A 57,671-nucleotide genomic window follows, 5' to 3' on the forward strand; every position below is an offset into this window, starting at 1 on the left:
TCAGAAAGCGTTTTGTCAAACTCATAAGAAGGATATTTGCTATAGGCGTCAAACACATTTGCTGAAGAGATAAAGTAAAACCGGGCATCATTTTTTCCTAGGTACTCCATCAGATGTTGGTGGGCCTGTACCTGAGCGCCAAAATCACCTCGAAGGGTTGATATAATAAAATCGGGCTTTATACTGTCCAACAATCTAACGATGTCATCTTCACGCATATCATACCTGAAAAACTGTCCGTTATCGCTATAAATCGTACTATGGCAATAGGTGCCGTAGGTGTTGAAATAATTACATAGCTCTTTGTAGATTGCGTTTCCTATAAATCCGCTGGCTCCTAGAATAAGTATCTTCTTTTTCTTTTCCAAACATTAAAATATTGACAACCCTGTAATGGTTGTGAGTTTTTCCAGGGCCATCATACCAAGCTTGGAATTTCCTTTATCATTAAGTCCAGGTGACCACGTAGCCACACAAAATTCATTGGGTAGCAAAGCTACAATTCCACCACCAACACCACTTTTGCCTGGAAGTCCAACTTCAAACGCAAATTCACCGGCTTCGTCATAAAAACCACATGTAAGCATTATGGCATTGATACGTTTCACTTTGGATAAATCGAGATAGTTATTGTTTTGAAGGCAATTGCCCCGATTCATAAAAATGTAAAAAACTTTGACCAATTGTTCGCATGACATGCTCAACGAACAACAATGGAAATAAAAATCCAATACGGTTTCAACCTCATTTTCAAGATTATTGAAGGATTTTATCAGGTTGGCGGCCGCATAGTTTCGAAATCCTGTTTTTCTTTCCGACAGCGCAACACTTTCATCGAAGTCTATGGAATTGTCCCCGGCAATTTTTCTAACATATTCCAGAAAGTCGGTTTTAGGATTGACCAGATTTGATATCAAAACATCGGAAACCACAATTGCCCCTGCGTTGATCAAAGGGTTTCTTGGAATCCCATTTTCCATTTCCAAAAGGGACAGGTGATTGAATGGGTCGCCTGACGGTTCCACACCGACCCGTTCCCATATCTTCTCACCTAAAATGGAATACGCCATAGAAAGTGATAATACTTTGGAAATACTCTGAATGGAAAACTTTTCTCCTGAATCCCCAACATTATAAGCTTCTCCTTCCTTGTCCAAAATTGATATTCCAAATTTATTGGAATCTATACAAGACAACTCGGGAATATAGCTTGCCACTTTGCCTTTATCCGCTTGCTTGGTCACTTCTTGGGCAATGGAGCTAAGGATGGATGAGAAATCTGGCATTATTTTTTGTAAAAGGGCAATTTGATTATGGTAGCTGGAACCTGATTCTTTCGAATTTGAATGTAGACTTTACTTTCAACTTTGGTATGGTCAATATTTACATATCCCAATCCGATTCCTTTAGAAAGCGAAGGCGACATGGTTCCTGATGTTACCTTTCCAATTTCCATTCCATTTGCATCAACAATAGAATACCCCTGTCTTGGAATTCCTTTTTCATCCAATTGAAATGCTACTAGTTTGGTTGAGGGACCTTCTTCCTTTTCTTTAGCTAAAGCTTCACTGTTGACAAACTCCTTGGTAAACTTTGTCACCCATCCTAATCCAGCAGCGAAAGGGGAGGTGGTGTCGTCAATATCATTCCCGTAAAGGCAATAACCCATTTCTAAACGAAGCGTGTCGCGAGCAGCCAATCCAATTGGTTTTATTCCAAAACCAGCTCCCGCCTCTAGAACCTTGTCCCAAACTTGTTTTACTTCGTCATTTTTGCAATAGATTTCAAATCCGCCTGAACCCGTATATCCCGTAGCAGAGATAATGACATGTTCAATCCCAGCAAAATCTCCTACAACGAAATTATAGAACTTGATTTCTGATAGATTTACGGAACTAAGCGATTGCATCGCCTCCACGGCTTTTGGACCCTGGATGGCAAGAAGGGAATAATCTTCGGATAAGTCTTTCAGTTCAGCCTCAATGGTTTCATTATATTTAGAAATATGATTCCAATCCTTTTCAATATTGGAGGCATTCACAACCAATAAATAAGTTTCTTCCTTTACACGATATACGATAAGATCATCTACAATACCACCTGTTTCATTTGGAAAATAACCGTACTGGGCTTTGCCCACCGTAAGTTTAGAAGCATCGTTTGAAGTCACTTTTTGAATAAGTTCCAATGCATTAGGACCTTCCACCAAGAATTCACCCATATGGGACACATCAAAAACCCCAACCGCATTTCTGACAGTTTCATGTTCAATATTGACTCCTTCATAGGAAACAGGCATATTATAACCAGCAAAGGGAACCATTTTTGCACCCAACGCAATATGGGTATTGCTCAAGGCAGTAGATTTCATAATTATCAATTTATGGGGATAAATTTATTGAATTCGCAATAGCTCTTGCTACATTTCGCCCATTGTTTTCAACAAACTTTTGTGAATTCTGTCCTAACCTTCCAATAGATAGGTTTTTAGCTCTTCGTAGGTTGAAATCTTAATGGATTTCTTTTCACCACCCATCACTTTCTGAATTTGTGAGGGAATCTCAGGTGATATTTCCAATGTCTCCTGAACAATATCCAAGAATTTAACCGGATGGGCAGTTTCCAAGAAAATGCCATAGGTATTGGGATTTGATTTTTGATATTCCTTCAATCCAAGATAGCCTACTGCTCCATGTGGGTCGAGCACATAACCAGATTCGGCATGAACTTTTTTCATTGCTGCCCTAGTGGTTTCATCAGTGAACGAATATGACGAAAGATGTTGCTTTAACCCTTCAAAATCATCTTGGTATAAATGCCTAATCCTAATAAAATTACTTGGGTCACCTACGTCCATGGCATTGGATATGGTTGCTTTGGAAGGTATGGGTCGATAAACTCCATTTTCCATAAATTTTGGAACTACATCATTTATGTTGGTGGATGCTACAAAATGTTTAACCGGCATACCCAATTTCTGGGCAACTATTCCCGCACAGATATTTCCAAAGTTTCCAGAGGGAACAGAGAAAACAATTTCTTTTCCTTTGGATTTTGCTTGTTTGTAGGCAAATAAAAAATAGAACAATTGTGGTAACCAACGCGCAATGTTGATGCTATTGGCAGAGGTAAGTTTTTTGTGATCCGTGATTTCAGCATCCAAGAAAGCGGTTTTCACCATTCGCTGGCAATCATCAAAAGTTCCGTTGACCTCCATGGCCACAATGTTTTGACCCAAGGTGGTCAATTGTTTCTCTTGAATATCGCTTACTTTTCCGCTAGGGTATAGGATAACAACATTAACACCTTCAACCCCTAAAAATCCGTTTGCCACAGCTCCACCGGTATCTCCAGATGTAGCCACGAGAACAGTGACATTGGAATCTTTGTCTGTTGAAAAATAACCCAAACAATTGGCCATGAACCTGGCGCCTACATCTTTAAAAGCCATGGTAGGCCCATGAAAAAGTTCTAGGGTTGCAACATTCTCTGCTATCTCAACCACTGGGAACTCAAAATCAAGGATGTCTTCAATGATTTTTTTCAGGATGGTATCTGGGATATCATTTTTAACGAATTGATGAATGGCATTAAAAGCAATCTCATGATTGGAAAGGCTTATAATATTGTCAAAGAATTCCTTTTGTAAGGGTTCAATTTTTTCAGGAAAATATAGCCCTTTGTCTGGTGCAATTCCTGCAACTACAGCTTCTTTGAACGACGCTTGTAAGTCTGAGTTGTTTAGACTGTAAAAGTTCATAGGTTAGGTTAATCGTTTTACCCCTTGGGTGTTTACTTTGGAAATATGAATATCAAAAGGAATTCCGATGTTTTGATACGTCTCGTGCATGGCATCGGCAACTTTTTGAGCTATAGCTTCACCCTTGCTCAATGCAAATATGGATGGACCAGAACCCGATATGCCACTTCCTAATGCACCGGCCTTCGTGGCATTTGATTTTATGTCATCAAAACCGGGAATCAATATAGAGCGAATAGGTTCAACAATATGATCTTCAAGCGACCGGCCAATTAAATCATAATCTGATTGAAAAAGCCCAGCTACAAGCCCACCCATATTACCCCATTGTTTGATACCCTTTTCCAAGGTAATAGTGGTTTTCAATATTTTTCTGGAGTCGGATGTTTTTACCTCTATCTGTGGATGTATTACAGTTGCAAAAAGCTCATTTGGAGTTGGTAGTGGGATAATGTCCAAAGGCTCATAACTCCTAACCAAAGTAAAACCGCCATAAATTGCTGGAGCAACATTGTCGGCATGGGCTACATCGCTGGCCAATTTTTCTCCTTGCATGGCAAATTGAACCAGTTCCAATTTTGAAAATGGTTGGTCTAACAGTTCATTCATAGCCCAAACTGCACCTGCTGAGCTGGCTGCACTGCTACCTATACCACTACCGGGTTTAATATTTTTATAAATTTCTATTTCGAAACCTCCATCAAAGCCACTTTTTTCCAACAGTGCCATTCCGGCAACTCCAGCAACATTTTTTGAAGTTTCCAATGGGAGGTTTTGCCCTACAATTTTTGAAATTGTAACTCCTTTTGTATCCGTTTTTCGGACAATCATTTCATCCCCGACAGACTCCAAGGCCAATCCGAGTACATCAAATCCACAAGAAACGTTGGCGATAGTGGCTGGACAGAAAACTTTTATTTCTTGCATACTAGAAGTTTCCAATTCTAATTATATCAGCAAAGATACCAGAAGCGGTGACATTGGCTCCTGCTCCTGCTCCTTTTATAATCATTGGTTGATTGGGGTAGCGCTCAGTATAAAACAAAACGATATTATCGCTTCCCTCTAGATTATAAAAGTCGTGTCCCTTGGGAATTTTTTGAAGCCCAACTTTAGCCTTGCCATGTTCAAATTGAGCTACATATTTTAGTTTCCTATCGGAATCATTGGCTTCTTTATACATTTTTTGAAAGTCAGATTCAAATTTTACTAACGAATTGAAGAAGGCCTCGTTGGAATTGGTCTCTAAACTTTCTTCGGGCAGGAAGGGCTCATTTTCAATTTGATCTATGTCCAATTTGTTCCCACTTTCCCTAGCCAAAATCAGAATTTTTCTCATGACATCAATACCACTCAAATCGATGGTTGGGTCGGGCTCGGTATATCCTTCTTCTTGGGCCTGTTTTACAACATCATGAAATGTGACTGAATCATCAAAATTATTGAAGACGAAGTTCAAACTTCCCGATAACACAGCTTGAATTTTATTAACCTTATCTCCCGACGCTATTAAATGCTTTAAAGTGTCAATTATGGGAAGTCCTGCGCCTACATTGGTTTCAAATAGAAATGGTGCATTGTATTGTTTGGCCAATTGCTTCAAGTCCTTGTAGTAATCATAATCAGATGAGCAGGCAATTTTATTACAGGTGACTACGGAGATGCTATTCTTTAAATAGTTGCGATAGCTTTGGGCGACTTCTTCGCTTGCCGTGTTGTCTACAAATACACTGTTACGATAGTTAAGTTCTTTTATAGTATCAAAGAATGTTTGCTTATCTGCTTTCTGCCCATTTGATAAGGCTTCTTCCCAATTTTCTAAGTCTATTCCATCATCTTCAAAGGCCATGGTCCTTGAATTACTGATTCCAATGACTCTTAGGTTGAGTTTTAATTCTTCCCTCAAATAGGCTTTTTGTTGTTGGATCTGTCCCAAGAACTTTGAACCAACATTTCCAACTCCCATGACAAAAAGATTGAGTTGTTTGATGTTTTCCTCAAAGAATCGCTCATGGAGTGAATTCAGAGCTTTTTTAACATCTACTTTCTTGATGACGGCGGAAATGTTTCGTTCTGAAGCTCCTTGTGCAATCGCCCTAATGTTTACATTGTTTTTGCCCAATGTGCTGAACATTTTTCCACTTAAACCTTGATGACTTTTCATATTATCACCAACTAAAGCGATTATGGCCAAGTCTTTTTCAACAATAACAGGTTGTATCTTATTTGCGCTTATTTCGTATACAAAAGCTTCGTTCACCGCGCTGACCGCTTTTTCAACATCTTCATCTGAAATACCAACGCAAATGGAATGCTCTGACGACGCTTGAGTAATCAATACAACACTAATATTCTCCAACGATAATGTTTCGAAAAATCTTTTGGAAATCCCTGGAATACCAATCATTCCAGGACCCTCTAGGGAAAGTAAGCTAATACCACCCACATGACTGATGCCCCTCACGGTTTTTCCATTGCCGTTATCGCTTTTGGCTATTCGTGTCCCCGAATCATCAGGAGCAAAGGTATTTTTGATTACAATAGGTATTTCCTTATTTAAGACAGGTTCTATAGTTGGAGGATAAAGTACTTTAGCTCCAAAATGGGAAAGTTCCATAGCTTCTTCGTAGCTAATATTTTCTACGCACTTGGCTTGTTTTACCATTCTAGGATTTGCTGTGAACATACCACTTACATCGGTCCAAATCTCCAATACCTCGGCATTTTGGGCAGCTGCAACAATGGCAGCAGTATAATCTGAACCTCCACGTCCCAGGGTGGTGGAATTCCCATTTTGACTGGATGCTACAAATCCCGGTAGGACAGTTATTTTATGTACAACTCCCTTAAAATAGGTGTTGCAATTCTTGTTTGTTGCATCAAAATTGACGCTAGCCTTTCCAAAGTTGTCATCAGTAATGACAAGCTCTCGGCTATCTTTCAACTCTGCATTCAATCCTTCAGCCTTGAAAAATTCGCTGATGATATAGGCGGAAAGCAGTTCGCCATAACTTACAATTTTATCGGATAGTTTTGGTGTCAACTCCCCAATTAGAAATGAGCCTTCCAATAGTGTCTCAAGGGTATTGAGGTCACTCTTAACCTGACTAAGGATGCCACTTTGTTTTTGAACCGGGATCAGCTCTTTAATGCCTGAGATATGTCTTTCTTCAATTTCTTCCAATCCTTTTTTATAGGCTAAATTTTGACTCGAAGCCAAACCAGAGGTATTTAAGAGGAGGTCGGTGATTCCACCAAAAGCGGAAACTACTACTGCAACTTTATCGGCATCTATGTTTTCAATTATAGATTTGACCCTATTTATATTTTCAGGATTGGCTACTGAAGTACCACCAAACTTTAAGACTTTCATGATTAGATTATGTTGTAAAATGTTGAAAACGATTTAAATGAAACGGACGGAAATAAAAAGTAGACTACCCCAAAGGGGTTGTAATGGTCAAAGTGAAGATGGATGAAGAAACTTTCATCTGAAAAGAATTGATATCCGCTTGATTAAATTGCATAGTACAATATTCAAGGTCAAAAGTAGTACTTTTGGGTACTTCATCAAATGATTCTAAAATTTTTACGAAATCAGTAGTAATTGTTAATTTTTGTTATTGAATGAAAATTTTTACCGCAGAGCAGATATATCAAGCTGATAAATTCACAATATCCAAACAACAGATTTCCAGTGATGAGCTTATGGAGAGGGCAGCACTTAAGTTGTTCGAATGGATGCATTCCAGATTACAAGGGGCTCAAGTAACCATCCATCTTTTTTGTGGTATCGGGAATAATGGGGGTGATGGAATAGCTTTAGCTCGGCATCTTCAGGAGCACTCCTATAATGTCAATGTGCATGTTGTCAATTATAGCGAGAAGCGTTCTAAGGATTTTCTCTTAAATCTTGAACGGTTAAAGGACAGAAAAATATGGCCTGAGTTTATCAATTCGGAAACTTGTTTACCTGAGATTACACCAAATGATATTATTGTAGATGCCATTTTTGGGATTGGGCTGAATCGCCAACCGGATATATGGGTTGGTAATTTGATAAAGCATATTAATGCTTCTTCTGCCTTTGTGCTATCTGTCGATATTCCTTCCGGTTTGCCCATGGATAAAAAACCTTGGAACCCTGATTATGTTATTGAAGCAAGTTATGTGTTAAGCTTTCAAGCTCCTAAGCTAGTTTTTTTTCTACCTGAAACAGGTGTGTATATCAATCAATGGGAAGTTCTTGATATTGGTTTGGACCAAGAATTTATGGCAACCACCAAAACTCAGTTTGAGCTGATTGGGAAACCCACGGTTTTGGAAATGTACCGACCCAGACTTAAGTTTTCACACAAGGGAACTTATGGACACTCTTTGATAGTTGGTGGAAGCTATGGGAAAATAGGTGCAGTACAGTTAGCTGGCAGGGCCTGTTTAACTACTGGAAGCGGTTTGGTAACGGCATTTGTGCCAGAGTGTGGATATCAATCCCTGCAGACCGCAGCTCCTGAACTTATGGTTTTGACGGATGATGAGGATGATTGGATTTCACAAATCGAAATTCCTTTTACGCCATCTGTAGTTGGAGTAGGTATGGGTATGGGAACGGGTGAAGAAACTAGCAAAGCCTTCGGTGAGTTGCTTAAGAAGACATCGACTCCAATGGTCATAGATGCGGATGGATTGAACATCTTGGCTAAAACTCCAGATTTATTAAAGGACATTCCTGAACAATCGGTGCTTACACCACATCCTAAAGAATTGGAGCGATTAGTGGGCACGTGGGAAGACGATTTTGAAAAGCTGGAAAAGGCCCAAACATTTGCTGGTAAACACAATTGCATACTTTTAATCAAAGGTGCACATACCATAATTGTTGATGGGGAGATGGCTTATATTAATACTTCCGGCAATCCTGGTTTAGCTACCGCAGGAAGTGGAGATGTGCTTACCGGGATGATTACCGGATTAATAGCGCAAGGATATATGCCCTTACAGAGCGCCTTGTTTGGGGTTTATCTGCATGGATTTGCAGGAGATATTGAAGCTTCGAAAGTGGGTTATGAGGCGGTAAATGCTTTGGGAATAATCAATACTATTGGTGCTGCTTATATGGAACTGCTCCGACCTCCAGAAAGAACAGAGGTGAAAAATGGTGAGTCTTAAATCTTATTTTTCTTTTGACTGCTTTTTAGTCTTTTTTTGACCCAAGCCAAAGCATTATCATATTCAATAAAGAACTCCATGTTTTTCTTGTAGAACAGCTTCTCTATTTTGAAATTGTGCATATCTATTTCCTTTTTGGAAACAATAGCAAAAGCTTTAAGGTTTTTCATTCCTCGCAAATAGTTATATACTGTAGGGTCTACAGCATACGAATTCTTGCGAAGACTTATGTAACCAAAATCTTTCTCTCTAAAATGTATTTCTGATATTCCAATAATCTGATATGTGCGCTCTAAAGTTACCGTGGCTCCCTCGTCAAAAGTGGCAACCATATAATCCTCAAAGACCTGAACAATTCCAATGTCTAACTGGTATTCGCGTACAACAACAGCTTTCCTAGTAGAAGCAAATTTCATTCCCCCAAATAATTATAGTGTCTCAAAACGAAAGTATACCGAAAGCCCAAGGAGGAGAAAAATAAACGATTAAAGGCGTAAATATCATATGTATGGTAAAATAAAGCACAAAAAAAGCCGGCTATCAGCCGGCTCTGGTACATATTTAACCACTTTAACCATCAGCCTTTGGTGATTTCTCAGGCTTTTTTATGGTTATGATTAGCTCTTCCTTTTTCTCATTTAAATCAATGAAAATACTATCACCTTCATCAAGTTTGGAATTTACAATTTCCTCTGCAAGGGCATCCTCAATATATTTTTGGATAGCTCTCTTTAAAGGTCTTGCACCATATTGTTTATCAAACCCTTTGTCCGCGATGTAATCTTTTGCTTTATCGGATAGTTTAAGATCATACCCAATATCCTTGATTCGCTTGTAAAGCTTGTTCAATTCAATGTCTATGATTTGATGAATATCTTCTCGTTCCAACGAATTGAATACTACAACATCGTCTATCCTGTTCAAAAATTCGGGAGCGAAAGCCTTTTTCAATGCGTTTTCTATTACACTTTTTTGGTGACTGTCCGCTTGAGCCTTTTTGGCAGAAGTACCGAATCCTACTCCTTGACCGAAATCTTTCAATTGTCTTGCACCAATATTCGAGGTCATAATAATGATAGTATTCCTAAAATCTATTTTCCTGCCAAGACTGTCTGTCAAAAAGCCATCATCCAAAACCTGGAGTAGCATATTGAATACATCTGGATGCGCTTTTTCTACCTCATCCAAAAGAATCACCGAATAGGGTTTACGACGCACTTTTTCAGTAAGCTGCCCTCCTTCTTCGTAACCTACATATCCCGGAGGTGCACCGACTAATCTAGAAATCGCGAATTTTTCCATGTATTCACTCATGTCAATTCGGATAAGGGCATCTTCAGAATCAAACAGTTCTTTAGCCAAAATTTTGGCCAGTTGCGTTTTTCCAACACCAGTTTGACCCAAGAATATAAAAGAACCAATAGGTTTGTTGGGATCTTTAAGTCCTGCACGGTTTCTTTGAATGGCCTTGGCCACTTTTGCAACAGCTTCATCTTGGCCGATTACAAATCCCTTGATCAGATCGGGGAGTTCTGCCAGCTTGTTGCTCTCTGTTTGCGCAATTCTGTTCACCGGAATTCCGCTCATCATGGAGACTACATCTGCAACATTATCCTCAGAAACTGTTTCCCGGTTCAGTTTACTGTCTTCTTCCCACCTTTCTTGAGCAGAAGCCAATTCTTTTTCCAGACGCTTTTCATCATCACGTAGTTTCGCAGCTTCTTCATATTTCTGCTTTTTTACTACGCTATTTTTTAACTCACGAACATCTTCCAATTGACCTTCAAGCTCTAAAATCTGTTTAGGAACATCCATATTTACGATATGTACTCTGGAGCCTGCCTCATCCAAGGCATCAATAGCTTTGTCTGGCAAAAATCTATCTGTCATATACCGATTTGTCAACTTAACACATGCTTTGATAGCATCATCAGTATACATAACGTTATGGTGATCTTCGTACTTACCTTTGATATTCATTAGAATCTCAATGGTCTCTTCAACGGTTGTGGGTTCAACAATTACCTTTTGAAAACGACGTTCCAAAGCACCGTCTTTTTCAATATATTGACGGTATTCATCTAAGGTAGTTGCTCCTATACATTGAATTTCGCCCCTTGCCAATGCAGGTTTGAACATATTGGAAGCATCCAAACTTCCTGTAGCGCCACCAGCACCTACAATGGTATGGATTTCATCTATAAAAAGAATAATATCATCATTCTTTTCAAGCTCGTTCATCACGGCTTTCATACGCTCTTCAAACTGACCACGATATTTAGTGCCCGCAACAAGTGAGGCTAAATCCAGGGTCACAACGCGTTTATTATATAAAATCCTTGAAACTTTCTTATTAATGATTCTTAGGGCTAAACCTTCAGCAATGGCACTTTTACCAACTCCAGGTTCTCCAATAAGTAGAGGATTATTCTTTTTACGTCTGCTCAATATCTGAGAAACACGTTCAATTTCTTTTTCCCTGCCTACAACGGGGTCAAGTTTGTTTTCTTCAGCCAAACGAGTTAGATCACGTCCAAAATTATCCAATACAGGTGTTTTGGATTTTTTACTTCCTTTTTGGGAAGAGCCAGAACCGAAAGTGCTCTCTTTGGAATCACCGGTATCTTCCGGGTCACTGGGGAACGAAGATTCTGCTTGTGGAGAATCCATATAATCATCGTCGCTTGTAATCATTGACTTGAATTGTTCCTTGACATTATCGTAATCTACTTTTAGTTTGTGTAAAAGTTTTGTAGTAGGGTCGTTTTCGTTTCTTAATATACACAGCAGTAGGTGTGCAGTGTTAATCGAAGAACTCTGAAAGAGTTTGGCCTCCAAGAACGTAGTTTTAAGTGCACGCTCTGCTTGTCTTGTCAGATGTAGATTCTTTTTGTCTTTTTGGATTGTTCCAGTATTTGGATTGGCCGGGCTAAGAATTTCTACTTTTCTTCTCAAGTGGTCCAAATCTACATCCAAAGCATCGAGGATGTTGATGGCTTTACCGTTGCCATCTCGTAAAAGGCCTAGCATTAAATGTTCCGTTCCTATAAAATCATGACCTAATCTTAAGGCTTCTTCTTTACTATATGCTATAACGTCTTTTACTCTTGGGGAAAAATTATCGTCCATACACTACCTTTTCAGCAATTAAAATTAATAAAAGTATCATTACCGTAGTCAAATACCATACCTATAATCGATAAACTTGTTGTTAAAGTCGAAATAAAACGCATTTTTGATTGAGTTTAACAAAGTTTTATCAGCAATCTATCTTTAAAATATGCTGTTGATAATTTTTTTAATAAAGTAGAGCGCAACTGTTTTGAAAGGTACGATTTTGCGTATATTGCCATGATAATTTAACCGCAAAAAACAATAAGATTTTAGCATGGCTGAAGGAGAAAAGTTAATTCCTATCAACATTGAAGATGAGATGAAATCTGCCTACATTGATTATTCAATGTCGGTCATTGTGTCACGTGCCCTGCCAGATGTCAGGGACGGTCTTAAACCTGTTCACAGAAGAGTACTTTTTGGGATGCATGAACTGGGTGTAAGATCAGGCAGTGCGCACAAAAAATCTGCTCGTATTGTTGGGGAGGTTTTGGGTAAATACCACCCACATGGTGATACCTCGGTATATGATGCGATGGTGCGTATGGCTCAAGAATGGAGCCTCAGATACATGTTGGTAGATGGTCAAGGTAACTTTGGGTCCGTAGATGGTGATAGCCCTGCGGCAATGCGTTACACGGAGGCAAGAATGCGTAAAATAGCTGACGAGATGTTGGCAGATATCGATAAGGATACTGTAGACCATCAGCTAAACTTTGATGATTCTTTGCAAGAACCTACAGTTCTCCCAACCAGGGTGCCAGCTTTGTTGGTGAATGGAGCTTCGGGAATCGCAGTAGGGATGGCCACCAATATGCCGCCGCATAACCTTTCGGAAGTGGTAGATGGCACTATTGCCTACATCGATAACAACGATATAGAGATTGACGAGCTCATCACACACATAAAGGCACCAGACTTTCCTACTGGTGGTATCATATATGGTTATGATGGTGTTAAAGAAGCCTTCCATACTGGTAGAGGTAGAGTTGTTATGCGTGCTAAGGCAACTTTTGAAGAAGTACAAGGACGAGAGTGCATTGTGGTAACCGAGATTCCATATCAGGTGAACAAAGCCGATATGATCAAGAAAACAGCTGATCTTGTCAATGATAAAAAGATTGAAGGAATCTCAACAATACGCGATGAATCCGATAGAAAGGGAATGCGTATTGTTTATATTTTAAAAAGAGATGCGATTCCGAATATAGTGTTGAACATGCTTTATAAGTATACAGCGCTACAATCTTCCTTTAGTGTCAACAATATTGCACTGGTTAATGGCCGACCTCGGTTACTTAATCTAAAGGAGATTATCCACTATTTTGTGGAGCACAGACATGAAGTGGTTGTTCGTAGAACAAAGTTTGAACTTAAAAAAGCAGAAGATAGGGCCCATATATTGGAGGGACTTATCATCGCTTCTGATAATATAGATGAGGTTATTGCCTTGATTCGGGCGTCTTCTAATGTGGATGAAGCCAGAAACGGTTTGATGGAACGGTTTAAATTGACCGAAGTTCAAGCCAAGGCCATCGTAGAAATGCGTTTAAGACAGCTTACTGGATTAGAGCAGGACAAGCTTCGCGCTGAATACGATGAATTGCTTAAGACCATTGAAGACCTGAAGGATATTCTTGAAAAGAAAGATCGTAGAATGCAAATCATCAAAGATGAGCTTCTAGAAGTCAAGGAGAAATATGGAGATGAAAGAAGGTCCGAGATAAACTTTGCCGGAGGTGACTTAAGTATCGAAGATATGATTCCAGATGAGCAGGTGGTAATTACCATCTCTCATGCTGGTTATATCAAAAGAACACCTTTGACCGAGTATAAAACCCAAAATAGGGGTGGTGTCGGACAAAAAGCTTCTTCAACTCGAAATGAGGATTTCTTAGAACATCTTTTTGTTGGGACAAACCACCAATATATGTTGTTCTTTACCCAAAAAGGAAAATGTTTTTGGATGAGGGTTTATGAAATTCCAGAAGGTAGTAGAACATCCAAAGGAAGAGCTATCCAAAACCTAATCAATATTGATCCACAAGATAAGGTGAAGGCATTTATATGCACTCAGGACCTTAAGGATGAAGATTATGTTAATACACATTATGTGATAATGGCTACCAAAAAGGGTACAGTGAAAAAGACCTCTTTGGAACAATACTCCAGACCACGCCAAAATGGTATTAACGCTATCACCATACGAGAAGAAGATGAATTGCTTGAAGCAAAATTGACCACAGGAACAAGTGAGATATTCCTGGGCCTAAAATCAGGTAAAGCTATTCGTTTTGAAGAAAGCAAGACACGCCCTATGGGAAGGAATGCTTCTGGTGTTAGGGGTATTACCTTGGCCAATGACAAGGATGAGGTAATTGGAATGGTCTCTGTACACAATTTTGAAGATGATATCTTGGTTGTTTCAGAAAATGGGTATGGAAAACGCTCAACAATTGACGATTATCGAGTAACCAATAGAGGCGGAAAAGGTGTAAAAACTATTTCTATCACAGACAAGACAGGTGGTCTTGTGGCTATCAAGAGTGTTTCCGATACCGATGATTTGATGATTATCAATAAATCTGGAATTGCCATTAGGATGAGTGTAGAGGATCTTCGTGTGATGGGAAGGGCCACTCAAGGTGTACGTCTTATCAATTTAAAGGATAAAGATTCCATAGCCGCTGTAGCAAAAGTAATGAAAGATGAGGATGCAGTAGAGGAAGCCGATATACTTAATATAGAGGTCAATGGAGAAGATGGCACGGCAATTGATAATGATACCGACGAAAAGAATAACGATAAAGAATAATCATAAACACTAATAATTACATTTAAAAATGAAGACTAAAGTTTTAATGCTATTAGCAATAGGGATTTCTACAATAGGATTTTCCCAAAAAGCTGAAATCAAGGCTGCAGAAAAAGCACTTAAAGGTGGAGATACTGCTAGCGCCAAAGCTTCAGTAGATAGCGCCGCTTCCTTGATTGATGGTGCTGACGCAAAAACCCAAGCACAGTATTTTGCTTTAAAGGGCAATGTTTATGCAGATTTGGCTAAAAAAGGAGATGCAACAGCATTCCAGCCGGCGATTGATGCTTTCAAAAAAGTGATTTCTGTTGAAGAAGCCACTGGTAAGGTCAAGTATACTGCAGTTGCTACACAAAGCCTTGCGCAAATGACCTCTGACTTGATCAATGCCGCTGTTGAAGACAATAACAACAAGAAGTTTGATGAAGCAGCAGATAAATTGTATTTGGGATATCAATTGAGCCCTCAGGACACCATTTATCTGTATTACGCCGCAAGTAGTGCTGTCAATGGACAGAACTACGAGAAATCATTGACCTACTACAATGAGTTGAAGGACATAGGTTATGACGGAAGTGACGTTACTTACACTGCCGTTAATATTGAAACTGGCGAGGTTGATACTATGGACAAAAATACAAGAGACCTCTATGTAAAAGCTGGAACCCACAAAGACCCAAAAGAAGAAAAAAGCCCTTCTAAAAAAGCGGAAATTGTTAAGAATATAGCATTGATATATCAGCAATTGGGTGATAATGACAAAGCATTGGCAGCATATTCAGATGCCAGAGCAGTTGATCCAAATGATGTAAATCTTGTACTTGGTCAAGCTAACTTGCATTACGCAATGGGAGACAAAGATAAGTTTAAGGTATTGATGTCAGAGGCCTCTGATATGGCACCGGACAATGCAGATTTGTTGTACAATATTGGTGTAATTAATATGGAGCAAGGAAACTTGGAAGATGCTAGAGAAGCTTACCGCAAGACTTTAGCTGTAGATCCAGGTTATATCAATGCCCTTTTGAACCTTTCTACTACGTTTGTAAATGAAGGAAATGGTCTTATTGATGAAATGAACACCCTTGGTAGTTCAAGAGCTGATATCGCCAGATATGATGAGCTTAAGAAACAAAAAGATGATTTGTTTTTAGAAGGAGCCAAAGTTTTGGAAGATGCTTTGAAAACCAATCCTGATAACCAAGGAGTGCTTTCACAGCTTAAAAATATATACGGAGCTTTAGGAGATACCGATAATTTTATGCGTGTTAAAAAGCTATTGGGAGAATAATCAGTTAATTTTCTCAGACAAAAAAGCCCCATAAAATGGGGCTTTTTTTTATAGAATCTTTTTAATTACCCTTAGTTTATGGGTGTATAACTTTTCTTCAGTATTAAAAATACCAGTGTGGTCTATTCGATCTATACGAACATGGCCATTGACATGAATAATATAGTTGTCTTCTAGAATAATTCCGACGTGATCGATAATTCCCTCATTGTTATCAAAAAAAGCCAAATCGCCAGGTTCGCTCTCTTCGATAAAACTTAAAGCCTCTCCTTGTTTAGACTGGGATTCAGCATCTCGCTTTAACTCATATCCATTAATCTTATAGACCATTTGGGTAAACCCTGAACAATCTATTCCAAATGGAGTCTTTCCACCTTTTTGGAAAGGTGCTTTGATGTATAATAGGGCAATAGCAGCTAAATGCTCTTTTTGTAATTGTTGGTCAATGGAACCTCCCTCAAAGGTATGCCCCAATAGGCTTGCCGAAGAAATCATCGAACCCAATAAAACAGGAAGTAACATTTTATCTTCAGTGCAAATATGGGAGATTATATCCGAAGCAATTTTTGAAGTGGTTTGTGAGTTCAAGTGCTCAAAATCCTCTTCGCTTATTAAAGTAATTTGATTGTTCGACACCCAACCCTCGCAACCATCATAAGCTACCCGAACTCTGCTCCATTTCTTTCGTTGCTCTAAAACTTTAAAATGTTCGCCATAGAGCAGTTGAGATACCATTTCCATGGTATCATCTGGAGATATTCGAATGGGAACAATGCTTAAATGGCAAACTCCGTATTGCATCTGTGGCCCCTAATGTAGATTAGTTTCTTTCAAGGACAATTGCTGATGCCCCACCACCTCCATTACAAATTGCGGCTGCACCCAATTTACCATTGTTCTGTGCAAGTACATTTAGCAGCGTTATGGTAATACGTGCTCCAGAACACCCCAAAGGATGTCCGAGGGAAACCGCTCCACCATTCACATTTACATTGGAATCATTAAGCCCTAAAAGTTTCATATTAGCTAGACCAACGACTGAAAATGCCTCATTGAACTCAAAAAAATCAATAGCATCAATAGAAACACCAGCTCTATCCAATGCTTTAGGTAATGCTTTTGCAGGTGCCGTGGTAAACCATTTAGGCTCATGGGCCGCATCTGCATACCCTTTTATTGTAGCTAAGGGAGTTAGGTTTAATTCTGCAGCTTTTTCCTCGCTCATAAGTACAACAGCCGCAGCACCATCATTAATTGTGGATGCATTCGCAGCCGTAACCGTGCCCTCTTTGGTAAAAGCGGCACGTAAAGCTGGAATCTTTTCCATTTTCACATTCTTATATTCTTCATCTTCGCTAACGATAATTGGCTCACCTCTTCGCTGAGGAACTTCTACAGGAATGACTTCATCAGCAAATTTTCCCTCTTTCCATGCAGCCGCAGACCTTTCATAGGATTGAATGGCAAAAGCATCTTGGTCTTCTCTACTAAAATTATGTTCAACAGCACAGGCATCTGCACAAACTCCCATAGCGTTTTGGTCATAAACATCAACCAACCCATCCTTTTGCATACCATCCACTAATGTAGAAGGACCAAACTTATGTCCATTACGCATGTGCACATAATGTGGAATAAGACTCATGTTTTCCATTCCACCGGCAACTACAATCGAATTCTCCCCCAGGGCTATGGATTGGGCTGCTTGCATAATTGACTTCATTCCAGAAGCACATACTTTATTAATTGTGGTGCAAGGAACAGAATCGGGAATACCAGCATAAATTGCTGCCTGTCTAGCTGGTGCTTGACCGGTACCGGCCTGCACAACATTTCCCATTAAAACTTCCTCAACCTGCTCAGGCTTTAAACCGATTTTATCCAGAGCTCCTTTGATAGCCACTGCTCCCAATTTTGGTGCAGGAATACTGGACAAAGCGCCCATAAAACTTCCTATTGGAGTCCTTACGGCAGAAACGATAACTACTTTATTCATCAATGCATTTTTACTGGTGCGAAAATACTAAAATTAAATGCAATGCTTGTGTGTTTAATACCTGCCATACTTGTTATTTATATTTTCTATTTTTGAAACATTAGCGCATCGCATGGGAAAAACTTTAGATAATGTTTACAAGCATCAATCACTTGCCTACAAGTATTTCCTTTATGTAGTAACAGTCGCGTTAATTGTATTTTTCTTTCCAAAAGGAGGTAAGTTTAAGTATGAGTTCCAAAAAGGGAAACCTTGGCAGTATGAGAACTTATACGCCCCTATTGATTTTTCAATAAAAAAAACCGAAGAGGAAATAGCAGAGGAGCAGCAATCAATTCGTGAGAACAAGGTAGATTACTACTCATTTGATGAAAGTGTACCAGCCAAGGTAAAACAACGTTTAGAGCAAGAACTCAAAGGTTTTTCTACTGCCAATAGTTTTTCTGTTTCACAAAACGAAGTACTATTAAATACGGGACTTGGTATTGTGGATAGCATATATACCCTAGGAGTGTTCAAAGAATTGCCGGCGGCAAGTTCAGTTTTGGTGATTAAAAACAACGAGGCAAGACTTTTGGGCATAAATAGTTATCACAATTTGGGTCGTGCTGAAGACCTTGTTTCAAAAATCTTAGGTAACCGGAACAATGAGATTGCTGCTATTCTTGGCAATGTAATACCCAAGACTCTGGAGACGAATCTTATATATAATAAAGCCCTTACTGAAAGAGCTCTGGAGGATGAATTGGGGAAAATTTCCTTTACACGAGGTGAAGTGCCTGAAGGAAGTCTAATCATTGCAAGGGGCGAAGTTGTAGAAGCGGAAAATTTTAAAATACTTAACTCCTTAAAGGAAGAATTCGAATCCGAACTCTGGCGGGGTACCAATTATTACTTTATCATTTTGGGGTATACCATTTTGGTTGCCTTGGTTTTAATAATGCTATTTCTTTTCTTAAAGCGTTATAGAAAAAATATCTTCCAGAATAACAATAAGGTCACCTTCATTTTTGTAAACATAGTTTTGATGGTTCTGGCTACTACACTAATGGTCAAAAACAATGAAAACTACGTTTATGTTGTTCCCTTGTGTATTCTTCCATTAGTTCTGAAAAACTTCTTCGATGCCAGGTTAGGTTTGTTTGTCCATGTATTGACGGTGTTGATTTTAGGTTTTGTGGTGCCTAATAGTTTTGAGTATATCTTTTTACAGATAATAGCAGGTATAGTTACTATTTTAACTGCTTCCGAACTGTATAAAAGAGCAAATCTCTTCATATCGGTTGGTCAGATTACCCTAATATACATTGTTGGATATTTTGCTTTTCATGCCATTCACGAAGGTAATTTGGACAATATTGAGTGGGTTTTATTCGGAGTGTTCGTGTTGAACGGACTTTTGACCCTCTTCGCACAGCCTTTGATCTATATTTATGAGAAGATTTTTGGATTGATATCCGATGTTTCGCTTTTAGAATTATCCGATACCAATTCCAAGCTTTTAAAAGAGTTGTCGGATAAAGCTCCTGGGACATTCCATCATTCCCTGCAAGTAGCAAATTTAGCAGAAGCAGCAGCTAATGAAATTAACGCAAATGCCATGTTGGTGAGGGTAGGGGCTCTGTATCATGATATTGGTAAAATGAGCAACCCAACCTTCTTTACCGAAAATCAGATTACCAGCGTGAACCCTCATGATGATCTTCCACCTAGAGAAAGTGCTAAGATTATTATTGATCATGTGATTCAGGGTATTGAAATTGCGAGGAAAAATAATTTACCTGATCGTATTATTGATTTTTTACGTACGCATCACGGCACAACATTGGTTTTCTATTTTTTCAAACGACAACAAGAAATGGAAGGAGAGGCCGATGAAAAGAATTTTAGGTATCCTGGGCCAATCCCATTCTCAAAAGAAACTGCAATATTGATGATGGCAGACGCAGTGGAGGCAGCCTCCAAGAGTTTAAAGAATCCAACATATACCATTATTGACCAGTTTGTGGAAAAAATTGTAAGTGGTCAGATGCAAGCCAATCAATTTTTAAATGCCAATATTACCCTTAAAGAAATTGAAAAAGTTAAAAAAATACTGAAGCAAAAATTGACCAATATCTACCACCTTCGGGTGGAGTACCCAGAATGACATTGAGTTATCAATTTTCCTTTCAAAAAAATCCAAAAATAGTTGCGTTCTTACAGATGAAAAGGTACATTTGCATCCGCATTTTCAAAATGTACGTTCATAATAAAATGTTAGGAGAGGTGCCGGAGTGGTAACGGAGCAGATTGCTAATCTGTCGACGCGTAAGTGTCGCATGGGTTCGAGTCCCATTCTCTCCGCAATTTTTCTTATAGACTAAATAGATAATCATTCGGGGTGTAGCGTAGCCCGGTTATCGCGCCGCGTTTGGGACGCGGAGGTCGCAGGTTCGAATCCTGCCACCCCGACGAAAGCCGAATCCTTACGATTCGGCTTTTTAATTTAGATTATTATGGTCGCATAGCTCAGCTGGATAGAGCATCTGCCTTCTAAGCAGACGGTCGCAGGTTCGAATCCTGCTGCGATCACACTTCCACTTTCCAAACCTCAGTTTTACTGGGGTTTTTTATTTGCAAACACCTGAAGATTATATTTTTTTAAGGCGATAAATTACTCAATCCACTATCGAGAATCTGGAGCTTTAAACTCAATACTGTGTACGAATTAAGGAATTCACACGACTTTAGCTCCCTTCTTTGAGCACTGATCTTTTCCTCATGTTATTTTAGCTAAAATCACGTGTCATGAAAAGATTAATTCAACTCTTACTGGTGATAGGTATCATTTGTTGGTCTTGTGAACACAAGTTGACGAATCGAACTTCCAATTCAGAAGTGCAAAATTTAAATCAGTTGACAACAGAATTAGGGGACCAACACAGCCCTAAATTCTCAAATGACGGCAGGTATATTGCTTATATCTCGACAGAATATGGCAAAGAGGATATTGTAATTTACGATTTCCAGGAAAAGAAAAAAGTGGCGGTAACAGATTCGGTTAACAAATACGATGACATCGAATGGTCACCCGACAGCAGATTTCTTTCTTTTACATCATACTTTAATGGGGTCCCGAGTGTCAGATTATTTAAATTATTTGATAAAAAGATTGTAACCATCAGTGATGAAAAACAAAAAGCTTCTGGGGCCAAGTGGTCACCTGACAATAATACTCTTGTTATGGATTTTGACCATGATGGGGACTTGTGGTTATTTGATCTAGTATCCAAGGAATTCAAACAATTAACGGATATGGAAGGAAATGAAACGAACTTTGGCTTTTCACCCAATGGAACATACATTGGGTTTTATTCCAGAGGGTCCGACTTTCCGCACCTGCAAGCAATCAATTTAAAAACAGGAGAAATAACACCATTGGTAAGCGATGAATCTGGATTTGAATGGCACCCAAGATGGTCCCGCACAAAATTCGAAGTATACTTTTATAGCACATGGAACGGTGAAATGACTGATGTTTGGATTACGGACGGGTCTGAAACAGGACTGGTGAGGGTAACCGATCGCGAAATTGAAGAATTTGGTCCTGCCATGAACTATAATGATAGCCTAATTGCCTATTTTTCTTGGGATAAATCGAATGAAATAAAGATTTATGACCGAGAATCAAAATCAGAAAAAAGTCTATTTCTCAAGGATGAAGTAATTGTGGAATGGAATCCTTTGAATTGGTCCCCTAATGATAATAGATTGGCATTTGTCGGTAAGAAAGAAAAGGACCGTTTGTATTCCGTTTCCTTGAAAGATACTTCAATTCAAATGGTGATGCCAGACCGTTCTAACAATTATGAAATGGACGCCCAGATTGATGCTAAGGGGGAATACATTCTATTCAATGATCAACATAACATCGTAGTTAGAAACATTCAAACTGGTGAGGACATCATTATCCCTCCGCAAGAAGAACATTATCTTGATATCAACCCTACATGGGTGCCAAATTCCAATGGTCAAATAGCTTTTATTCAAATTAGTGGTGGAGCTTCGGATACGAACAATATTTGGATTATGGAAAAGGACGGTTCAAATAGACGGACTATTACCACAATCGGTGGAATCAAAAATTATTGTTGGATTGATGCAGACCATCTCGTTTTTGCCTACGATGTAAACACCAGCTATAAGTTTTATGACATTTGGACTCACGAGATAAGTTCGAGTATTACAAAACCTTTGGTTGGGGATGACAATGCTACCTTGTTTCCATCAAGCGTTTCGTCCGATGGAAAGACTGTATTCTTTTTTGGCGATTTTGAAGGCACACAGAAATTGTATAAAATATCTGCAAGCGGAGGGGAATATCAAGAAATAACCAATTCCACCGGAGGGGGAGAGTGGCCGATAATCTCACCCGACGGAAGAAACATAGTATTTTCATCTAATTTAAACGATGAAAATTCATATGATTTATATGTGATTCCTGTAGAAGGAAAAGAAGCTAGACGACTCACCAAAACACCTGAGAAGGAATATGGGATAACTTGGTCAGCTGATAGCGAAAAAGTTATATTTTCAGCCAACAAGGGTAATCTGGACATCTATACGGTTGATGTAAATCAGCGTCTTTCAGAATTCCACTTTTCAAAAAACCAATAACCGAAGAATATTATCAAATTAACAATAAATAACATCTTCGAATTCAGGGTCTCCACGCATAGCCAATTTTAAGAAATAGGGTTTGATTGATTTGTCTTAATGAAATATCCTCAAATGGCTCGTTGCTTGTAAAACCATTGTGGTTGTCTACATATCCTAAAAATATTACAGATTGCGGGTTTAACTTATACGATAATAAAAGTTGTGCAAATACCGATTTATCCAAACGGTTGATTTCACTATCTATAAACAGGTCAGGGTTGCGAATTGTATGCCTATACTGCATAATTATTCTAAAAAATAATCTTGGATTAAAGTTATAAGCTGCTTGAATTTGTGATAGATTGGCCGCAAATATGTTTTCACCTGAAAGATGTAGTTTTAGTAATCGATGATTAAAAGTCATATCTATGTGTTTTCCGATGCGGATATCAGATTCAAGTCGAAATTGAAACTTGTCAGCTTTTCGGGTGTTTTCAAAATCAACCGCGCCTCCAAAATTTATCCAACCATTTATACCAAGATTTCCTAATGGTTGAATATCGAAGCCGGTCCATAAATTGATGAGTTTAAACGTTTCTCCATTTGACTGTTGCCAAATTATATCTGGATTTATCCAATAATTTAATTGCAAAGGGCCGTTGAAATAAGCGCTGGTCCATATACCCTCTAGATCAAGAATACTTCTGGTAGATTCTCTTCTAAAGCCCCCAACATTCCAGCCAATATTGCTATACCAACCTCCCTCTTGGGCCCAAAACCTCCTTTCAATATATGCTCGATACTGTCTATAATCTACCTGAGGGACAAATCCTGCATCAGCTCGAAAACCTTTAGACCTATTTTCATAGATAAAAACTGTCTCCCAATTGCGCGTTTCAAAGGTGGCTTGAAAGTTTATCGACTTCCCGCTTAAACGGGAATCTGAGATTCCATTTGCTGCCACCAAAAGACTGTCATATTGCGTTTCGGTGTATGCATATTGCGCTCTCAATGTCAAGGGCTTCCATGGTCTGCTAAAGAAGTCAACACTCCCCAATCTATTAAAATATTCCTCGGTTTCCCTATTGGTGAACAATAGCCCTACATTTGTTTTCTTGCCGATATCCCTTCGGTACCGCCCAATGATATTTGTTACCTGCTGGTCAGTAGATGAGGTCTCTGAGCTTTGAAAGCCTGGTAGAACAAGATTGTTAATGCGGTCTCTTGCAACGAGAATTCCTAAAGCATTTTTGTTGATTTTACCGGTTATTTTCACTCCGTATAGTGGATCGGTAATTGTTCGACTAAAAAATACTTGCAAGGGGGTATTAAAAAAATCGGCACCCTCTAGAAAAAAAGGGCGTTTTTCAGGAAATTGGAGTGTAAACCGGTTGTTAACATCCAATTGGGCATCATCTGCCTCCACTTGAGAAAAATCAGGGTTTAAAGCAAGATTTAAAGTTAGATCCGTTGTAATGCCCCATCTGGCATCAAGCCCTATGTTATTATCTACTTTACCTTTCTCCAAGGGCTTTTCTGAGTCATTTTTTCTTTCATCAAATCTACTGACCGTTAGTGTTGGAACAAATTCCAGATTCGTTCCAGGCTTTATTCCTTGAAGTCCACTAAGTAAATTTGCTTGACAAAGCTGACAATTATCGCCTTGATCAATGGGCATGGAATGAAATGACTTGAGCAAACTTCTTGGGTAAGATCGAACACCAAAGAATCTCCAAGTTTGAATATTATCTGTACCTGGAAAGCGTAAGGATTTAAAAGGAATTGCACCTTCTACAATATATCCATTAGCTGTAACCCTACCAGAAGATTTCCAAATGGCGTCCCAGCTTAGATCCCCATCTTCAGATTGCTCTTCAAAGAGTCCATCTTGTTGTATTCCCAAAGGATTAGTTGTAAAGAAAAATGCACGTCTAGAATCATTAAAAGGATCCAAAAATAACGAGACCGTATCATTGTCATCTAGTTTATCCCTATCGTTCAATACAGCACGTATATTTTCTGGGTTGGGGTCTTTGGCTTCAAAGGAGAAGTAAAAATAATTCTTGTCGTAAGCCAATCTAAGGATAGTTGTCACTTCGGCTTTGTTATTATTTCCGGGATGAGTTTCGTAACCTAGAAGTAAGGTGTCAGCTTGGGTCCAGAATGCCTCGTTCAAGTATGCATCGATTCTAACTTCTTGATCTTTAATTTCTTTGATTTGATATGCTGCTTTTTCTTGAATTTGTCCCAAAGCAAATATTGGGAATGAAGCCAACAGAGTAAATAAACGGACCATAGTTTTGAAAAGTGATTGATGAATTTCAAAACAATATATGAGTAGTTGGTATCGAAAGGTTTATGCTACTGGGACACTTTGTACGATGACATCTATCCGGACGTTTTGCCTTGCTTACTGGATTAATAGGCCAGGCTGATCTTAATTTTTAGAAATAACAATATTGTTGCTATTTGGATACTAAAGGTTAGCTTAATCATTTAGGGTCTGGTACAGAACTAAAGGGATTTGTTCGAATCTTTCTAAGTGGACATTCTTGAGTTGTGCAGCCTTTTCAACTTACGTATTACCTTAGACTGGTGTAAATCTAAATACCATTAATTACTCGTGAAATTTCTTATAATTACAATTCTGGTTTTAGTAAAAGAGATTAATTTTTTTAATCTCACCAGTGGAAATATCCAAAGTGTGAAGTCCTTTTGAACCATTGTTATACCATCCAAAGATTAGTTGATCTCCCGAAGGGTGCCATTTGGCATGGAGCTCTTGCCCTGGTAAATCAGTAATTCTCCGAAGTTGATTTCCCTCCGTATTAATGATATACAGATTATAGTCCCCTGCATCGCTCAATTCCGGATCATCTCGATTTGAATGGAATACTATTTTGTCCTCGTCTGGGGAATATTCAGGAAACCAATTGATGGCCTTTACTGAGGTCAATTGTCGAATGTTTGAACCGTCTAGATTCATGATATAAATATCATAATAGTTCTCATGATCAAAGTCAGATGTAAAAATAATCTCATTTCTATTATTCATTCTAGGATACCAATTCTGTCCGTCTGGGTTATATAGCTGTTTAACATTAGACCCATCTAAATCTATCATCATCATTTTAACTTTGCCTGCTTCGGGGATTGAATTAAAAATAATATGATTTCCATCAGGGGACCAATGGGGTTCTACATTATAACCACTCAAATCTGTAAGTTGGTTCAAATTTTTGCCATTAGCATCCATTACAAAGATCTGGGCACCATCATTGATGTCCGCATGAAAGGCTATCTTTTTGCCATTGGGTGACCAGACTGGACCTTTTTTTATTTGTGCTTTTGGAAAATGGGTTAACCGTTCTACGTTTTCACCGTTTATATCCGCAGAATAAATTTCCCTGGCCCCTTTAGACTCATCTTTTATGTAAACAAAAACTATTTTACTACCGTCAGGGGAAATATCTGGTCTGCTAATATGCCCTACAAGTTCTGTTTTATTGGCTTGGCAAGCAGCCATTAGCGCTGCTACAGCAATAAACACTACTTTTTTCATAAACTTCCCTTTTTGATTGATTTTCTTTTCTCGATTTATATTAGCAGCAATCACCGTTGGAATTTTTTAAAATTAAATTCATAAATCACGGTGCTATCTTATCATTCTTAAATTAGTTTTTAAGTCAATACTGATTATTTAGCCACTATTTCAGAATCGCTGGCAACACGTAATCATAGAGCAACGAAATAGGTCGGATTTCGTCTGAATACGAGGCGGAGCTGTCGTTAGTGAAAACAACTATCATATCATAATTTGGAATCACAAAAATAAACTGACCCCAATGCCCGTAAGCCATATAAATTTCGGGTGATTCACTGGATTTACTCTTTTTATCCATGTTCATCAACCACCACATATATCCATAACTGATTTTGGAAATACCAGCAATATTTTCCGTATCAGGCACGTGCCTTTGCGTTGCTTTTTCTACCCACCACTCTGGTAATATTTGTTTTCCGTTCCATCGTCCGTTTCTTAGATACAGATATCCAATTTTTGCCAAATCGGTTGGTTTAAGAAAAAGGCCACCACCGGTATGTGGTATTCCCTTGTGACTCCATCTCCATTTTGCATCTTCAATATGCAGAGGGTCAAAAAGATACCGCAGAGCAAAATCTTGTGTCGACATCCCTGTTACGTTTTTTAAAAGCCCTCCCATTAATATCGCTATGCCACTATTGTAGTACCATACTTTACCTGGCTGAGTTTCCATTGTATAATCCAGCACATATTTCATTCTATCTCCTTGATATCGATTCAAAGGATCTAGATGACGTTCTCCCGTCCATGCCTGTCCTGTTCGCATGGTTAGTGCATGTTCCAAGGTCATAGCTTTCTTTCGGGCATCCAGGTGGTCAATTTGCTTGTATTCTGGAAAAAAAGAGATCACCTTTTGATCAAGATTGGAAATAAACCCATTCTGGATAGCCGCCCCGACCAAGGTAGATGTAATACTCTTGGTAACTGATTGCAAAGTATGTGGTGTACCGTTATAACTTCCAAAGGTTTCATTAACGACTAAATAACCGTTTTTCACAATCAAAAAAGAGCTTATGGGTTTTTGGACTTTCCCAGTCTTTAATTGCGCCACAAACTCCTCTATCCTGTTCTGGTCCATATTATGATCCTTTGGACTGGCAATACGCCAATCGGATTTGGGAAAATAATCCGAAGCTTGTGCGAATAGACAATGAAGACCTAAAAACAAAAATGTAGGAATAAATAGCAGCAGTTGATAAAAAATTCTTTTCCAGTATTTCATAGATGGTTTGAGTAATTCCGCAGGCAAATAAAGTTAGAGATTACTGTTCAATCCGAGGCCATTCGGTTTCATAAATCCACCTCATTTCATGTGCTGATAGAAGTATTCGTACATTTTGAAAGCAACTGAAAATACCAAGAAAGGATCATCCATTAAATTTAATGTCCATAATAGGTAAGTCGTTTTTCCCTCAATTTGTCTTATTCTTTTCTGTAACGGTTCATACTTTGCTTGGGCAAGAGAACCCTACCAAAGATGATCTTCAAAAACTGATTGTAGAGTGTGATATAGAGCCTTTATACCTAGAAGGGAATCTTGATAAGATTAAAGAAGGTTCTCATGAAGAATTCCGAATGAATGTGCTCTACAAAGGAACTTTTTATACTAGGACGCGATCAGAATGGCTAGAAGATACTAAAAGTGTTCGCAAAAGAAACCTTCCTTTAAAGTCGACCACATGGGAATTTGCGCAGATAGATTACGAGGGCCATACTGCAGTGGTAAAGTTGATTCTTTATGAAGAGGAGGAGTTAAAATATGTTGACTACCTCACTTTGTATAAATTTGAAACGGGCTGGCGAGTGATTACCAAACAATTTTCGATGAATTGAAGGATTGATTTTTCGATCCTTGCTGATGTATCGATGAATTAAAAACTATTCCCACTTGATATTAGTTTTTCTTCTCCTTTCATGTCAACTACAAAAAGAGCCGGCAACCCCTCTTGAGTTCCTTCAGTAACATCACGTGTAAAGGCGATGTGCTTGTTGTCTGGAGACCAATTTGGATAGAAAGCTTGATAACCACTTTTACTAACTAATTTATGACTTTCCCCGCCCTCTGATGGCATGACATGGACTTCGAAAATCCCATTTACAACTTTTATATAACAAATCTGCTTGCCATCTGAAGACCAACTTTGATGGAATTCTCCTTCAGGACTATTGGTTAGCCGCATTAATTTACCGCTCCCTATGGTAAGGGTATAGAGTTCTGCTTCGGCCTCTTCACTTATCTGATGTCTAAAAAGAATTTTAGAACCATCTGGCGACCAACGGGGAGTACTCTCCAATGCCTCGGTGTGGGTGAGCTGTTTTAGGTTTGAACCATCATTATCCATTATATAAAGTTCTTGGTTGCCAGTTCTGTTACTACTAAATACGATATGTTTCCCGTTTGGAGAATAATCGCCATCTTCACTGTTATGGTCACTTTCGGTAAGTTTTTCCAATTGCTCACCCTGTTTATTGAAACGGTATATTTCATGATGTCCATCACGTACGGATGTGAAAATTATATGTTTTCCATCAGGTGACCAGCGAGGAGCGAAATCCCGTTCAGGGTGCCCTTCAAGAATCTTGAAATTAGTACCATCAATGTTTACCGTATAGATATCTTCGATGGTATGAATATAGAAAAAGGCGATTTTATTACCATCTGGTGACCAAACTTGCCCGAATCCAAATTGGAATCCAAGCCAGAACATTAATAAGAACATTGAAATACGCATATGCATGGGTTAAATTGAAATTTATAATTTAAAAACCGTCAAGTTTTCACATGAAGCGTTTGCTGACTTGTCTAGAAAAAGCATCATAAAATTATTCCTAACAAGCACCTTTAGCGGTCTAGGTCCGGAGTCATTTTGTATGAATTCTTCCAAACGTACATTTCTTTCCATTAAAAGAAGCTTTTAACCTAGATGTCAACTTAGTTGTGGATAATTAACAGGAACTTTAGAACTCTATTTGGTATTTTTATAATCATTGGTCCAATAAGGAATGAAACTAATATGAAACTGTTTTTTGTTTGTTTTATGATTACGCTTTTAGGGGCGTATGGCTTTCAAAAAGAAGACGTGAGTGCCGAAAAGACAGTTGTTTATAGATGTCCTCCTTGCGGCTGTGACCATGATGGACTATTATTTCATGAAGAAGGTTTGTGTCCTAGATGTAGCATGCAGTTGGTGGAAAGTCCGATTGGATTTAGCAAAAAGATAGATGAGGAACTTTCACCTTTTTTGGAAACGGGTATGCTAGGTCAGGTTTATACCAAGTTGATATATCCGGTATTTGCAATTGGTATTTTGTTATCTCTTTTCTTCTTGATCAGCAGTGTACGCAGGAGGTCTTTGAATGTATTTCTTGCCAGTGTTATTTTGATTCTATCCCTTTATGGTTTTAAGAATCAGTTATACGGTGTAAACTATGGTTTGACCAATTCTTACAAAAGCTTATTTACTCCCATTTCATTCATTTTAATGTTGGGCCCTCTGGTTTTTTTCTATATAAAAAGTTTAACTGTGAACTCTTTTAAATGGAACAAATACTACTGGCTTCATTTTTTGCCTGGCGGAGTAATGTTCCTATATTATACAATACTGTTGCTAGCACCTGAAGCTACCAAGCAACTATTTATGTTTTCTCCTTTTGAGGTTCGATTATCCCATTTCGAACAATTTCTTTCAGTTTTCCTGGGCTTAATCTATGTGTTTCAAGCTTATCGTTGTTTTAAACAATGGAAGACTGAGAACGTAATCAAAAATATCAAATTAACCACATGGATATTCCGTTTCCTATCTGGATTAACAATGTTGTTTCTGTCTTGGGCCGTCATTATCTTTTTAAATTTTTGGATATATGATTTTGGAGTGGCCACGGTTTCTTATAACCCGCTATGGCTGATTTTCGGAATGGTCCTATTATGGCTGGGAATTGAAATTTTTTCTAATTCAAAATTCTTTTTACTCCATAAAAAAATTAACCGGTTCAATGGAAATCACTCAATGACAACTGAGGTTCTTTCGCATTTGAAAAATGAACTCCATTCTTTAATGGAGGATCAGAAGTTATATACAGATGTCAATCTGAGTCTAGACACTTTGGCAAATGCGTTAGAGTTGAATCCAAAACAACTGAGTATGGTTCTCAATAACGTTTTGGGTAAAAATTTTTATGACTTTGTTAATCACTATAGGGTAAAAGAAGTTAAGGAAAGATTGAAAGACCTAAGTAGTAGAAATCTAACTATTGAGGCAATCGCTAATCAGGCCGGTTTCAAATCGAAGTCAAGTTTCAATGCAGCGTTTAAAAAACAAGTACATATGACCCCAAGAGAGTTTATGAGACAGGAACGAAATACTTCATGATGTCATTTTCCTATTTGAGCCGCATTTTCACTTGTAATTTGGGCTCGATATGTGGTGGGCAGTATATGGCCAGAATATGATATTCTACAAGCTAGGAAAAATGGTATAATCCTTTTGTTGTCCATTCGGCAAATTTTCCTTGGTGATAATCTCAATAGGAGATAAAATATCGGGTTGAAGTGGTGTATTGTATAACAAGAATTTCGAAAGACCGCTAACTGATTGGTACCCCTGTTGAAACGGTTTTTGTGAGATTAGAAAGGTGATTTTACCATCTGCCAGTGCATTCGAATTGTGCTCGGTAATATCAAAACCAATTAAATAGGGAATTTTATTTCCGAAATCCTCGATGTGCTTGGCAATAATGTGTGCTCTACTATTAGGCACAAAGATTCCTTTAATTTCATTGCCTTCCTGTGGTAGCGAAGTAATTTTATCTCGGAACTTTTTGGCATCCCAAAAATCCTCTATCTCAATTTTGTGGTTGGTATTTTTCAGTTTTAGCGCTTTGAAATAATGTTCAAAACCTTTAATCCGTTTTGATATATTATTGACGTTGGAAAGGTTCGATCTTGAGTGAACCGTAAGGATGTCGTCATTCTCGTTTAGACAGAGCTGCATCAGCTTAGCTGCCAGGTAGCCACTTTTGAATGAATCTTGTCCAACAAAACAAAGATTGTCATGACCCTCCAAGGCAATATTTAAAAAAATGAACGGAATCTCTTTTTCCAACAATATCTGGGTAAGTTCCTTAGTCTCTTTTTTAAAAGTGGGAACGAGAACAACACCTTGAGGATTGGTTTTCAAAAGAAGACCGAACGAGTCCACATAGGATTTTGGGCTTTTTTGGTCAAAAGCGAATGTTTTAACATCAATTCCAAAACTCATAGCCTCTTCTCCAGCCTTATGAATGCCTTCAAGTGGTGATTTCCAAAATTGATTCTCTTCATCATAGCCCGGAAGCATAACGGCGATGGTAAACTTCTTTTTTAAAGCCAACGATTGAGCGATTCGGTTAACTTTAAAATCATGCTCCTTTAAAATTTCCCGTATCCGTTGTGCTGTTTTCTCAGAAACACCGGGTCTGTTATGTATCACTCTGTCTACCGTTCCAGGGGACACATTGGCAAGTTTTGCTATTTCCTTAATCGTTATCATGCGTTGAACAAAGTTGTTAATATACAACCTTCAGTGATTTTCCAGGCCTAAGATTTGTATTATGTGAGATGAATTTATATTTTTAACGTGTGCGCACACGAAAATAACTAAAAATACGTAATACGAGGTTTTGAAAACCATGTTCAACTTAAAAAATAAGGTAGCCGTGATAACAGGAGGAACTGGGGTTTTGGGAAGCGAAGCAGCCCAGAGCCTAGCCCTTTCAGGTGTTAAGTTGGCGCTACTCACAACGAATAAACAGAACGGTACTGAGCTGGTAAGTTCTATTCGCAATAGCGGGGGTGAAGTAGTATTGTTGGAAGGAAATGTATTGTCAAAATCATCAATGGAAGCTGTTCGTGATGTTGTTCTGGAAAAATTTGGAAGACTTGATATCCTTCTTAATGTTGCAGGAGGAAATTTACCCGGCGCTACCATACAACCGAATCAAACCATCTTTGATATAGAATTAGATGATTTCAACCAGGTTACGGAATTGAACCTGAACGGAACGGTAATTCCCTCTTTGGTATTCGGAAAAGTGATGGCCGACCAAGGCTCTGGAACGATCATAAACTATTCTTCTATGGCTGTACCACGCGTACTTACTCGAATTGCGGGGTATTCTGCATCCAAGGCTGCCATGGAAAATTTCACAAAATGGATGGCTGTGGAAATGGCCACAAAGTTTAATGATGGCATAAGGGTAAATGCAATCGCTCCTGGTTTCTTTATCGGAAATCAAAACAGAAGCCTACTGCTGAATGAAGATGGAACATACACTGAACGTGGGGCTGACATCATTAGAAACACACCCATGGGCAGATTTGGGGAACCGGATGAGCTTAACGGCGCTTTACATTTTCTGTGCAGTGATGCATCAAAATTTGTTACGGGAGCTGTAATTCCTATTGATGGAGGGTTCAACATTTTTAGTGGGGTATGAAAGAGTTAAGAATGAAACAAACGTGGAGATGGTATGGTCCAGATGACCCCATATCGCTTCAAGATGTTAAACAAACTGGAGCCACAGGCATAGTTACCGCATTGCACCATATCACTAATGGAGAGGTTTGGCCAATTTTTGAAATCAGAAAGCGGAAGGAAATTATAGAATCGCAAGGATTGGAATGGACGGTTGTTGAATCCGTACCTGTCCATGAAGATATTAAAACCCAAAAAGGAAACTTTCAGCAATTCATTGAAAACTATAAGGATAGCATTAGAAATTTGGCAAGTTGTGGAATAAAAATAGTCTGTTACAATTTTATGCCCGTTTTGGATTGGACACGCACTTCACTGGATTATGAAATGCCGGATGGATCTAAGGCCTTGCTTTTTGAAAAGGACGTTTTTACTGCGTTTGATTTATTTGTATTGAAGAGATCTGAAGCGGAAAAGGAATATTCTATAGAGGAACAAGCAGATGCAAAATCCGCATTTGATGTGATGAGTGACAAAGATATTGCCAAGCTGACCCAAAACATTTTAGCTGGACTGCCCGGGGCAGAAGAGGGGTACTCTTTGGAAAACTTTCAAGCCGTTTTGGACACCTATGAGGGAATCTCAAAATCAAAATTACAGGAGCATTTGGTTTATTTCCTCTCAGAAATCGTTCCTGTTGCCGAAGAAGTCGATGTACTTCTTTGTGCCCATCCGGATGACCCTCCTTTTTCGATTTTGGGATTGCCCAGAATTTTAAGCACGGAGGATGATTATCAATATCTGTTTGATAAGATTCCGTCGATACATAACGGTATAACTTTCTGCACAGGGTCTTTAGGAGTTCGGGAAGACAATAATTTGTCACAAATCTTTAAAAAATTTGCGTATCGTGTTCATTTTCTGCATTTTAGAAATACCAGGCGGACGAAAAAAGGAGATTTTTACGAAGCCGATCATTTGGATGGAGATTCGGATATGCATGAAATAATAAAATTGGTGCTTTTGGAACAGCAGAGACGCATGAATGAAGGTCGAAAAGACATTGAAATACCGATGAGACCTGATCACGGACACCAAATGATAGATGACCTTAAGAAAAAAACAAACCCCGGATATTCCTGTATTGGAAGATTAAGGGGGTTGGCGGAGCTTAGAGGATTGGAAATGGGTATAGCCAAATCTATATGGAACCAATAAAATTCAAAAAAACTATCGAACATGAAAAAGATGGATAAAAACAACCCTTTGGAATCTTTGGAGCATTGGGAAGATGATGTGCTAAAACGTTATCCTGACCCTGATACACCAAAAAAGGAAAAGGAAGAATTTAGGGATTATCAAAATTCAGATAGGGTAGATACCGTTCGGGAATTTTATAAGCTTAACCACCAGTATCAGAACTATGATTTTGTCTGCAAAAAGGAAAATGAGTTTTTGAAGTTTGATAAAAAAGAAATGTCACTTTGGGAAGCTGTCGACTTCCTTAACACTTTGATAGATGATAGCGATCCCGATATAGATCTGGACCAATTACAACACCTTTTGCAGACTAGTGAAGCTATTCGAGCTGATGGCCATCCGGATTGGTTTGTGTTGACCGGTTTCTTGCATGATGTAGGTAAGGTACTATGCCTGTTCGGAGAACCGCAGTGGGCCGTCGTCGGAGATACCTTCCCTGTTGGATGCGAGTTCTCAGATAAAATTGTATATCCAGAATTTTTCGAAACAAACATGGATTCTATCGATGATCGATATAACCATAAATATGGGATTTACGAAGAAAATTGTGGCTTGGATAATGTCAAAATGAGTTGGGGGCACGATGAATATCTCTATCAAATCATGAAAGACTATTTACCAGAACCTGCACTATATATGATTCGATACCATTCATTCTATGCACAGCATCGTGAAAACGCTTACGACCATCTTATGAGTGAACATGACCATAAAATGTTCGAGTGGGTGAAAAAATTCAATCCGTATGACCTGTATTCAAAGGCCCCTGTACCACCAGATGTTAACACTCTAAAACCATATTATGAAGATCTAGTGGCAAAGTATTTACCTGAAAAATTGAGATTCTAGCTTTTTAACCTAACTATCCAATACAATGCTGGCCACATATATAGGCTTTTTTGGATTCACCCTTTTCGTAATTGTCTATACCACGTATAGATTACGAAAAGACAACTTTAAGTCCGCCAAAGGATACTTCTTGGCTGGCAAAAGTCTTACAGGTCCCATTATTGCAGGGTCAATGATTCTGACCAATATTTCTACAGAACATCTAATAGGAATGAACGGCAGTTCCTATAAGAATGGTATAATCGTAATTGCATGGGAAGTAACATCGGCAATTGCATTGGTAATCGCAGCTATATTTTTTATTCCCAAGTTCATTAAAATGGGATTGGCCACCATTCCGCAATTTTTAGAAGAAAGATATGATGGCCTTACGAGGTCCATTGTTGCATTCCTCTTAATGCTATCCTTTGTAATAACGCTATTGCCAATAGTTCTTTATTCTGGAGCTATCAATATTGAAAGTGTTTTTGACTTTTCCACAATGTTCGGGATTGGAAAAGAAAGAGCGATGCTTTTTACCGTGTTTGTGATAGGTATTATTGGCTCTATGTATGCCATTTTTGGTGGATTGAAAGCAGTAGCCTATTCTGATAGCTTAAATGGAGTAGGTCTTTTGCTAGGAGGCCTGTTAATTCCTGCTATTGCATTATATCAAATAGGTGATGGGAACATTCTTAGCGGTTTGGGAACAGTGTATGATTTTGCGCCTGACAAGTTTGATATTGTGGGAAGCGAAGATTCTGTAATGCCTTTTTCAACCCTGTTCACCGGTTTAATGATTAACCAATTATATTTCTGGGGAATGAATCAGGCTATCATACAAAGAGCTTTTGGTGCTAAAAATTTGGTAGAAGCACAAAAGGGCCTCATTTATACAGGAATACTTAAGCTGTTTGTCCCTTTGATTATCGTGTTGCCAGGATTGATCGCATATTATTATTTCCAAGACCAATATTTAAATACTCCTGATTTAATCTATCCACTGTTGGTTAAGAAGGTATTACCGACCTACCTTTTTGGATTTTTCGCTGCGGTTGTCCTAGGAGCTGTGCTGAGCACGTTCAATAGTGTGCTCAATTCAGCGAGCACCATATTTTGTTATGACATTTATAAAAAACTGATTAACAAGGAAGTTTCAGATGCAAGACTGGTTCATTTCGGTAAGATTACTTCTGTTATTCTTGCCGTACTTGCAATTGGCATTGCCCCTTTGGTTGCCTATGCCCCGGACGGATTGTACTTTTTGCTTCAAGAACTTAATGGTATCTTTTTTATTCCCATCTCCTCAGTGATTATTGCTGGAATATTCTTTAAGAATATAAACAAAACGGGAGCTAAGGCAGGTCTGTTTTTTGGCTTCGCATTTTATATTTTGACGACTTTCATTTTAGATGTTGATATCCATTTTATCCATCTGTGGGGAATAGAATTTGTACTGAATTTTATCATTATGTTTTTAGTTTCAAAAATGTATCCTGAAGCTGCATACGTGGAACGAAAAGGAAGCGAAGAGAAGTCTTGGCGTTTTGTTAATGCTTTTGGAGTTGCACTTACAGCAATTACAATTTTGATTTATGTTTTATTATCATGATGGAAAAATCATTTATAAATAAAGATTTTTTATTGCAAAACAGCTTTGCTGAAGAACTGTACCACAGCTATGCAAAAGATTTACCCATAATAGATTACCACTGCCATCTTTCACCAGAAGATATTGCCATCAATCGTGAATTCAATACTATAACCGAGGCTTGGATTCATGGAGATCATTATAAATGGCGAGCCATGCGAACCGCAGGAGTTAGTGAGAAATTTATAACAGGAAAGGCTTCCGACGAAGAAAAGTTCATGGCCTGGGTAAAAACAGTTCCGCAAACCATAAGAAATCCATTATACCATTGGACACATCTAGAACTGGCTCGGTATTTTGATGTATTCGATCTATTGAATGAAAATAACGCCCAAAGTATATACCATATAACCAACGAAAAGTTGAGGTCAAAAGAATTTTCCTGTTCATCCTTACTTGCTAAAATGAAAGTTGAGGTAGTGTGCACCACAGAAGACCCAACAGATTCTTTGGAGTACCATCAAAAAATGACTCAAAATGACTCAGATTTTCTGATGAGTGCTTCTTTCAGACCAGACAAGGCTTTATTAATCGGTGCTGAGAACTTTAATGGATATATCGATAAGTTGTCAGAAGTGTCCAACATAGAGATTAGTTCTTACGATGAGCTGTGCGAAGCCTTAGCCAAACGAATAGCTTATTTTGATACCAATGGATGTACTTTATCGGATCATGGATTGGAAAGTATACCCTTTGAACTTTCAACACATAAGGAAGTTTCAGCCATTTTCAAGAAAAAAAGAAGTGGAAAACAACTTGCTGAAAAAGAAATCAAACAATTTGAAACTGCTCTTTTGCTGTTTCTTTCTGAGACCTATCATGATTACAATTGGATACAGCAATTCCATTTGGGTCCATTACGAAACAATAATACCAGAATGTTGAGGACCTTGGGTCCGGACACAGGTTGGGATTCCATAGGTGATTTTTCACATGGTAGAAGTCTATCTCAATTTTTGGATGCGTTGGATTCCAAAAACAAATTGACCAAGACCATCTTATACAATTCCAATCCAGCGGATAACGAAGTTTTCGCTGCTATGACAGGCAATTTTAATGATGGTACTAGTAAAGGGAAAGTGCAATATGGTTCAGGATGGTGGTTTTTGGACCAAAAAGATGGTATTACCAGACAGTTGAATGCGCTATCCAATGTAGGACTGATAAGCTGTTTTATTGGAATGCTTACCGATTCTCGAAGCTTTCTGTCTTTTCCAAGGCATGAATATTTTAGAAGAATACTATGTAATCTTTTTGGGGAAGAAATTCAGAATGGAGAGTTGCCAAATGACATGGATTTGATTGGAAAGACCATTCAAGACATCTGTTATTTTAATGCAAAGGAATACTTCAATTTTAAAAATGATTAAAATAAAGTCCAAATATCTCTGCCTTGTAGTTTTCATCATTCTTTTTATGGGATGCAATAAGACGAGGACCACAAAGACCATTAAGTTGGCTCACGGATTGGACATAAACCATTCCGTTCACAAGGCTTTGGTAAAAATGGGTGAAGATCTGGCAAGACTTTCTAGTGGAGGACTTTCGGTAAAGATTTACCCGAATCAGCAATTGGGAACAGAAAGACAGATAATGGAATTGTTGCAGATTGGCAGCTTGGACATGACCAAGGTTTCAGCAGCGACACTCGAAAATTTTGCACCAAAAACCAAAGTCTTGGGACTGCCGTACTTGTTTCGGGATAGGGAACATTCATTTAAAGTCTTTGATGGCCCCATTGGTCAGGAATTACTGAATGACGGTAAAAAATATTGGTTAAAAGGCCTTGGATTTTATGATGCAGGGAGCCGAAGTTTTTATACTAAGGAAATACCCGTACGGCACCCTGATGACCTAAAAGGTCAAAAAATCAGGGTGATGCCCAGTGTTACTGCTATGGAAATGGTAAGAGGATTTGGAGGCTCTCCCACACCGATATCTTGGGGAGAATTGTATACATCACTTCAACAAGGTGTTGTTGATGGAGCGGAGAACAATCCCCCCAGCTTTTATCTATCAAAGCATTATGAAATATGCAAGTACTATTCTTTAAACGAGCATACCTTTTCTCCTGACGTTGTGATTATCGGCACCCATTTTTGGGATGAACTTACGAAACAGGAACAGGATTGGCTTCAGCAAGCAGTGGATGCATCTGTGGTTTACCAGAGGAAATTATGGGCAAAAGCCGAAGCCGAAGCTCTAGAGGCCATTCAAAAATCGGGAGTACAGATTGTAAGGCCTAATAAAATTCCTTTTTCAGAAAAAACACACCAATTATATGAGGAGTACCAGAGTGATAAAACCCTTCAGACATTGATTCAACAAATAAGAGCCGTAAACTGAAACTGGGAATGAGAAAAGCAATAGATAAAATACTGGGTAGTGCATTGATTGTTATTATGGCGATGATGGTATTAAATGTATTGTGGCAAGTATTTACGCGGTTTGTTGTTGGAACACCAAGCTCATTTACTGATGAGTTGGCTCGTTACCTCATGATTTGGGTCGGAATCTTGGGTGCTGCATATGCAGCAGGTCAAGATATGCATGTTGCTATAGACGTCCTCCCTCAAAAATTGAAAAAGACAACGCAAATGAAATTGTCAATTATGGTTAAACTGATTATAGCACTGTTCGCTTTAGTTGCGATGATTGTTGGTGGGGGTAGGTTGGTTTATATCACCTACGTACTTGACCAACTGTCACCGGCACTTCAGATACCGCTGGCATATGTGTATTTGGTGATTCCCATAAGTGGATTTTTAATTATGTATTACAAGATTTCAGATATTTTAAAACCCACTACTTGATGGAGTATTTTCCAATTTTAGTGTTGATTATTAGCTTTTTGGGCTTGTTGGCGATAGGAACTCCAGTTGCTTGGAGTATTTCCGTTTCGGCTTTATTGACCATGCTAGTGAGTATTCCTTTTCTACCAGCCACAACTACAGTTGCACAAAGAATGGGAGCAGGACTTGATAGTTTTGCGCTATTGGCGATTCCTTTCTTCATATTGGCTGGCAATCTAATGAACAAAGGTGGAATGGCGCATCGGCTTATTGCTTTTGCAAAAACCTTGGTGGGGGCACTTCCAGGAGGATTGGCGTTGATAAATATAGTCGCTGCCATGCTCATGGGAGCTATTGCCGGTTCCGCTATGGCATCTGCATCCGCTATGGGGAGCATTCTAGGTCCAGAAATGGAGAAAGAAGGATACTCAAAAGAATTTGGTGCAGCCGTCAATATCACATCAGCAACAACCGGATTGATCATCCCCCCAAGCAATATCTTAATTGTGTACTCCTTAGCAAGTGGTGGAATCTCTATTGGAGCATTGTTCCTCGCAGGATATGTGCCTGGCATCTTAACAGGAGTATTTTTAATGATAGTTGCCCTTCTATGGGCCAAAAGGAAGGGGTATACCAGTAAAACTAAAAAAGGCAGCATTGGCGTTTCCGAGATTGCAAAAACCTTTGTTAGTGCATTCCCAAGCCTCTTATTACTTTTCATTGTTATAGGAGGAATCGTGGCCGGTATATTTACTGCAACAGAAGCTTCTGCCATAGCCGTTTTATACTCCATGCTTTTAGGTTTTCTGTATAAGGAAATCTCATTCAAGAATTTACCTAATATTTTATTGGAATCATCTATTACCACTGCCATTGTGATGCTGTTGATAGCGGCATCGATAAGTATGTCATGGGCGATGTCTTATGAAAATATTCCTCAGGCCACCAGTGATGTGTTATTGGGAATTAGCGATAACAAGTTCGTAGTTCTTTTGATTATCAACGCCATTTTACTTTTTGTTGGAATTTTTATGGATATAACACCGGCGGTACTCATTTTTACTCCGATTTTTTTACCTGTGGTCACTAAACTGGGAATTGACCCGGTTCATTTTGGAATCATAATGATTTTGAATCTCTGCATTGGATTATGTACTCCTCCAGTCGGGTCTGTACTTTTCGTAGGGATCGGTGTGGCAAAAACTTCGATTCAGAAAGTGATACGACCCTTATTACCATTGTTTTTGGCGATGATCATTGCGCTATTTCTTATTACCTATATCCCACAATTGACTATGTGGTTGCCTAATTTATTTGATGTATAAAGAACAAAAGATGAATAGTTTAAACTATATAAAAGTGAAGAATAAACAAAGAGGCCTATATCAGCTGTCCATAATTTTGATGCTGACAATGATAGTAGGTTGTGAACAAAAACCTAAAGACAATGCCCCTTGGGTGTCAATTTTTGATGGTGAAACCTTAAAAGGATGGACAGTAAAAGGAGGTAACGCGGAATATGCGGTGAATGATGAGGCCATAGTTGGGATTACAAAGCACGATACGCCCAATACCTTTCTTACTTCCGATAAGATGTATGGGGACTTTATTTTGGAATTGGATTATCTGGTGGATTCTACAATGAATTCAGGAATTCAAATACGGAGTAACAGTATCCCTGATTATTACAATGGGCGTGTACATGGCTATCAAATAGAGATTGACCCATCAGAACGAGCTTGGAGCGCCGGAATTTATGAAGAAGGCCGCAGAGGGTGGCTGAATCCATTATCCAAAAACAGTGCAGCTCAAAAGGCTTTCAAGCAAAATGAATGGAACCATTATCGGATAGAAGCTATTGGTGATACTATAAAAACTTGGATTAATAATGTGCCAGCGGCATATGTAATTGATGATGCTACTGCATCCGGGTTTATTGGTTTGCAGGTCCACAGTATAGGCGAAAAACAGGAAGCAGGAACTGAAATACGTTGGAAAAATATTCGGATTCTTACCGAAGATTTGAAAAAGTATAGCACAAAATCCCTGCTGCAACCTGTAATTACGAAAAATAGACTCACCGAACACGAGCAAAATGAAGGGTGGACTATGCTTTGGGATGGTGAGACAACTACGGGTTGGCGCGGAGCAAAACTGGACCATTTTCCAGAATCAGGATGGACAATTGAAAATGGCGAATTGACCGTTCTTGCCTCTGGAGGCGGAGAATCCGAAGCTGGTGGTGATATAGTCACGGAAACACAATATGACAATTTTGAACTTAAACTTGAATTTAGGATTACGGAAGGAGCCAATAGCGGCATCAAATATTATGTGAATACCGATTTGAATAAGGGTGCTGGATCTTCCATAGGACTTGAATTCCAAATTTTGGACGATGAACGCCATCCAGATGCCAAATTGGGTAATCATGCAGGCAGCCGAACCCTGGCATCACTTTATGACCTCATTCAAGCAGATACTGCAAAATATGTAAAGCCCATTGGAGAATGGAATGCGGCACGCATCATTTCAAATAACAACCATGTGGAGCACTGGTTGAATGGAATCAAGGTATTGGAATATGAACGTAAAAGTGACGAATACCGAAAATTGGTCTCAGAGAGCAAGTATGTGACATGGCCTCAATTTGGAGAAGCAGACAAAGGAAATATTCTACTTCAGGACCATGGAGATAAGGTGGTTTTCAGAAATATAAAAATCAAACAACTTTAAACCTAAAATAATGGGTACGAGAAGAAATTTTATTAAAAAGACAACAGCGGGGACTACAGGTTTAGCCTTAAGTGGAATGATACTGCCTAACACCGCGTACACTAACATTTTGGGAGCTAACGACCGTCTTGGTGTTGCTGTCATTGGAGTTAGAAGTCGAGCCAAAGCACATTGCATCGCAATTCATCAAGATCCAAATGCTAGAATTCTGTATAGCTGTGATGTAGATGACAAAATTATTGAAGAACACAATACTTGGTGTCAAGATAATATTGGTTATGTTCCCAAAGTTGAAAAAGATTTTAGAAAAATCTTAGAAGATAAAGACGTTGATGCCGTCTTTATAGCTACTCCAGAACATTGGCATGCCCCCATGTCCATTATGGCTATGCAGGCAGGAAAACACGTTTATGTTGAAAAACCATGCAGTCATAATCCACATGAAAATGAACTGTTGGTCGCTGCGCAAAATAAATATGGCAAAAAAGTGCAGATGGGAAACCAGCAAAGATCAGCTAGGACATCTGCCTCGGCCATAACGGATATCAGAAACGGAATTATTGGAGAAGTATACAAGGGGGAAGCCTATTATTCCAATAACCGAGGTTCTATTGGAAAAGGGAATAAAATAAACGTACCCAAAACTTTGGATTGGGACCTTTGGCAAGGACCGGCGCCACGGGAGGATTATAGAGACAATGTACATCCCTATAATTGGCATTGGTTCCGGACATGGGGAACAGGGGAAATTCATAATAATGGTACCCATGAGATTGATATTTGTCGATGGGCGCTAGGAGTGGATCTTCCAGAGAGTGTGACCTCTTTTGGCGGAAAATATACCTATAATGATGATTGGGAATTTGTAGACAATCAGCAGGTGACCTATTCCTTTCCAGGCAATAAATTTATTACTTGGACCGGACATAGTAGAGGTATCATGAAACCAGAACGCCCGGGAAGGGGAGTTACAATTTATGGAAGCAAGGGAAGTATTCAACTCGATAGAAATTTTTACAAATTATACGATTTGGCGGGCAATCCGGTCAGGATGGAGTTTGAGACGAACCAAAGTGCAACCACCAATACACAGGGAATAGGTGGATTGGATGTAGATCATGTAGGTAATTTTTTCAATGCCATTAGAAAAGATGAATCTCTGTATGCTGACATCAATGACGCCAGTATCTCAACCATGTTGTGCCACTTGGGAAATATGGCGCAAGACGCCGGGCACACACTGGAAGTGGATACAAAGACCGGAAGAGTGGTCAATGATGATACAATTATGACGAAAAGTTGGAAACGGGAATATGCAAAAGGTTGGGAGCCTAAACTTTAAGAGATGAAACGAAGAGATTTTGTGTCCAAAACGGGGTTGGCCATAGCAGGAGTGTCTGCGATGAATGCCGGAGTACTCCATCCATCAAAAGAAGATAGTATAAATATTGGTGTTATTGGCACTGGAGACCGTGGTGGTGGACTGATTCCAATTATAAATAAAATTGAAGGTCTAAATGTCTCCGCTTGTTGCGATGTACTGCCTTTTAGATTGGAAAGTGCATTGAAAAAAGTCGAGGGCAAGGCAAAGGCATATTCAGATTATACAGCGCTGTTGAATGATAAAAAAATAGATGCAGTTTTGATTGCCACTCCATTTAGTGAGCACTCCCATATAGCTCTTGACGCTTTGGATGCCGGAAAACATGTTTACTGCGAGAAAACTATGGTTAAGGGATATGAATCCATTGAAAGTTTGATTAAAAAAGCTTCACAATCAAAAAATATTTTTCAGACTGGCCACCAATACCATAGCTCTAGATTGTATACCCATCTTGTAGATTTAATTCAGAATGGGAAAATAGGTAAGATTACAGCTATCGAATGTCAATGGAATAGAAATGGTGATTGGCGAAGACCTGTGCCGAGTCCAGAATTCGAAAGAGCTATTAATTGGAGAATGTATAAACAATTCTCAGGAGGTTTACTGGCCGAGCTTTGTTCACACCAATTGGATTTTTGTAATTGGGTATTAGACGCAGTTCCAATAAAGGTGGTAGGAGACGGCGGCATCGACTATTGGAAAGATGGTCGAGAAACATACGATAATGTTCATATGATTTATTCCTATCCCAACGGAGTACGAGCGAAATTCACCTGTTTGACCAGCAATTCCAAAGATGATTATCAGATTAAAGTGTTAGGGGACAAGGGAACAATAACTATTGATTACACCGAGGCTTGGTTTTATCCAGAGAAGAAGGAAGAATCCAGACAAATAGGTGAAGTCGATGGTGTTTCTGGTGCAACTGTCAAATGGGACCAAGAAAAAGGGATTCCAATCACTGTAGAACATTTGGATCCAAGTAAACAGGCATTACTTGATTTTAGAGATAGTATTGTGACCAACTCGATGCCAAAATCGAATGTGATAAGCGGAGCAAAAGCAGCCATTTGTGTACAAATGGGCCTCGATGCCCTTCACACTGGAAAAGTAGTTGATTGGAAGGGAGGATTAATCTGATTTAAACGCAGCCTTTAACTTTTTAATTACTACGATTAGCGATGTATGGTCTGCACCCTGTCAGGTCCCACAGAAACTATTTTGATGGGTACATTCAATTGCTCCTCTAAAAATGCAATATAGTCGTTAAGTGCAGGAGGAAGTTCTTCAGCCTTGGTCATTTTGGTTAAATCCTTGGCCCATCCTTTCAGTTCGGTATATATTGGGGTAATGTTTTCACTTTCTATATTATAGGGTAGGTGTTGAATTTCCTCTCCTTTATATTTATAAGCGGTACAAACTTTAATGTTTTTAAATCCGCTCAATACATCAGCCTTCATCATCATCAGTTCGGTAACCCCATTTATTTGCACGGCATATTTTAGAGCTACAAGATCAAGCCATCCACAGCGTCTGGGTCTTCCAGTTGTAGCGCCGAATTCATTTCCTACGCGACCCATAGTCTCACCGTCCTTGTCGAATAACTCTGTAGGGAAGGGACCGCTACCAACTCTTGTCGTGTATGCTTTGAAGATTCCCAATACTCGTCCAATTTTGCCAGGTGCCACTCCCAAACCGGTACAGGCTCCAGCAGCAGTTGTGTTGGATGAGGTTACAAACGGATACGTTCCAAAATCAATATCCAGCAAAGAGCCTTGGGCACCTTCAGCCAATATTTTTTTTCTTTCATCCTGTGCTCTGAACATGTATTCCTCACTATCGATGAAGGTGAGCTTTTTGAGTTTTTCAACCGCTTCATAGAACTCTTCTTCCAATTCAGCCAAATCATATTGGATATCCACATTGTAGAATCCGATCATGGCTTCATGTTTGTCGGCCAAAGCACGATACTTTGATTTCCAATTTTCAAATTCCAAATCACCCACACGCATACCGTTTCTTCCCGTTTTATCCATGTAGGTAGGACCAATGCCCTTTAGAGTAGAACCAATTTTCGCCTTCCCTTTGGCGGTTTCCGAAGCAGCATCAAGCAACCGGTGAGTAGGTAAAATAAGATGTGCCTTTCTTGAGATTAGAAGTTTGGAAACAATATCAATATTGAACTTGTCCAGATTGTCCAATTCTTTTTTGAAGATGACAGGATCGATAACTACTCCGTTACCCACTATATTCATGGCATTTTTATGAAAAATTCCTGAGGGAATGGTATGAAGAACATGTTTAATGCCATCAAATTCCAAAGTATGTCCAGCATTCGGACCTCCCTGAAAACGGGCTATAATATCATAGTCTTTGGTTAATACATCAACAATTTTCCCTTTTCCCTCGTCTCCCCACTGGAGTCCAAGCAATAAATCTACCATGAAATGTGTTGGTTATTCGGTTAGGTTTTCTTCTTTGTTTTTAGTTCCGTAGAAATAGAGTGAATGGTTATGGATTTTAATATCAAAAACCTCCTCTATGGTTTTTTTGATGGTTTGAATGCGTGGGTCACAAAATTCCTTTACTTCACCAGTATCTGTAAGAATGACATGATCGTGCTGTCTATCGAAATACGACTTCTCATATTGCGCCTGGTTTTTGCCAAATTGATGTTTTCTGACCAATTTGCAGTCCAATAAAAGTTCGATTGTGTTGTACAACGTAGCCCGACTTACTCGATAGTTTTTGGTTTTCATTTTAATGTAGAGGGATTCCACATCAAAATGATCATCACTGTTGTAAATTTCCTGTAAAATAGCGTAGCGTTCTGGAGTTTTTCGGTGTCCTTTTTCTTCCAAAAAGGAGGTGAACACACTTTTTACTATTTCTTGATTCTTGTTGTTTCCCATAGCCTTCTCACCAATGCTAAAGGACAAAGGTACAGCTAAAAATTAAATTCTGGTCACTTTATCGATGCCCTCAACCTGCTTCAGATTGTTCATCAATTTTTTAAGGATATTGTTGTTTTTTACTACCAATTTTATTTTTCCGGTAAAAGTACCTCCATCCGCACTAAAATTGAGGTTACGCATGTTCACATGCATGTTGTCCGATATGATATTGGTAATATCGTTTACCAATCCTAAATTGTCAATTCCGGTTAATTCAATATCCGCTGCGAATTCTTCTTGGGTGGAGTCAATCCACTTGGCCGACATAATACGATATGCATAGTTCGATTGCAATGAGATGGCGTTTGGACAGTTTTTTTTGTGCACTTTTATTCCGTCGTTCACGCTTACAAAACCAAATACTTCATCCCCGGGAATTGGATTACAGCATTGGGACAATTTGTATGTTAGCTTTTCCTCTTCCTTTCCAAACACAAGCATGTCGTACTTGGTGGTTATTTCCTCCTTGTCAACATCTTTGGGTACAGGATTTCTACGAATCTTATTCTTGAAGAAATTCAAAAATGCATTGTGATACGATGAGGCAAAGTCTTTTATGCGTTCATTGTCGATAACCCCGATTCCTACTCTATAAAAGAGGTCTAAACTGGTTTTAAGCTTGAAAAAGGTCACCAGTTTATTGACGGTATCCTCATTAAGCGTAATTTTTTGGGATTTTAATTTTCTTCGCAGAATTTCCTTTCCATCTGAGGCAATGCTTTTTTTCTCCTCGCTCAGCGAAGACTTAATTTTAGAGCGTGCCCTGGCCGTTTGAGCATAATCAAGCCAGCTTTGATTGGGTTTTGCGCTTTCCGAGGTAATGATTTCAACTTGGTCGCCACTGCTCAATTCGGAGCCGAGAGGCACTAGTTTTCCATTCACCCGCGCTCCTCGGGTCTTCATGCCAACCTCTGTATGGATGTGAAAGGCGAAATCCAATGGTGTTGACCCTTTGGGCATCGATTTTAACTCTCCTTTTGGCGTAAAAACAAAAATCTCTTTTGAGTATAAGTTCAGTTTGAATTCCTCTACAAAATCCACTGCATTTCCATTTGAGGTTTCCAGTGCTTCTTGCAAACGGTTCAACCATTCTTCAATTCCCTGTTCTTTTTGTACCCCATGCTTGTATTTAAAATGCGCAGCATACCCTTTTTCAGCGATTTCGTGCATACGCTCACTTCGTATCTGTACTTCGACCCATTTTCCTTTTGGGCCCATCACCGTAATATGAAGGGCTTCATAGCCAGTAGACTTTGGAGAAGTTATCCAATCACGAAGACGAATAGGATTGGGTGTGAAGTGATCAGTGACTATGGAATAGATTTTCCATGCCAGGAACTTCTCATTTTTTTTATCGGACTTGTAAATGATTCGAATCGCAAACTTGTCATATACTTCATCAAAAGTTACGTTTTGGGCCTTCATTTTCCTGCGAATGGAAAAGATGGACTTCATCCGCCCCTTAATGTTATAGTTTAGTCCCTCCTTATCCAAGGAATTTCGAATAACATTGGAGAAATCATCGATATAGGCCAACTGCTCTTCCTCGGTATCCTCGATTTTCGCCTGTATATCTTGATATACTTCTGGTTCAGTATACTTCAAACTCAAGTCCTCAAGATGGGTCTTGATGTTATAAAGACCTATCCTATGAGCCAATGGCGCATAGATGTAGAGGGTTTCGGATGCAATTTTAACCTGCTTGTGCTCGGGCATGGAATCCATGGTGAGCATATTGTGGTACCGGTCCGCAATTTTGATGATGATTACACGAACATCATCATGTAAGGTGAGCAGCATTTTTCGGAAATTCTCCGCTTGCTGACTAATATCCTTATCCTTTTTAAGGTGAGCTATTTTGGTTAGTCCGTCAACAATACGTGCTACGGTCTCCCCAAACATGCGCTCAATATCATCTAATGTATATGGAGTATCCTCAACAACATCATGGAGCAGGGCAGAAGCTATGGAGACAGCATCAAGCCCAATTTTTGAAGCAACAATTTTTGCCACGGCAATGGGGTGAAAAATATACGCCTCACCTGATTTGCGTCGTTGGTCTTTATGCGCATCAACCGCCACATCAAAAGCAGAGCGTATCAGTTTCTTGTCCTCATTGGTCAAGGTCTGATAGCTAATGCGAAGCAATTCTTTGTATTGCTTGGCAATCTCCTTATTCTCTTTTTCGATAGCAGCCTCCGTCATAGTAAATTAAAGTTACCATAATCTTTAATGGTAAACAACAAAAACTATGCCTTTAAGTTCCTTATTCGTTCAATTAGGGGAGGGTGGGAATAATGAACAAAAACATATGCCGGATGCGGCGTAAGATTGCTCAAACTGTTCTTCGACAACTTTTTTAAAGATGTAATCAATGGTTGTGCAGCAAAGGTAGTTTTGGCATAATCATCTGCCTGGAATTCGAATTTTCTAGATAAATAATTCATGGCGAGACTGGTTATTTCGGAAATAGGACTGTACAACAAAACAAACCCAATAAGCCCTGCATGAAAGCTTGGTATGGAAACTCCAATGGCCAAAGATATTTCGGGAGTGTTTATAAAAAGGGATAGAATGTACAGCGTAAAACCCATCAACCCTAGTGAAACCAAAAGGTTGAAAATAATATGTTTACGCTTATAATGGCCAACTTCATGCGCTAGAACGGCAACAATTTCATCTTCATCCAAATCGTTGATCAAAGTGTCGAACAATGTGATCCTTTTTTCCTTTCCAAATCCAGAAAAATAAGCATTGGCTTTGGTAGACCTTTTTGAACCGTCAATCACAAAAATGTTCTGCAACTCAAAGCCCACTTTTTTCGCATAGGTTTCAATGGCGCTTTTTAAGCTTCCGTCTGATAGCGGAGTCTGCTTGTTGAACAAAGGAACAATCAATCGACTGTAAAACAGATTCATAAATAGGATGAAGGCTGCTGCCAATAACCAAGCATACATCCAAAATTCAGGTCCCGTCCATTGGTAGAACAAGATGAATAAAGACAGTATTCCTCCACCAAACAAAGCAGCAAGCAACATTCCTTTTAGTTTGTCTAAAAAGAATATTTTTTTTGTGGATTTGTTAAACCCATAGCGCTGTTCAATAACAAAGGTCTGGTAATACGAAAAGGGTAATCCTAAAATGCCACTTCCCAATAAGATGATACCAAAAAATACTAAGGCCATGGGAATAGTCTCGTCAACCCAGGCACGTGTAAGTCCATCTACCCATTCAAATCCTCCAAAGGATAGAAAACCAAGTGTTAGTAGAAGTGAGAAGCCATCTGAAAACATACCGAATCTATAATTGGTAAGCTTATATTCCTGGGATTTTTGATATTCGGCTGTGTCGAAAACATCATTTAACTCCTGCGGAACATTTGATTTAAAACGACGCGCATTTAGGTACTCCAGTAGCTGTTGAATAAGGTATTGAATGACCAGAATTGCAATGATCACGTAGAACAAAGTAGTTTTTTCCATAGCTTAAAATCCGCGCTGACGCTTTGCCTCAAATATAAGTATTGCTGCCGAGACGGAAACGTTCATGGAGTCAATTTCGCCTTGCATGGGAATTATGATGTTCTGGTCCGAACTTTGTAGCCAATCGTCCGTTAAACCGGTGGACTCTGTGCCCACAACTATAGCAGTACTTGAATTAAAGTCGCAATCCACGTAGTTTTTGGATGCAGTTAGGGCTGCGCAAAATATTTGGATGTTTCTATCCTTAAGAAAAGCAATGATTTCGGAAGTGGTCCCCATTCCGATGGTATTGGTAAAAACACAGCCAACACTTGATCGGATTATGTTTGGATTATAGAGATCTGTTCTTGGGTTGGCTATCAAAACTGCATCCACAGCTGCTGCATCCGCGGTTCGCAGCAAAGCACCAATATTGCCCGGTTTTTCAGGAGCTTCTGCAACCAATATCAAGGGATGCTCTTTTTTCAACTGAAGATTTTCCAAGGTTTGATCTTTTTCCCGGGCAATACATAATATTCCCTCAGTACTTTCACGATAAGCTATTTTTTCATAGACTGATTTGGACAGCTGAACGTATTGGACCTCTGAGTTTTTGGAAATAGTTGTTTGGGAAAAATCAGGAAGAATATCAGGACAGTAAAGCAAGGTATTGATGCTATACCCTCCTTTTAGGACCATCTCAATTTCGCGTTGTCCTTCCACCACAAAGAGCCCTGTCTTTTTTCGCTCCCTGGATTTCTCCTTAAGGAGAATTATCTTCTTAATTAAGGGATTTTGAGTGCTACTGATTAATTTGATTTCATCCACGGATCAAAAATACATATTCTTGTAATCTTGGAACCGCTTTTACGACAAAGCGGCAAACAACTATCCACATGAGAAATTTTAGTATTATCCTTCTTGCATGTATGGCTTTTGCCTGTAAGAACAACACCCAAAAAGAAGTTGTCACCAAAGAAACTGAAAAGGTGGAAATGGCCATGGCAACGAGCTATCCTGAAACTCTTGAAAATGTATTTGCAGCCCATGGTGGATTAAAAAACTGGAAAAAACAGCGAACGCTGTCTTATGAGATTCCAAAATCCGATTTGAAAGAACTGCATACTATAGATCTTTGGACACGAAATGACCGAATTGATACCGAGAAATTTGCCATGGGCTCCAATGGTTCTAAGGTTTGGCTTTTAGATGTTGCTGAAAACTACGAAGGAGACGCCGTTTTTTATCATAATCTAATGTTTTATTTCTATGCAATGCCCTTTGTTTTGGCTGACGATGGTATAAACTATGGGGAAACCGAAGATTTAGTATACGATGGCAAGAGTTATCCAGGAATCCGTATTTCATATGATTCCGGTGTAGGAACTTCGCCAAAAGATGAGTATTTCATTCATTTTGACGCTGAGACCCATAAAATGACCTGGCTGGGTTACACCGTTACTTACCGAACTGGAGAAATTTCGGATAACGTAAAGTGGATTCGATACGATGATTGGCAAGATGTAGAGGGGTTAAACCTGCCAAAATCGATAACCTGGCACAATTACGAAGGGACCAAAATCTTAGATGCTAGAAGTACTGTGAATTTTGAAAACATATCGTTAAGCACTGCAGCTAAGCCTGAAGGGTATTTTGCAAAGCCTGATGATGCGATTTTCGTTGAGGCAAAGAAAAAGCAGTAACGCTTTTCAAAATCCATTTTGGTCGTGGTAGCTTATCAATAGGCCCACGACCGAATTGTAGCTTTGAATTCCCTCTTCTTGGTTATTTGCTTTTAAAAAGGTATTGAAAATTGATTTAAACACAGGTTCCAAAGGATTTTCATATCCTGCCCAGAATTCTGATAGTTCCCTGAAATTCTTTTTAACCCCAGGGTTAAGTTTTTGAACAATTTCTTTGGACTTTGCCTCATCTTTTCGAGCCAAATCGGACAAGCAGTAACCAAGTGCGTGATTGTATGCCGCGTATTTGAAATAAGGGTCTTCATTCTGTGAAGTAACAAGAAATCCTATAAAATTGGTGGCATCCTCCGCAGAATAACCCAATTGATGACCCACTTCATGACCACTAACCGTTGGCAACCTAAATAATGGTGTTATACCGTTTACTTGTGCTTCATTGGAAAATGGATTGAGGTATCCGCCATACCCCATATAAGTTAAGGGAGTACTGAATAACGAAGCTTTTAAACTAACTTTTTTGTATTCAAAGTCAGGATAAGTTTCCTTCAATTTTGAATACCCTTCTTCCGTTTTTTGAAAAATCTCTTTTCTGGAATACGGTATTTTTACTGGATCAATAGTGTCTCCGGTAATCTTGGTTTGATAATAGTTGGTTCGGTCCGCGATGTACTCGGTGAAATCTGTCAATCCTTCTAAACTGTATTCTTTTTCAATACCCATTTTGGTAGTGATGGGCAAACGATAATAGTTCATCCCCCATAAAAGATGAAAGGCAAAATAGACTATGGAGAGCACCACCAAGATATCTTTGCCAAAAAGCAACGGTTTTCTTCTAATGGATTTCCAATTTTTGAAAAGATATTTTACTGCAAACCAAAATAGTAGGAGGTAAAAAATATCACCTATAGAAAAGGGAATCCAACCAAAAAGAGTTCTGAAAAATTGAGATATAGGTGGATACAATCCATTGCTATAATAGTTTTCCACGAATTCTGGATAGCTGCCAATCCATTTTACGAGTATGATTTGTATTGGCAGGGCAATCGCAATAATTGTTTTGACTTTCTGTCCTTTCAAAATAGCAAGCTGGGTATTATTTGCTTCTAATCTAGTTCTTAATTCCTAGATTGCCAATACAGACTTTCATCTTAACAAAGCTTTATACAAAAGAAAAAGCAGCACCTAGTGCTGCTTTTCAGAATATTTGATGGAATAATATTATTCCTGAATTCCAGTAATCTCCAAATCGAAAATAAGATCAGAGTTGGGAGGGATTGGACCTCCGCCTTGAGCACCATAACCTAAATGAGGAGGAATAAAGAGACGAACTTTATCGCCCACAGACATGGTTTGCAAACCTTCTTTAAAACCTGCTATCAATCTGGCCTCTGGACTGTAGTCCATTGGAAATGGTTGATAACCGCCCTGGTCTCTTCTACCCGGATTCAATTTATTGAATTTTGCCGCCATTTCTTCAACATTACTATCAAATAAATCTCCATTAGGTAACCAACCAGCATAGTTAACAAATACCTTTTGACCGATTTTTGGTTTCTCACCATCTCCTTTTTTCAAAGACAAAATGCGCAGTCCTGATGTGGTTTCTTCAGCTTCCTCTTTTTGTTTGGCAAATTCAATGGCGTAGTCCCCAATCATTTTTTTGAAGGCTGCAACTGCGGCCTCTTCTGCTTTAAAATAGTCTTGAATTACCTGGACAGCATCGAATTTTTTAGCTTCTTTACCATTCCGAACGATTTCCACCTTGTTCATGACTACGTCAACTTCAGGCTTGTCTACAGGTACGGTTTTTACATTGGCGATAGTATCTAAAACTTCGATTCCAACAATAACTTCACCAAAAACAGTATGTTTTCCGTTTAACCAAGGAGTTTCTTTGTGCGTAATGAAAAATTGACTTCCGTTGGTTTTTGGACCTGAATTGGCCATTGATAAAATTCCTTTTTTGGAATGTGCTAAAGAATCATGGAATTCATCTTTGAACTTATAACCTGGGTTTCCTTTTCCGGTACCCAACGGATCACCACTCTGAATCATAAAATCCTTTATAACTCTATGGAAAATGATACCATCATAGTAGTTTTTTCCTTTTAGGCTATCCGCAACATAGGGGTTTGTACCTTCGGCAAGTGCTACAAAATTGGCAACAGTTACAGGAGTTTTCTCATGCTCCAGTTTAATGATGATATCTCCCTTTGTTGTCTGAATATCAGCAAAGATACCATCACCTAAATCGGCATATTTGCTTGATTTGCATCCTAAAAGAGTAATTGAGAATAGGGTGAGTAAAACAAGTGATTGTTTCATTGTATTCATGGTTTAAGATTTAAACTATCTTGATTTATAATGATTGTATGTAGTTCTATTGTAGATTTTATGGGGGTTCTTGGACCAATTCTTTCTCCATCACCATGGTAGCCATAAGCTTGCAATGAAGGGAAAAGAAAGGTCGCCCTTTCGTTGATTTTAAGCAATTTAACTGCATTTTGTAGACCTGGGAACAATTGTTCCTTGTCCACTACGTATGAGGTCGGGCCTATTTCCTTTGCAGAATATAGAGTGTCATTGCCCATTGTTAGCAGATTATAGGAAAACAAAATTTGATCATCTGTTTTTGGTAAATATGCTGAAGTCTCATTTGTGTTTTCAAAATAGTACCAAAACCCACTTGGACTTGCCACATAAGTATGTGCAGTGTCTTGATTAATAATTTCTTGAATCAACTTTTCTTCCTTAGCCAAGAGTGCTTTGTTTCGTTCAACCGATTCTTTGAAGAAACTCCCTGATTTTACCTTTACAGGCTTACGAGGTTCTGGACCACCGCAGGAGACCATTGCTAAAACTAGACTAAAGAGTAGCATCCTTCTCATGGATTCAATTTTGATTTATAAGTCTTTAGGATTTCATTGAAATTCTCAATTGTAGTCTCCATATTTGTGTCACTTCGACCTCCAGCTGCGTTGTCATGTCCGCCACCATTAAAATGTTTACGGGCAAATTCGTTTACTGAAAAGTCTCCCACGGAACGGAAGGAAATCTTGATGATGCCTTCTTCCTTATTTTCAATAAAAATAACAGCGAATATAATTCCTTCCAGAGTTAGTCCGTAGTTGACAAAACCTTCGGTATCTCCTTTTTTAAAGTTGTTGGCGTCCAACTCATCTTGAGATAAGGTAATATATGCGGTCTTATATTCTTGCAAAATCACCATATTGCTCAGTGCAACCCCCAAAAGATGAAGTCGTGAGGGCGAATTAGTATCAAAAACCTGTCTGTGGATTTCCATGTTGTCCGCACCTCTATCAATTAAATCCGAGACTACTTTATGGGTCCTGCTGGACGTAGAACGATATTTAAACGAACCAGTATCGGTCATGATGCCAGTATACAAATTGGTCGCAATTGAAGCATCAATTTTATCCAATCCTCCAAGGTATTCTATAAAGTTGTATACCATTTCACAAGTTGAACTCATTTCTACATCGGAGTAGGTAACCTTTGCATAATCTTTAGGTTGCTGATGGTGATCTATCATAATAAAATCAGCCTGCTTTTCTTTTAGAATTGCTTCCAATTGACCGGTTCTGGAAAAATCGTTAAAATCCAAAGTGAAAATGACGGTTGCTTCCTCAAGTCTTTTTTTGGCTTGTGAATTTTCCTTTTCAAAGTTCAGGACGACCTCATTTTTGGGCATCCATTTCAAAAATTTTGGATAGTCGTTAGGAGCAATTACCGAAACCTCTTGTTTAAGCGATTTCAGAAAGCAATACAATCCCAAGCACGAACCAATGGCGTCGCCATCCGGGTTTTTGTGGGGTATGATTACGATCTTTTGGGGTTGGGAAAGTATCGACTTTACCGTCGTAATATCCTCTAAATTCATGCCGGCAAAGATACAATAATATCAGAAAGACGTATTCTTTGGATGACTTTTAGATTGAACTAATTCCTAAAAAAACTGAAAATTAACGTAAGCTTGTTCAGCGAATCTTGCACGTTGCTTGAAAAAGCGTAAGTTTGCGCAAAATTTTAAAAAATGACTGGAAATAGAACATTTACCATGATTAAGCCAGACGCCGTTGAAAATGGTCATATTGGGGCGATTTTGGAAAAGATAACAGCTGCAGGATTTAAAATTGTAGCTATGAAATATACTCAATTGAGCAAAAGAGACGCAAGGGAATTTTATGCAATTCATAAGGAGCGTCCTTTCTTTGGAGAGTTGGTCGATTTTATGACCAGGGGTCCTATTGTGGCTGCCATTTTAGAAAAGGACAATGCGGTTGACGATTTCCGAGCTTTGATTGGAGCAACAAACCCTGCTGAAGCTGCTGAAGGTACCATCCGTAAATTATACGCCACTAGTATAGGTGAAAATGCCGTTCACGGTTCTGATAGCGATGAAAACGCAGGAATTGAAGGTGCTTTCCATTTTTCAGGAAGAGAAGTATTCTAATAATATTGGAAATAGAAAAAATAAAAGCCACCTATTTGGGTGGCTTTTTTTTGTTGTTAAATCCAATAATTGGGTTCTTCATTAATTTTGTGTAATGATTAATGTGGTTTCTACAAAGACAAAAAGTCTGTCCTTACAAGATCGTAAAAGACTTTATGAAATTCTGACAATTGCTTATGCAGAAACGGAAAAGGAAATCTGGGGCGAGAATTATCCCCGAATTTCGTTCGATGATTATAATGAGATTATAAATAAAGGCGAAATACTTGTAGCTTATAACGAAGGGTTGGTCGTAGGCGGAATACATTATTATAAACTGAATCCAAATAGTTATGGATTTGGTCTACTATGCGCAGATTTTGGAAAAAGTGGAATGGGCATTGGGCGTGCCTTGATAAATTCAGTAGAGCAAATCGTGGCGACGGAGAGCGTAAAACTCATTAAAATTGGAATTTTAAGACCTAAAACTATAGAAGTAGAATTCAAAACTAGAATCAGTGCTTGGTATCAACGGTTGGGGTATAAATACACACATTCTCAAGATTTTGGAGAAGTAGACTCAAAAAAATCAACTGACCTTATAACACCTAGCTGTTTTGATTACTATGTTAAGTCGTTGTAAAGACCGTAATCTATAGTTGAAAACTTCCTCGGATTAAGGGAATAAGGTTGGCTTTCTTTTTAGGTAGAATAAAGTAAAAACTCTTCCTTGTTTGGTTTGATAATTCCAGAACTGTTTAATCCAATTTTGGAAAGAAGAGCCTGTGATCTAACATTTTTTTCAGTGGTAATAGCTAGGATGGGGTGCAAGCTTAAAATCTCTTTTCCATAAATCAGAAGCGAGTTGCACGCCTCAAAAACAAAACCCTTTCCCTCGAATTGGGGGAGTATGGCAAAACCAATGTCAGGATGTTCCAAATAATCCCGCTTCACAAAACCACAAATACCAATGGGTTCCAAAGATTGGCGAAGCACCATTTTAAAAAGTCCGTAACCGTTATTTTCATAGGACGAAATAAGACTTGATTGGATGTAGGCTTCGGCATGTTTTTCTGTTTTGATACCTCTGTCTCCGATAAACTCCAACCAATTTGGACTATTCAACAACTCAAAGAAGAACTTTGAATCTTCCAATTCTGCCTCGACGACTAGTAATCTCTCAGTTTCAACAATTAGTTTCATCTTTTTCGAGGTAATGAACTTTCTATCGTAATACCAACTTTTTGATCAGTTCTTTGCCTAACTCTTCGTTGAGCATAGCGATAATTTTAGTTTTTCCAAAGCTTAACTCTTCACGAAGTACCGATGATGAAAGAGATATATAAAGTGTTTCATTTTTTAGCTCAACAGAGGTAGTGTAATTGTTCACTCCGTTGCCCATGAGTTTTTCCCAAGCTTCCCTGGCATCAACCTTGTCCATGCCCTTTTGAAGCTTATTCTCTTTTATGAACTCATTCAGTGCCTCGTTCATACGTAAATGTGAATTATTCCGCTTCGCCATTATTTTGGGAGAATTATAGGTTGAAACCTTTTATAGGTGTATAAATTACCGTCATCACCCATTACTGAAAAGGAAATGGAATCAA

General features: G+C 38.8%; 48 protein-coding genes and 3 tRNA genes (2 of these 51 only partly in view). 24 read left to right on the forward strand and 27 right to left on the reverse strand.

Annotation, left to right across the window (positions count from 1 at the left end):
• The 6 genes from ACOKFG_RS09310 to thrA all read right to left on the reverse strand — a co-directional run.
• A protein-coding gene (locus tag ACOKFG_RS09310; RefSeq protein ID WP_422861119.1) for a sugar nucleotide-binding protein crosses the window boundary here: on the reverse strand, window positions 1–368 show its beginning. Its footprint begins 457 nt before the window's first position; the window shows 368 of its 825 coding nt (coding positions 1–368); the start codon lies at window positions 366–368; its stop codon lies beyond the left edge, outside the window.
• A gap of 3 nt (window positions 369–371) precedes the next feature.
• Window positions 372–1,286, reverse strand: coding sequence for a glutaminase (locus tag ACOKFG_RS09315; protein WP_422861120.1), 915 nt, complete (start codon window positions 1,284–1,286; stop codon window positions 372–374).
• Entirely contained in the window at window positions 1,286–2,371 is a 1,086-nt protein-coding gene (gene gcvT, locus ACOKFG_RS09320) for a glycine cleavage system aminomethyltransferase GcvT (RefSeq protein WP_422861121.1), read from the reverse strand. Before gcvT ends, ACOKFG_RS09315 begins: the two co-directional genes overlap by 1 nt.
• 93 nt (window positions 2,372–2,464) lie before the next feature.
• The gene (gene thrC / locus ACOKFG_RS09325; RefSeq protein WP_299484792.1) at window positions 2,465–3,760 is read right to left on the reverse strand and encodes a threonine synthase; all 1,296 of its coding nucleotides are present in this window, start codon (window positions 3,758–3,760) and stop codon (window positions 2,465–2,467) included.
• A gap of 3 nt (window positions 3,761–3,763) precedes the next feature.
• Entirely contained in the window at window positions 3,764–4,687 is a 924-nt protein-coding gene (locus ACOKFG_RS09330) for a homoserine kinase (RefSeq protein WP_299484794.1), read from the reverse strand.
• Window position 4,688: 1 nt separating this feature from the next.
• The gene (thrA, locus tag ACOKFG_RS09335; protein WP_298793652.1) at window positions 4,689–7,133 is read right to left on the reverse strand and encodes a bifunctional aspartate kinase/homoserine dehydrogenase I; all 2,445 of its coding nucleotides are present in this window, start codon (window positions 7,131–7,133) and stop codon (window positions 4,689–4,691) included.
• Window positions 7,134–7,387: 254 nt separating this feature from the next.
• Here thrA and ACOKFG_RS09340 point away from each other — a divergent pair, with 254 nt between their 5' ends.
• A complete protein-coding gene (locus tag ACOKFG_RS09340) occupies window positions 7,388–8,929 on the forward strand; it encodes an NAD(P)H-hydrate dehydratase (RefSeq protein ID WP_299484796.1) in 1,542 nt (513 codons plus the stop codon).
• Here ACOKFG_RS09340 and ACOKFG_RS09345 read toward each other — a convergent pair.
• Together ACOKFG_RS09345 and ACOKFG_RS09350 are read right to left on the reverse strand one after the other, a co-directional pair.
• Window positions 8,926–9,345 carry an STAS/SEC14 domain-containing protein gene (locus tag ACOKFG_RS09345; RefSeq protein WP_298793654.1) on the reverse strand — a complete coding sequence of 140 codons (420 nt, stop codon included), beginning with the start codon at window positions 9,343–9,345 and terminating at the stop codon, window positions 8,926–8,928. The two genes, ACOKFG_RS09340 and ACOKFG_RS09345, sit on opposite strands and share 4 nt — an antisense overlap.
• A gap of 154 nt (window positions 9,346–9,499) precedes the next feature.
• The gene (locus ACOKFG_RS09350; protein WP_298793655.1) at window positions 9,500–12,058 is read right to left on the reverse strand and encodes an ATP-dependent Clp protease ATP-binding subunit; all 2,559 of its coding nucleotides are present in this window, start codon (window positions 12,056–12,058) and stop codon (window positions 9,500–9,502) included.
• 259 nt (window positions 12,059–12,317) lie between these two features.
• On the opposite strand from ACOKFG_RS09350, the gene gyrA reads away from it, so the two are divergent.
• Both gyrA and ACOKFG_RS09360 read left to right on the forward strand, forming a co-directional pair.
• Window positions 12,318–14,858 carry a DNA gyrase subunit A gene (gene gyrA, locus ACOKFG_RS09355; protein ID WP_298793656.1) on the forward strand — a complete coding sequence of 847 codons (2,541 nt, stop codon included), beginning with the start codon at window positions 12,318–12,320 and terminating at the stop codon, window positions 14,856–14,858.
• A gap of 28 nt (window positions 14,859–14,886) precedes the next feature.
• Window positions 14,887–16,149 carry a tetratricopeptide repeat protein gene (locus ACOKFG_RS09360; RefSeq protein ID WP_299172253.1) on the forward strand — a complete coding sequence of 421 codons (1,263 nt, stop codon included), beginning with the start codon at window positions 14,887–14,889 and terminating at the stop codon, window positions 16,147–16,149.
• A 48-nt stretch (window positions 16,150–16,197) separates the two neighbouring features.
• Here ACOKFG_RS09360 and ACOKFG_RS09365 read toward each other — a convergent pair whose 3' ends face one another.
• Window positions 16,198–16,950, reverse strand: a complete 753-nt coding sequence (locus tag ACOKFG_RS09365; RefSeq protein ID WP_298793658.1) for a C40 family peptidase — start codon at window positions 16,948–16,950, stop codon at window positions 16,198–16,200.
• Window positions 16,951–16,969: 19 nt separating this feature from the next.
• Window positions 16,970–18,145: an acetyl-CoA C-acyltransferase gene (locus ACOKFG_RS09370; protein ID WP_299172258.1), complete on the reverse strand. Its 1,176-nt coding sequence runs from the start codon at window positions 18,143–18,145 to the stop codon at window positions 16,970–16,972.
• 112 nt (window positions 18,146–18,257) lie between these two features.
• Between ACOKFG_RS09370 and ACOKFG_RS09375 the strand changes: the two genes are divergently transcribed.
• From ACOKFG_RS09375 to ACOKFG_RS09395, 5 genes are all read left to right on the forward strand, one after another.
• Window positions 18,258–20,294, forward strand: coding sequence for an HD family phosphohydrolase (locus tag ACOKFG_RS09375; protein WP_422861122.1), 2,037 nt, complete (start codon window positions 18,258–18,260; stop codon window positions 20,292–20,294).
• A gap of 113 nt (window positions 20,295–20,407) precedes the next feature.
• A tRNA-Ser gene (locus ACOKFG_RS09380) sits at window positions 20,408–20,491 on the forward strand.
• Window positions 20,492–20,524: 33 nt separating this feature from the next.
• Window positions 20,525–20,599: transfer RNA gene (locus ACOKFG_RS09385), tRNA-Pro, on the forward strand.
• Window positions 20,600–20,645: 46 nt separating this feature from the next.
• Window positions 20,646–20,719, forward strand: a tRNA-Arg gene (locus tag ACOKFG_RS09390).
• Window positions 20,720–20,935: 216 nt separating this feature from the next.
• Window positions 20,936–22,804 carry a hypothetical protein gene (locus ACOKFG_RS09395; RefSeq protein ID WP_299484805.1) on the forward strand — a complete coding sequence of 623 codons (1,869 nt, stop codon included), beginning with the start codon at window positions 20,936–20,938 and terminating at the stop codon, window positions 22,802–22,804.
• Between the two features lie 43 nt (window positions 22,805–22,847).
• Here the strand turns inward: ACOKFG_RS09395 and ACOKFG_RS09400 are convergent, their stop codons facing one another.
• The 3 genes from ACOKFG_RS09400 to ACOKFG_RS09410 all read right to left on the reverse strand — a co-directional run bounded on the left by ACOKFG_RS09400 (window position 22,848) and on the right by ACOKFG_RS09410 (window position 27,612).
• On the reverse strand, window positions 22,848–25,082 hold the full coding sequence (locus ACOKFG_RS09400) for a DUF5916 domain-containing protein (RefSeq protein WP_422861123.1): 2,235 nt from the start codon (window positions 25,080–25,082) through the stop codon (window positions 22,848–22,850).
• Window positions 25,083–25,439: 357 nt separating this feature from the next.
• Window positions 25,440–26,348, reverse strand: a complete 909-nt coding sequence (locus ACOKFG_RS09405; protein WP_299484809.1) for a DPP IV N-terminal domain-containing protein — start codon at window positions 26,346–26,348, stop codon at window positions 25,440–25,442.
• Between the two features lie 145 nt (window positions 26,349–26,493).
• The gene (locus ACOKFG_RS09410; RefSeq protein ID WP_299484811.1) at window positions 26,494–27,612 is read right to left on the reverse strand and encodes a serine hydrolase domain-containing protein; all 1,119 of its coding nucleotides are present in this window, start codon (window positions 27,610–27,612) and stop codon (window positions 26,494–26,496) included.
• Window positions 27,613–27,773: 161 nt separating this feature from the next.
• On the opposite strand from ACOKFG_RS09410, the gene ACOKFG_RS09415 reads away from it, so the two are divergent.
• Window positions 27,774–28,223 (forward strand): nuclear transport factor 2 family protein, encoded by a 450-nt coding sequence (locus ACOKFG_RS09415; protein ID WP_299484813.1) that lies wholly within the window; start codon window positions 27,774–27,776, stop codon window positions 28,221–28,223.
• A gap of 38 nt (window positions 28,224–28,261) precedes the next feature.
• Here ACOKFG_RS09415 and ACOKFG_RS09420 read toward each other — a convergent pair whose 3' ends face one another.
• Window positions 28,262–29,122 carry a TolB family protein gene (locus ACOKFG_RS09420; RefSeq protein WP_422861124.1) on the reverse strand — a complete coding sequence of 287 codons (861 nt, stop codon included), beginning with the start codon at window positions 29,120–29,122 and terminating at the stop codon, window positions 28,262–28,264.
• A 282-nt stretch (window positions 29,123–29,404) separates the two neighbouring features.
• Here ACOKFG_RS09420 and ACOKFG_RS09425 point away from each other — a divergent pair, with 282 nt between their 5' ends.
• Complete coding sequence (locus tag ACOKFG_RS09425; RefSeq protein WP_298793712.1) at window positions 29,405–30,760, forward strand: helix-turn-helix domain-containing protein; 1,356 nt, start codon at window positions 29,405–29,407, stop codon at window positions 30,758–30,760.
• An 84-nt stretch (window positions 30,761–30,844) separates the two neighbouring features.
• On the opposite strand, the gene ACOKFG_RS09430 is transcribed toward ACOKFG_RS09425, so the two are convergent.
• A complete protein-coding gene (locus ACOKFG_RS09430) occupies window positions 30,845–31,918 on the reverse strand; it encodes a LacI family DNA-binding transcriptional regulator (protein ID WP_298793713.1) in 1,074 nt (357 codons plus the stop codon).
• A gap of 139 nt (window positions 31,919–32,057) precedes the next feature.
• On the opposite strand from ACOKFG_RS09430, the gene ACOKFG_RS09435 reads away from it, so the two are divergent.
• The 11 genes from ACOKFG_RS09435 (at window position 32,058) to ACOKFG_RS09485 (ending at window position 44,633) form a co-directional block, all read left to right on the forward strand.
• A complete protein-coding gene (locus ACOKFG_RS09435; RefSeq protein ID WP_298793714.1) occupies window positions 32,058–32,864 on the forward strand; it encodes an SDR family oxidoreductase in 807 nt (268 codons plus the stop codon).
• Between the two features lie 11 nt (window positions 32,865–32,875).
• Window positions 32,876–34,060: a mannonate dehydratase gene (uxuA, locus tag ACOKFG_RS09440; protein ID WP_298793851.1), complete on the forward strand. Its 1,185-nt coding sequence runs from the start codon at window positions 32,876–32,878 to the stop codon at window positions 34,058–34,060.
• A 21-nt stretch (window positions 34,061–34,081) separates the two neighbouring features.
• Complete coding sequence (locus ACOKFG_RS09445; RefSeq protein WP_298793715.1) at window positions 34,082–34,951, forward strand: inositol oxygenase family protein; 870 nt, start codon at window positions 34,082–34,084, stop codon at window positions 34,949–34,951.
• Between the two features lie 25 nt (window positions 34,952–34,976).
• Complete coding sequence (locus ACOKFG_RS09450) at window positions 34,977–36,542, forward strand: solute:sodium symporter family transporter (protein WP_422861125.1); 1,566 nt, start codon at window positions 34,977–34,979, stop codon at window positions 36,540–36,542.
• Window positions 36,539–37,951, forward strand: a complete 1,413-nt coding sequence (gene uxaC, locus ACOKFG_RS09455; RefSeq protein WP_422861126.1) for a glucuronate isomerase — start codon at window positions 36,539–36,541, stop codon at window positions 37,949–37,951. The genes ACOKFG_RS09450 and uxaC overlap by 4 nt, the downstream gene beginning before the upstream one ends.
• A complete protein-coding gene (locus ACOKFG_RS09460) occupies window positions 37,944–38,927 on the forward strand; it encodes a TRAP transporter substrate-binding protein (RefSeq protein ID WP_298793718.1) in 984 nt (327 codons plus the stop codon). Before uxaC ends, ACOKFG_RS09460 begins: the two co-directional genes overlap by 8 nt.
• An 8-nt stretch (window positions 38,928–38,935) precedes the next feature.
• A complete protein-coding gene (locus ACOKFG_RS09465; RefSeq protein WP_298793719.1) occupies window positions 38,936–39,394 on the forward strand; it encodes a TRAP transporter small permease in 459 nt (152 codons plus the stop codon).
• Window positions 39,394–40,698, forward strand: coding sequence for a TRAP transporter large permease (locus ACOKFG_RS09470; RefSeq protein WP_298793720.1), 1,305 nt, complete (start codon window positions 39,394–39,396; stop codon window positions 40,696–40,698). Before ACOKFG_RS09465 ends, ACOKFG_RS09470 begins: the two co-directional genes overlap by 1 nt.
• Before the next feature lie 88 nt (window positions 40,699–40,786).
• On the forward strand, window positions 40,787–42,109 hold the full coding sequence (locus ACOKFG_RS09475) for a 3-keto-disaccharide hydrolase (RefSeq protein WP_422862188.1): 1,323 nt from the start codon (window positions 40,787–40,789) through the stop codon (window positions 42,107–42,109).
• A gap of 10 nt (window positions 42,110–42,119) precedes the next feature.
• Window positions 42,120–43,451 carry a Gfo/Idh/MocA family protein gene (locus ACOKFG_RS09480; RefSeq protein WP_298793721.1) on the forward strand — a complete coding sequence of 444 codons (1,332 nt, stop codon included), beginning with the start codon at window positions 42,120–42,122 and terminating at the stop codon, window positions 43,449–43,451.
• 3 nt (window positions 43,452–43,454) lie between these two features.
• Complete coding sequence (locus ACOKFG_RS09485; RefSeq protein WP_299484820.1) at window positions 43,455–44,633, forward strand: Gfo/Idh/MocA family protein; 1,179 nt, start codon at window positions 43,455–43,457, stop codon at window positions 44,631–44,633.
• A 35-nt stretch (window positions 44,634–44,668) separates the two neighbouring features.
• Here ACOKFG_RS09485 and ACOKFG_RS09490 read toward each other — a convergent pair whose 3' ends face one another.
• From ACOKFG_RS09490 to ACOKFG_RS09510, 5 genes are read right to left on the reverse strand one after another with little or no spacing between them, the layout of a single operon-like run.
• Window positions 44,669–45,937, reverse strand: coding sequence for an adenylosuccinate synthase (locus tag ACOKFG_RS09490; protein WP_298793723.1), 1,269 nt, complete (start codon window positions 45,935–45,937; stop codon window positions 44,669–44,671).
• A gap of 12 nt (window positions 45,938–45,949) precedes the next feature.
• Complete coding sequence (locus ACOKFG_RS09495) at window positions 45,950–46,405, reverse strand: Fur family transcriptional regulator (protein ID WP_298793853.1); 456 nt, start codon at window positions 46,403–46,405, stop codon at window positions 45,950–45,952.
• A gap of 42 nt (window positions 46,406–46,447) precedes the next feature.
• Window positions 46,448–48,652, reverse strand: coding sequence for a RelA/SpoT family protein (locus tag ACOKFG_RS09500; protein WP_298793724.1), 2,205 nt, complete (start codon window positions 48,650–48,652; stop codon window positions 46,448–46,450).
• 44 nt (window positions 48,653–48,696) lie between these two features.
• Window positions 48,697–49,929, reverse strand: a complete 1,233-nt coding sequence (locus ACOKFG_RS09505; protein ID WP_422861128.1) for a M48 family metallopeptidase — start codon at window positions 49,927–49,929, stop codon at window positions 48,697–48,699.
• A 3-nt stretch (window positions 49,930–49,932) separates the two neighbouring features.
• Window positions 49,933–50,727, reverse strand: a complete 795-nt coding sequence (locus tag ACOKFG_RS09510; protein ID WP_422862189.1) for a TrmH family RNA methyltransferase — start codon at window positions 50,725–50,727, stop codon at window positions 49,933–49,935.
• A 77-nt stretch (window positions 50,728–50,804) separates the two neighbouring features.
• Here ACOKFG_RS09510 and ACOKFG_RS09515 point away from each other — a divergent pair, with 77 nt between their 5' ends.
• The gene (locus ACOKFG_RS09515; RefSeq protein WP_422861129.1) at window positions 50,805–51,611 is read left to right on the forward strand and encodes a DUF6503 family protein; all 807 of its coding nucleotides are present in this window, start codon (window positions 50,805–50,807) and stop codon (window positions 51,609–51,611) included.
• A 6-nt stretch (window positions 51,612–51,617) separates the two neighbouring features.
• On the opposite strand, the gene ACOKFG_RS09520 is transcribed toward ACOKFG_RS09515, so the two are convergent.
• The 4 genes from ACOKFG_RS09520 to ACOKFG_RS09535 all read right to left on the reverse strand — a co-directional run bounded on the left by ACOKFG_RS09520 (window position 51,618) and on the right by ACOKFG_RS09535 (window position 55,512).
• Window positions 51,618–52,688: a DUF3810 domain-containing protein gene (locus tag ACOKFG_RS09520; RefSeq protein WP_298793727.1), complete on the reverse strand. Its 1,071-nt coding sequence runs from the start codon at window positions 52,686–52,688 to the stop codon at window positions 51,618–51,620.
• A gap of 141 nt (window positions 52,689–52,829) precedes the next feature.
• A complete protein-coding gene (locus ACOKFG_RS09525) occupies window positions 52,830–53,936 on the reverse strand; it encodes a peptidylprolyl isomerase (RefSeq protein ID WP_298793728.1) in 1,107 nt (368 codons plus the stop codon).
• Between the two features lie 5 nt (window positions 53,937–53,941).
• Window positions 53,942–54,499 (reverse strand): gliding motility-associated peptidyl-prolyl isomerase GldI, encoded by a 558-nt coding sequence (gene gldI, locus ACOKFG_RS09530; RefSeq protein WP_299484827.1) that lies wholly within the window; start codon window positions 54,497–54,499, stop codon window positions 53,942–53,944.
• Window positions 54,496–55,512, reverse strand: coding sequence for a DHH family phosphoesterase (locus ACOKFG_RS09535; protein ID WP_422861130.1), 1,017 nt, complete (start codon window positions 55,510–55,512; stop codon window positions 54,496–54,498). The genes gldI and ACOKFG_RS09535 overlap by 4 nt, the downstream gene beginning before the upstream one ends.
• 153 nt (window positions 55,513–55,665) lie before the next feature.
• Between ACOKFG_RS09535 and ACOKFG_RS09540 the strand changes: the two genes are divergently transcribed.
• Together ACOKFG_RS09540 and ACOKFG_RS09545 are read left to right on the forward strand one after the other, a co-directional pair.
• Window positions 55,666–56,085 carry a nucleoside-diphosphate kinase gene (locus tag ACOKFG_RS09540; protein ID WP_422861131.1) on the forward strand — a complete coding sequence of 140 codons (420 nt, stop codon included), beginning with the start codon at window positions 55,666–55,668 and terminating at the stop codon, window positions 56,083–56,085.
• Between the two features lie 94 nt (window positions 56,086–56,179).
• On the forward strand, window positions 56,180–56,707 hold the full coding sequence (locus ACOKFG_RS09545; protein WP_422861132.1) for a GNAT family N-acetyltransferase: 528 nt from the start codon (window positions 56,180–56,182) through the stop codon (window positions 56,705–56,707).
• 59 nt (window positions 56,708–56,766) lie between these two features.
• Here ACOKFG_RS09545 and ACOKFG_RS09550 read toward each other — a convergent pair whose 3' ends face one another.
• The 3 genes in view from ACOKFG_RS09550 to ACOKFG_RS09560 are tightly spaced (at most 22 nt apart) and all read right to left on the reverse strand, a layout consistent with a single transcriptional unit that may run on beyond the window.
• Window positions 56,767–57,267, reverse strand: coding sequence for a GNAT family N-acetyltransferase (locus ACOKFG_RS09550; protein WP_299484835.1), 501 nt, complete (start codon window positions 57,265–57,267; stop codon window positions 56,767–56,769).
• Window positions 57,268–57,289: 22 nt separating this feature from the next.
• On the reverse strand, window positions 57,290–57,586 hold the full coding sequence (locus ACOKFG_RS09555) for a DUF721 domain-containing protein (RefSeq protein ID WP_299484837.1): 297 nt from the start codon (window positions 57,584–57,586) through the stop codon (window positions 57,290–57,292).
• On the reverse strand, window positions 57,586–57,671 hold the final stretch of the coding sequence (locus ACOKFG_RS09560) for a hypothetical protein (RefSeq protein WP_299484839.1). The gene runs 346 nt beyond the window's last position; 86 of the gene's 432 nt are visible here — the last part of the coding sequence; its start codon lies off the right edge, out of view — the gene reads right to left on this strand; the stop codon is at window positions 57,586–57,588. Before ACOKFG_RS09560 ends, ACOKFG_RS09555 begins: the two co-directional genes overlap by 1 nt.

The sequence above is a fragment of the Flagellimonas rhodophyticola genome (assembly GCF_049332665.1).
Classification (GTDB): domain Bacteria; phylum Bacteroidota; class Bacteroidia; order Flavobacteriales; family Flavobacteriaceae; genus Flagellimonas.

What these genes read in the sequence shown, in the direction of transcription:
- ACOKFG_RS09315 (WP_422861120.1), bottom strand. Translation starts at nt 1,286, where the DNA reads ATGCCAGATTTCTCATCCATCCTTAGCTCCATTGCCCAAGAAGTGACC.
- gcvT (WP_422861121.1), bottom strand. Translation starts at nt 2,371, where the DNA reads ATGAAATCTACTGCCTTGAGCAATACCCATATTGCGTTGGGTGCAAAA.
- thrC (WP_299484792.1), bottom strand. Translation starts at nt 3,760, where the DNA reads ATGAACTTTTACAGTCTAAACAACTCAGACTTACAAGCGTCGTTCAAA.
- ACOKFG_RS09330 (WP_299484794.1), bottom strand. Translation starts at nt 4,687, where the DNA reads ATGCAAGAAATAAAAGTTTTCTGTCCAGCCACTATCGCCAACGTTTCT.
- thrA (WP_298793652.1), bottom strand. Translation starts at nt 7,133, where the DNA reads ATGAAAGTCTTAAAGTTTGGTGGTACTTCAGTAGCCAATCCTGAAAAT.
- ACOKFG_RS09340 (WP_299484796.1), top strand. Translation starts at nt 7,388, where the DNA reads ATGAAAATTTTTACCGCAGAGCAGATATATCAAGCTGATAAATTCACA.
- ACOKFG_RS09345 (WP_298793654.1), bottom strand. Translation starts at nt 9,345, where the DNA reads ATGAAATTTGCTTCTACTAGGAAAGCTGTTGTTGTACGCGAATACCAG.
- ACOKFG_RS09350 (WP_298793655.1), bottom strand. Translation starts at nt 12,058, where the DNA reads ATGGACGATAATTTTTCCCCAAGAGTAAAAGACGTTATAGCATATAGT.
- gyrA (WP_298793656.1), top strand. Translation starts at nt 12,318, where the DNA reads ATGGCTGAAGGAGAAAAGTTAATTCCTATCAACATTGAAGATGAGATG.
- ACOKFG_RS09360 (WP_299172253.1), top strand. Translation starts at nt 14,887, where the DNA reads ATGAAGACTAAAGTTTTAATGCTATTAGCAATAGGGATTTCTACAATA.
- ACOKFG_RS09365 (WP_298793658.1), bottom strand. Translation starts at nt 16,950, where the DNA reads ATGCAATACGGAGTTTGCCATTTAAGCATTGTTCCCATTCGAATATCT.
- ACOKFG_RS09370 (WP_299172258.1), bottom strand. Translation starts at nt 18,145, where the DNA reads ATGAATAAAGTAGTTATCGTTTCTGCCGTAAGGACTCCAATAGGAAGT.
- ACOKFG_RS09375 (WP_422861122.1), top strand. Translation starts at nt 18,258, where the DNA reads ATGGGAAAAACTTTAGATAATGTTTACAAGCATCAATCACTTGCCTAC.
- ACOKFG_RS09395 (WP_299484805.1), top strand. Translation starts at nt 20,936, where the DNA reads ATGAAAAGATTAATTCAACTCTTACTGGTGATAGGTATCATTTGTTGG.
- ACOKFG_RS09400 (WP_422861123.1), bottom strand. Translation starts at nt 25,082, where the DNA reads ATGGTCCGTTTATTTACTCTGTTGGCTTCATTCCCAATATTTGCTTTG.
- ACOKFG_RS09405 (WP_299484809.1), bottom strand. Translation starts at nt 26,348, where the DNA reads ATGAAAAAAGTAGTGTTTATTGCTGTAGCAGCGCTAATGGCTGCTTGC.
- ACOKFG_RS09410 (WP_299484811.1), bottom strand. Translation starts at nt 27,612, where the DNA reads ATGAAATACTGGAAAAGAATTTTTTATCAACTGCTGCTATTTATTCCT.
- ACOKFG_RS09415 (WP_299484813.1), top strand. Translation starts at nt 27,774, where the DNA reads ATGTCCATAATAGGTAAGTCGTTTTTCCCTCAATTTGTCTTATTCTTT.
- ACOKFG_RS09420 (WP_422861124.1), bottom strand. Translation starts at nt 29,122, where the DNA reads ATGCGTATTTCAATGTTCTTATTAATGTTCTGGCTTGGATTCCAATTT.
- ACOKFG_RS09425 (WP_298793712.1), top strand. Translation starts at nt 29,405, where the DNA reads ATGAAACTGTTTTTTGTTTGTTTTATGATTACGCTTTTAGGGGCGTAT.
- ACOKFG_RS09430 (WP_298793713.1), bottom strand. Translation starts at nt 31,918, where the DNA reads ATGATAACGATTAAGGAAATAGCAAAACTTGCCAATGTGTCCCCTGGA.
- ACOKFG_RS09435 (WP_298793714.1), top strand. Translation starts at nt 32,058, where the DNA reads ATGTTCAACTTAAAAAATAAGGTAGCCGTGATAACAGGAGGAACTGGG.
- uxuA (WP_298793851.1), top strand. Translation starts at nt 32,876, where the DNA reads ATGAAACAAACGTGGAGATGGTATGGTCCAGATGACCCCATATCGCTT.
- ACOKFG_RS09445 (WP_298793715.1), top strand. Translation starts at nt 34,082, where the DNA reads ATGAAAAAGATGGATAAAAACAACCCTTTGGAATCTTTGGAGCATTGG.
- ACOKFG_RS09450 (WP_422861125.1), top strand. Translation starts at nt 34,977, where the DNA reads ATGCTGGCCACATATATAGGCTTTTTTGGATTCACCCTTTTCGTAATT.
- uxaC (WP_422861126.1), top strand. Translation starts at nt 36,539, where the DNA reads ATGATGGAAAAATCATTTATAAATAAAGATTTTTTATTGCAAAACAGC.
- ACOKFG_RS09460 (WP_298793718.1), top strand. Translation starts at nt 37,944, where the DNA reads ATGATTAAAATAAAGTCCAAATATCTCTGCCTTGTAGTTTTCATCATT.
- ACOKFG_RS09465 (WP_298793719.1), top strand. Translation starts at nt 38,936, where the DNA reads ATGAGAAAAGCAATAGATAAAATACTGGGTAGTGCATTGATTGTTATT.
- ACOKFG_RS09470 (WP_298793720.1), top strand. Translation starts at nt 39,394, where the DNA reads ATGGAGTATTTTCCAATTTTAGTGTTGATTATTAGCTTTTTGGGCTTG.
- ACOKFG_RS09475 (WP_422862188.1), top strand. Translation starts at nt 40,787, where the DNA reads ATGATAGTAGGTTGTGAACAAAAACCTAAAGACAATGCCCCTTGGGTG.
- ACOKFG_RS09480 (WP_298793721.1), top strand. Translation starts at nt 42,120, where the DNA reads ATGGGTACGAGAAGAAATTTTATTAAAAAGACAACAGCGGGGACTACA.
- ACOKFG_RS09485 (WP_299484820.1), top strand. Translation starts at nt 43,455, where the DNA reads ATGAAACGAAGAGATTTTGTGTCCAAAACGGGGTTGGCCATAGCAGGA.
- ACOKFG_RS09490 (WP_298793723.1), bottom strand. Translation starts at nt 45,937, where the DNA reads ATGGTAGATTTATTGCTTGGACTCCAGTGGGGAGACGAGGGAAAAGGG.
- ACOKFG_RS09495 (WP_298793853.1), bottom strand. Translation starts at nt 46,405, where the DNA reads ATGGGAAACAACAAGAATCAAGAAATAGTAAAAAGTGTGTTCACCTCC.
- ACOKFG_RS09500 (WP_298793724.1), bottom strand. Translation starts at nt 48,652, where the DNA reads ATGACGGAGGCTGCTATCGAAAAAGAGAATAAGGAGATTGCCAAGCAA.
- ACOKFG_RS09505 (WP_422861128.1), bottom strand. Translation starts at nt 49,929, where the DNA reads ATGGAAAAAACTACTTTGTTCTACGTGATCATTGCAATTCTGGTCATT.
- ACOKFG_RS09515 (WP_422861129.1), top strand. Translation starts at nt 50,805, where the DNA reads ATGAGAAATTTTAGTATTATCCTTCTTGCATGTATGGCTTTTGCCTGT.
- ACOKFG_RS09525 (WP_298793728.1), bottom strand. Translation starts at nt 53,936, where the DNA reads ATGAAACAATCACTTGTTTTACTCACCCTATTCTCAATTACTCTTTTA.
- gldI (WP_299484827.1), bottom strand. Translation starts at nt 54,499, where the DNA reads ATGAGAAGGATGCTACTCTTTAGTCTAGTTTTAGCAATGGTCTCCTGC.
- ACOKFG_RS09535 (WP_422861130.1), bottom strand. Translation starts at nt 55,512, where the DNA reads ATGAATTTAGAGGATATTACGACGGTAAAGTCGATACTTTCCCAACCC.
- ACOKFG_RS09540 (WP_422861131.1), top strand. Translation starts at nt 55,666, where the DNA reads ATGACTGGAAATAGAACATTTACCATGATTAAGCCAGACGCCGTTGAA.
- ACOKFG_RS09545 (WP_422861132.1), top strand. Translation starts at nt 56,180, where the DNA reads ATGATTAATGTGGTTTCTACAAAGACAAAAAGTCTGTCCTTACAAGAT.
- ACOKFG_RS09550 (WP_299484835.1), bottom strand. Translation starts at nt 57,267, where the DNA reads ATGAAACTAATTGTTGAAACTGAGAGATTACTAGTCGTCGAGGCAGAA.
- ACOKFG_RS09555 (WP_299484837.1), bottom strand. Translation starts at nt 57,586, where the DNA reads ATGGCGAAGCGGAATAATTCACATTTACGTATGAACGAGGCACTGAAT.